Source organism: Enterobacter cloacae complex sp. 2021EL-01169, assembly GCF_020733125.1.
Lineage (GTDB): Bacteria > Pseudomonadota > Gammaproteobacteria > Enterobacterales > Enterobacteriaceae > Enterobacter > Enterobacter roggenkampii.
Genome location: NZ_JAJFTC010000004.1, coordinates 167,576 through 224,211, shown reverse-complemented (window position 1 = coordinate 224,211; position 56,636 = coordinate 167,576). Strand labels below are relative to the sequence as shown.

The 56,636-nt window shown below is 56.8% G+C and carries 55 protein-coding genes (2 of these 55 running past the window's edge); 36 read left to right on the top strand and 19 right to left on the bottom strand.

Annotation, left to right across the window (positions count from 1 at the left end; all coding sequences use genetic code 11):
• A protein-coding gene (locus LLF79_RS14140) for a PLP-dependent aminotransferase family protein (RefSeq protein WP_227879698.1) crosses the window boundary here: on the top strand, positions 1–36 show its 3' portion. It extends 1,410 nt beyond the left edge of the window; 36 of the gene's 1,446 nt are visible here — the last part of the coding sequence; the start codon falls outside the window, past its left edge; it ends in the stop codon at positions 34–36.
• Here LLF79_RS14140 and LLF79_RS14135 read toward each other — a convergent pair.
• Positions 8–892 (bottom strand): LysR family transcriptional regulator, encoded by an 885-nt coding sequence (locus tag LLF79_RS14135; protein WP_227879694.1) that lies wholly within the window; start codon positions 890–892, stop codon positions 8–10. The genes LLF79_RS14140 and LLF79_RS14135 overlap by 29 nt on opposite strands.
• A 134-nt stretch (positions 893–1,026) precedes the next feature.
• Between LLF79_RS14135 and LLF79_RS14130 the strand changes: the two genes are divergently transcribed.
• Entirely contained in the window at positions 1,027–2,007 is a 981-nt protein-coding gene (locus LLF79_RS14130) for a nitronate monooxygenase family protein (RefSeq protein ID WP_023343995.1), read from the top strand.
• 66 nt (positions 2,008–2,073) lie between these two features.
• On the opposite strand, the gene LLF79_RS14125 is transcribed toward LLF79_RS14130, so the two are convergent.
• Together LLF79_RS14125 and LLF79_RS14120 are read right to left on the bottom strand one after the other, a co-directional pair.
• Positions 2,074–2,520 (bottom strand): hypothetical protein, encoded by a 447-nt coding sequence (locus LLF79_RS14125; RefSeq protein ID WP_227879691.1) that lies wholly within the window; start codon positions 2,518–2,520, stop codon positions 2,074–2,076.
• Between the two features lie 75 nt (positions 2,521–2,595).
• Positions 2,596–3,651 (bottom strand): SDR family oxidoreductase, encoded by a 1,056-nt coding sequence (locus tag LLF79_RS14120; protein WP_227879690.1) that lies wholly within the window; start codon positions 3,649–3,651, stop codon positions 2,596–2,598.
• 97 nt (positions 3,652–3,748) lie between these two features.
• Between LLF79_RS14120 and LLF79_RS14115 the strand changes: the two genes are divergently transcribed.
• On the top strand, positions 3,749–4,645 hold the full coding sequence (locus tag LLF79_RS14115) for a LysR family transcriptional regulator (protein WP_227879689.1): 897 nt from the start codon (positions 3,749–3,751) through the stop codon (positions 4,643–4,645).
• A gap of 7 nt (positions 4,646–4,652) precedes the next feature.
• On the opposite strand, the gene umuC is transcribed toward LLF79_RS14115, so the two are convergent.
• From umuC to LLF79_RS14100, 3 genes are all read right to left on the bottom strand, one after another.
• Positions 4,653–5,915: a translesion error-prone DNA polymerase V subunit UmuC gene (gene umuC, locus LLF79_RS14110; protein ID WP_227879688.1), complete on the bottom strand. Its 1,263-nt coding sequence runs from the start codon at positions 5,913–5,915 to the stop codon at positions 4,653–4,655.
• Positions 5,899–6,333, bottom strand: a complete 435-nt coding sequence (umuD, locus tag LLF79_RS14105) for a translesion error-prone DNA polymerase V autoproteolytic subunit (protein WP_008500532.1) — start codon at positions 6,331–6,333, stop codon at positions 5,899–5,901. Before umuD ends, umuC begins: the two co-directional genes overlap by 17 nt.
• A 159-nt stretch (positions 6,334–6,492) precedes the next feature.
• The gene (locus LLF79_RS14100) at positions 6,493–7,359 is read right to left on the bottom strand and encodes an aldo/keto reductase family oxidoreductase (RefSeq protein WP_021241164.1); all 867 of its coding nucleotides are present in this window, start codon (positions 7,357–7,359) and stop codon (positions 6,493–6,495) included.
• A 143-nt stretch (positions 7,360–7,502) separates the two neighbouring features.
• Between LLF79_RS14100 and LLF79_RS14095 the strand changes: the two genes are divergently transcribed.
• Entirely contained in the window at positions 7,503–9,164 is a 1,662-nt protein-coding gene (locus LLF79_RS14095; protein WP_008500534.1) for a methyl-accepting chemotaxis protein, read from the top strand.
• Between the two features lie 27 nt (positions 9,165–9,191).
• On the opposite strand, the gene smrA is transcribed toward LLF79_RS14095, so the two are convergent.
• Together smrA and LLF79_RS14085 are read right to left on the bottom strand one after the other, a co-directional pair.
• Positions 9,192–9,755, bottom strand: coding sequence for a DNA endonuclease SmrA (smrA, locus tag LLF79_RS14090; RefSeq protein ID WP_227879686.1), 564 nt, complete (start codon positions 9,753–9,755; stop codon positions 9,192–9,194).
• Between the two features lie 357 nt (positions 9,756–10,112).
• Positions 10,113–11,024 carry a LysR family transcriptional regulator gene (locus LLF79_RS14085; protein ID WP_023292606.1) on the bottom strand — a complete coding sequence of 304 codons (912 nt, stop codon included), beginning with the start codon at positions 11,022–11,024 and terminating at the stop codon, positions 10,113–10,115.
• A gap of 175 nt (positions 11,025–11,199) precedes the next feature.
• On the opposite strand from LLF79_RS14085, the gene LLF79_RS14080 reads away from it, so the two are divergent.
• From LLF79_RS14080 to uspE, 7 genes are all read left to right on the top strand, one after another.
• Positions 11,200–12,510 carry a M20 family metallo-hydrolase gene (locus LLF79_RS14080; RefSeq protein WP_045336041.1) on the top strand — a complete coding sequence of 437 codons (1,311 nt, stop codon included), beginning with the start codon at positions 11,200–11,202 and terminating at the stop codon, positions 12,508–12,510.
• Positions 12,510–13,955, top strand: coding sequence for a M20 family metallopeptidase (locus LLF79_RS14075; protein WP_227879684.1), 1,446 nt, complete (start codon positions 12,510–12,512; stop codon positions 13,953–13,955). The genes LLF79_RS14080 and LLF79_RS14075 overlap by 1 nt, the downstream gene beginning before the upstream one ends.
• A 40-nt stretch (positions 13,956–13,995) precedes the next feature.
• Complete coding sequence (abgT, locus tag LLF79_RS14070; protein ID WP_047748292.1) at positions 13,996–15,522, top strand: p-aminobenzoyl-glutamate transporter; 1,527 nt, start codon at positions 13,996–13,998, stop codon at positions 15,520–15,522.
• Between the two features lie 10 nt (positions 15,523–15,532).
• A complete protein-coding gene (gene ogt / locus LLF79_RS14065; protein WP_025911525.1) occupies positions 15,533–16,048 on the top strand; it encodes a methylated-DNA--[protein]-cysteine S-methyltransferase in 516 nt (171 codons plus the stop codon).
• 183 nt (positions 16,049–16,231) lie between these two features.
• Positions 16,232–16,984 carry a fumarate/nitrate reduction transcriptional regulator Fnr gene (fnr, locus tag LLF79_RS14060; RefSeq protein WP_006174991.1) on the top strand — a complete coding sequence of 251 codons (753 nt, stop codon included), beginning with the start codon at positions 16,232–16,234 and terminating at the stop codon, positions 16,982–16,984.
• 147 nt (positions 16,985–17,131) lie between these two features.
• Positions 17,132–17,314, top strand: coding sequence for a hypothetical protein (locus tag LLF79_RS14055; protein ID WP_014883604.1), 183 nt, complete (start codon positions 17,132–17,134; stop codon positions 17,312–17,314).
• 109 nt (positions 17,315–17,423) lie between these two features.
• Positions 17,424–18,374, top strand: coding sequence for a universal stress protein UspE (gene uspE / locus LLF79_RS14050; protein WP_008500542.1), 951 nt, complete (start codon positions 17,424–17,426; stop codon positions 18,372–18,374).
• A 123-nt stretch (positions 18,375–18,497) separates the two neighbouring features.
• Here uspE and pntB read toward each other — a convergent pair whose 3' ends face one another.
• Positions 18,498–19,886: a Re/Si-specific NAD(P)(+) transhydrogenase subunit beta gene (gene pntB / locus LLF79_RS14045; RefSeq protein WP_021241158.1), complete on the bottom strand. Its 1,389-nt coding sequence runs from the start codon at positions 19,884–19,886 to the stop codon at positions 18,498–18,500.
• 10 nt (positions 19,887–19,896) lie between these two features.
• Positions 19,897–21,426 carry a Re/Si-specific NAD(P)(+) transhydrogenase subunit alpha gene (gene pntA / locus LLF79_RS14040; protein WP_227879682.1) on the bottom strand — a complete coding sequence of 510 codons (1,530 nt, stop codon included), beginning with the start codon at positions 21,424–21,426 and terminating at the stop codon, positions 19,897–19,899.
• A gap of 535 nt (positions 21,427–21,961) precedes the next feature.
• Between pntA and ydgH the strand changes: the two genes are divergently transcribed.
• The 3 genes from ydgH (at position 21,962) to folM (ending at position 25,235) form a co-directional block, all read left to right on the top strand.
• Positions 21,962–22,906 (top strand): DUF1471 family protein YdgH, encoded by a 945-nt coding sequence (gene ydgH, locus LLF79_RS14035; protein WP_008500545.1) that lies wholly within the window; start codon positions 21,962–21,964, stop codon positions 22,904–22,906.
• A 184-nt stretch (positions 22,907–23,090) separates the two neighbouring features.
• Positions 23,091–24,473, top strand: a complete 1,383-nt coding sequence (locus tag LLF79_RS14030) for an amino acid permease (protein ID WP_008500547.1) — start codon at positions 23,091–23,093, stop codon at positions 24,471–24,473.
• Positions 24,474–24,512: 39 nt separating this feature from the next.
• A complete protein-coding gene (gene folM / locus LLF79_RS14025; protein WP_008500548.1) occupies positions 24,513–25,235 on the top strand; it encodes a dihydromonapterin reductase in 723 nt (240 codons plus the stop codon).
• On the opposite strand, the gene LLF79_RS14020 is transcribed toward folM, so the two are convergent.
• The gene (locus LLF79_RS14020; protein ID WP_023617531.1) at positions 25,232–25,567 is read right to left on the bottom strand and encodes a GlpM family protein; all 336 of its coding nucleotides are present in this window, start codon (positions 25,565–25,567) and stop codon (positions 25,232–25,234) included. The genes folM and LLF79_RS14020 overlap by 4 nt on opposite strands.
• A gap of 128 nt (positions 25,568–25,695) precedes the next feature.
• Between LLF79_RS14020 and rstA the strand changes: the two genes are divergently transcribed.
• The 4 genes from rstA (at position 25,696) to tus (ending at position 29,294) form a co-directional block, all read left to right on the top strand.
• The gene (gene rstA / locus LLF79_RS14015; RefSeq protein WP_021241154.1) at positions 25,696–26,412 is read left to right on the top strand and encodes a two-component system response regulator RstA; all 717 of its coding nucleotides are present in this window, start codon (positions 25,696–25,698) and stop codon (positions 26,410–26,412) included.
• Between the two features lie 244 nt (positions 26,413–26,656).
• On the top strand, positions 26,657–26,917 hold the full coding sequence (locus LLF79_RS14010) for a hypothetical protein (RefSeq protein WP_129344158.1): 261 nt from the start codon (positions 26,657–26,659) through the stop codon (positions 26,915–26,917).
• 75 nt (positions 26,918–26,992) lie between these two features.
• Entirely contained in the window at positions 26,993–28,291 is a 1,299-nt protein-coding gene (gene rstB / locus LLF79_RS14005; protein WP_227879680.1) for a two-component system sensor histidine kinase RstB, read from the top strand.
• A 73-nt stretch (positions 28,292–28,364) separates the two neighbouring features.
• Positions 28,365–29,294 carry a DNA replication terminus site-binding protein gene (tus, locus tag LLF79_RS14000; protein ID WP_023292613.1) on the top strand — a complete coding sequence of 310 codons (930 nt, stop codon included), beginning with the start codon at positions 28,365–28,367 and terminating at the stop codon, positions 29,292–29,294.
• Here the strand turns inward: tus and fumC are convergent, their stop codons facing one another.
• Positions 29,295–30,689, bottom strand: coding sequence for a class II fumarate hydratase (fumC, locus tag LLF79_RS13995; protein ID WP_227879678.1), 1,395 nt, complete (start codon positions 30,687–30,689; stop codon positions 29,295–29,297).
• Positions 30,690–30,873: 184 nt separating this feature from the next.
• A complete protein-coding gene (gene fumA / locus LLF79_RS13990; protein WP_008500555.1) occupies positions 30,874–32,520 on the bottom strand; it encodes a class I fumarate hydratase FumA in 1,647 nt (548 codons plus the stop codon).
• Between the two features lie 199 nt (positions 32,521–32,719).
• Between fumA and manA the strand changes: the two genes are divergently transcribed.
• Together manA and LLF79_RS13980 are read left to right on the top strand one after the other, a co-directional pair.
• The gene (manA, locus tag LLF79_RS13985; RefSeq protein ID WP_227879677.1) at positions 32,720–33,895 is read left to right on the top strand and encodes a mannose-6-phosphate isomerase; all 1,176 of its coding nucleotides are present in this window, start codon (positions 32,720–32,722) and stop codon (positions 33,893–33,895) included.
• A gap of 99 nt (positions 33,896–33,994) precedes the next feature.
• The gene (locus LLF79_RS13980) at positions 33,995–35,527 is read left to right on the top strand and encodes a YdgA family protein (protein ID WP_023292617.1); all 1,533 of its coding nucleotides are present in this window, start codon (positions 33,995–33,997) and stop codon (positions 35,525–35,527) included.
• Positions 35,528–35,565: 38 nt separating this feature from the next.
• Here the strand turns inward: LLF79_RS13980 and LLF79_RS13975 are convergent, their stop codons facing one another.
• The gene (locus LLF79_RS13975) at positions 35,566–36,420 is read right to left on the bottom strand and encodes an alpha/beta fold hydrolase (RefSeq protein ID WP_045353799.1); all 855 of its coding nucleotides are present in this window, start codon (positions 36,418–36,420) and stop codon (positions 35,566–35,568) included.
• Between the two features lie 15 nt (positions 36,421–36,435).
• Positions 36,436–37,416: an MBL fold metallo-hydrolase gene (locus LLF79_RS13970; protein WP_206804513.1), complete on the bottom strand. Its 981-nt coding sequence runs from the start codon at positions 37,414–37,416 to the stop codon at positions 36,436–36,438.
• Between the two features lie 107 nt (positions 37,417–37,523).
• On the opposite strand from LLF79_RS13970, the gene LLF79_RS13965 reads away from it, so the two are divergent.
• Positions 37,524–38,420: a LysR family transcriptional regulator gene (locus tag LLF79_RS13965; RefSeq protein WP_045353793.1), complete on the top strand. Its 897-nt coding sequence runs from the start codon at positions 37,524–37,526 to the stop codon at positions 38,418–38,420.
• 2 nt (positions 38,421–38,422) lie between these two features.
• On the opposite strand, the gene LLF79_RS13960 is transcribed toward LLF79_RS13965, so the two are convergent.
• Entirely contained in the window at positions 38,423–39,451 is a 1,029-nt protein-coding gene (locus LLF79_RS13960; RefSeq protein ID WP_021241148.1) for a Mal regulon transcriptional regulator MalI, read from the bottom strand.
• 179 nt (positions 39,452–39,630) lie between these two features.
• Between LLF79_RS13960 and malX the strand changes: the two genes are divergently transcribed.
• The 3 genes from malX (at position 39,631) to add (ending at position 43,542) form a co-directional block, all read left to right on the top strand.
• Positions 39,631–41,223, top strand: coding sequence for a maltose/glucose-specific PTS transporter subunit IIBC (malX, locus tag LLF79_RS13955; protein ID WP_023343984.1), 1,593 nt, complete (start codon positions 39,631–39,633; stop codon positions 41,221–41,223).
• 48 nt (positions 41,224–41,271) lie between these two features.
• Complete coding sequence (locus LLF79_RS13950) at positions 41,272–42,444, top strand: MalY/PatB family protein (protein ID WP_227879675.1); 1,173 nt, start codon at positions 41,272–41,274, stop codon at positions 42,442–42,444.
• Positions 42,445–42,540: 96 nt separating this feature from the next.
• Positions 42,541–43,542 carry an adenosine deaminase gene (add, locus tag LLF79_RS13945; RefSeq protein WP_227879674.1) on the top strand — a complete coding sequence of 334 codons (1,002 nt, stop codon included), beginning with the start codon at positions 42,541–42,543 and terminating at the stop codon, positions 43,540–43,542.
• 52 nt (positions 43,543–43,594) lie between these two features.
• On the opposite strand, the gene LLF79_RS13940 is transcribed toward add, so the two are convergent.
• The gene (locus LLF79_RS13940; RefSeq protein ID WP_008500562.1) at positions 43,595–44,635 is read right to left on the bottom strand and encodes an oxidoreductase; all 1,041 of its coding nucleotides are present in this window, start codon (positions 44,633–44,635) and stop codon (positions 43,595–43,597) included.
• Between the two features lie 243 nt (positions 44,636–44,878).
• Here LLF79_RS13940 and blr point away from each other — a divergent pair, with 243 nt between their 5' ends.
• From blr to gstA, 12 genes are all read left to right on the top strand, one after another.
• Positions 44,879–45,004, top strand: a complete 126-nt coding sequence (gene blr, locus LLF79_RS13935; RefSeq protein ID WP_168112406.1) for a division septum protein Blr — start codon at positions 44,879–44,881, stop codon at positions 45,002–45,004.
• A gap of 231 nt (positions 45,005–45,235) precedes the next feature.
• Entirely contained in the window at positions 45,236–45,451 is a 216-nt protein-coding gene (gene ydgT / locus LLF79_RS13930; protein WP_006174966.1) for a transcription modulator YdgT, read from the top strand.
• 86 nt (positions 45,452–45,537) lie between these two features.
• Positions 45,538–45,978, top strand: a complete 441-nt coding sequence (locus LLF79_RS13925; RefSeq protein WP_021241142.1) for a DUF2569 domain-containing protein — start codon at positions 45,538–45,540, stop codon at positions 45,976–45,978.
• Positions 45,979–46,054: 76 nt separating this feature from the next.
• Entirely contained in the window at positions 46,055–46,636 is a 582-nt protein-coding gene (gene rsxA, locus LLF79_RS13920; RefSeq protein WP_008500564.1) for an electron transport complex subunit RsxA, read from the top strand.
• Positions 46,636–47,214: an electron transport complex subunit RsxB gene (gene rsxB, locus LLF79_RS13915; protein ID WP_008500565.1), complete on the top strand. Its 579-nt coding sequence runs from the start codon at positions 46,636–46,638 to the stop codon at positions 47,212–47,214. Before rsxA ends, rsxB begins: the two co-directional genes overlap by 1 nt.
• Positions 47,207–49,228, top strand: coding sequence for an electron transport complex subunit RsxC (rsxC, locus tag LLF79_RS13910; protein ID WP_227879671.1), 2,022 nt, complete (start codon positions 47,207–47,209; stop codon positions 49,226–49,228). Before rsxB ends, rsxC begins: the two co-directional genes overlap by 8 nt.
• The gene (rsxD, locus tag LLF79_RS13905) at positions 49,229–50,281 is read left to right on the top strand and encodes an electron transport complex subunit RsxD (protein WP_227879669.1); all 1,053 of its coding nucleotides are present in this window, start codon (positions 49,229–49,231) and stop codon (positions 50,279–50,281) included.
• 10 nt (positions 50,282–50,291) lie between these two features.
• Positions 50,292–50,912 (top strand): electron transport complex subunit RsxG, encoded by a 621-nt coding sequence (gene rsxG / locus LLF79_RS13900; protein WP_023292623.1) that lies wholly within the window; start codon positions 50,292–50,294, stop codon positions 50,910–50,912.
• A 2-nt stretch (positions 50,913–50,914) separates the two neighbouring features.
• Positions 50,915–51,601, top strand: coding sequence for an electron transport complex subunit E (locus tag LLF79_RS13895; RefSeq protein WP_008500569.1), 687 nt, complete (start codon positions 50,915–50,917; stop codon positions 51,599–51,601).
• A complete protein-coding gene (gene nth / locus LLF79_RS13890; protein ID WP_008500570.1) occupies positions 51,598–52,233 on the top strand; it encodes an endonuclease III in 636 nt (211 codons plus the stop codon). The genes LLF79_RS13895 and nth overlap by 4 nt, the downstream gene beginning before the upstream one ends.
• Positions 52,234–52,825: 592 nt before the next feature.
• Positions 52,826–54,334: a dipeptide/tripeptide permease DtpA gene (dtpA, locus tag LLF79_RS13885; RefSeq protein ID WP_227879668.1), complete on the top strand. Its 1,509-nt coding sequence runs from the start codon at positions 52,826–52,828 to the stop codon at positions 54,332–54,334.
• A 105-nt stretch (positions 54,335–54,439) separates the two neighbouring features.
• Positions 54,440–55,045, top strand: coding sequence for a glutathione transferase GstA (gene gstA / locus LLF79_RS13880; RefSeq protein WP_008500572.1), 606 nt, complete (start codon positions 54,440–54,442; stop codon positions 55,043–55,045).
• A 76-nt stretch (positions 55,046–55,121) separates the two neighbouring features.
• Here gstA and pdxY read toward each other — a convergent pair whose 3' ends face one another.
• Complete coding sequence (pdxY, locus tag LLF79_RS13875; RefSeq protein ID WP_045406233.1) at positions 55,122–55,982, bottom strand: pyridoxal kinase PdxY; 861 nt, start codon at positions 55,980–55,982, stop codon at positions 55,122–55,124.
• Positions 55,983–56,048: 66 nt separating this feature from the next.
• A protein-coding gene (tyrS, locus tag LLF79_RS13870) for a tyrosine--tRNA ligase (protein ID WP_008500574.1) crosses the window boundary here: on the bottom strand, positions 56,049–56,636 show its final stretch. The gene runs 687 nt beyond the window's last position; only the last 588 of its 1,275 coding nucleotides appear in the window; its start codon lies beyond the right edge, outside the window; it ends in the stop codon at positions 56,049–56,051.

Below are 56,636 nucleotides of genomic sequence, written 5' to 3'. Positions count from 1 at the left end.
GCCGCTTTCACACCAGACTCTCCAGCCACTCGGTAAATACCCGCACTTTGTGGGAGAGATGACGGTGTGGGTAGAGCAGTGACAGTTTGCGGTCCGGCGAACGATATTCAGGCAGGACCTCAACCAGCAGGCCGCGGTCAATGTAAGGCTGGAGAAAGAGATTCATTCCCTGCATTACCCCCAGCCCGGCCAGGCCTGCCGCGATGTAGGCCTCGGAGTTATCCACCACGAGCTTACCGGGTAGCGCGATCTCCGCGACGCCCTCTGGCGTGGTAAACGTCCACGGCTGAACGTGCCTGCTGCTGTTGTTAATCCAGTTAATCGCCTGATGCTTGCGTAAATCCTCCAGCGTTTCTGGCGTACCGTGTTCAGCCAGCCAGGCCGGGCTGGCGCAGGTCGTGATTTTAATGTTTCCGATTTTACGCGCGATATAGTCGCCGTCGTCCAGCTCGCCCACCCGCAGCACGCAGTCCAGACCGTCCCGCAGCATATCCCGACGGCGGTCAGAGCTGCTCAGGATGATGTCGATCTCAGGATGCTGACGATAAAAATCAGGCAGGTTGGGTATCACCCGCAGCGCCGCAAAAGAGATGGGCATATCCACACGCAGCTGGCCGTGTATCGGTCGATCGGCACCAAACGACTCCAGTAATTCGTCCGCCTGCGCCAGCAGGGGTTTACTGCGGCGATAAAAGGCTTCCCCATCCGGCGTCAGGCTAATCCGACGCGTGGTGCGCTGCAGGAGCCGCGTGCCGCTGTGTTGTTCCAGAAGCTGCAGCGCTTTGGTCACTGCCGGTCGATGGACCTGCAGATTTTCCGCCGCCTGGGTAAGGCTCCCCGAGTCGACAATTTCAATAAAAATCCGAATAGATTCAAAGAGGTTTATTTGCATAAGGGATGTCTTGCCGCGAGCGGGAGAAAATGATTGTTATTAATTTTATAACAGTGATGAATGTTTTTGGCTATTTTTCCTAACAATCTTACTCTCTACACTCTCCCTCATTCAAACGTAAGGGAGAGTCTGCTATGAAAAATAACCGTATCTGTCAGATCCTGGGTATCGAAAAGCCCGTTATTCAGGGACCGTTATCCTGGCTTACTGATGCCCGTTTAGTGGCCGCGGTCAGCAATGCCGGAGGACTCGGCGTGCTGGGCCCCAACGCCGGTTTAACCGCCGATACCGCGGTCTCCACGCCGGAAGAGACCGCCGAAAAAATGCGGGAAGAAATTCGGAAAACCAAACGGCTGACCGAAAAACCCTTCGGCGTGAACCTGATCCCCACCGCCGTTAATGACGTCTGGACCGGGCCAATTCTTAAGGTGGTAAAAGAGGAAGGCGTCAGGGCCGTGGTGTATACGGGCTATGGGGAAGGCAGCATTATTCCCGCGCTGTTCAATGAGTTAAAAGAGGCAGGTATCGCCATTATCTACCGCGACATCAATCCCACGCCGGAAAATACCCTTCTGGCTGAAGAAATGGGGGCTGACATCATCGTCGCCACCGGTTTTGACGAAGGCGGGACGCTACCCGCGACGGCGCTGGGTACCTTTTCCATCGTGCCGCTGATTGCCGATGCCGTGAAGCACGTCCCGGTGATGGCGGCGGGCGGTATAACCGATAATCGCACCGCCAGAGCGGCGCATGCGTTAGGGGCGGAAGGCGTGTTTGCCGGTTCGGTGTTTATCAGTACCGAAGAAAGCCGCGTGCCGCAGGGGGTCAAAGAGAAAATTGTTGCCGCCAACGGCCTGGACCTGCTGCTTTTCCGCACCGTCCCCCACTACTATCGTTCTCTCCCCGGCAAGCTGGCGGAAAAACTGGCGGCGATGGATAAAGCTGGCGCAAGCAACGAAGCGCTGGGCAAGGCGATGGGCGGATTACGGGGCCTGCGCCTGGGCATGCTGGAAAATAATACCGATGAAGGGTATATCGCGCTCGGCACGGGGATTGGGAATATCCGCAGCGTGAGAAGCGTGGCCGAGGTTGTCGATGCGTTAACGGTTGAGTAAGCCCTTAACCCTGATGCTATGGACGCTGCACAGGAGCAGCGTCCGCAAACCGTCTGCGGTCCTTTTTCATAGATTGAGGATTGCGCGTTCTTTAACCACAGCGTCAGGATTGGCACGTTTTACCGCTACCAGAAAAGCCGTGAAGTTATGATTCCAGAGGGTCAGATTGTTATAAAACTGCACCTGCTTTTCATTTGCACCATCACGGTAAATAACAATCCAGACCCGTCTGCTGTTTATCTCGGTATTCCCCGGCCCGATTTTAATGATATTAGCCAGCGCAATTTTACGGGTGGCGTTGTTTTTAACTTCATATAAAAACTGGTCATCATAAAACCAGGTTTTACCTCCATTCCCGCCAAATATTGAGGGACTGGCAGAGATCTTTTTCATCCCGTTACGGTCTGTAATGATGCGTTTTGCCTGGCGAATGCGTCTGACCAAAAAGCTTAACAGAATGAGAAGCGCAATGAGGGGCAGAGCAACTGATATCATTTTTAGACTTTCGTGCATATCCCTGCCCCACAATACATTCATTTAAACGCGTGAGTATAACGCGCCGATCGTTGATGACAACAACCCTTACGGTCAGGGAATAATCCGCGCGGCTCTCAACTGCGCAAACAGGTGGAAAAACATCTCATCCGTCGCCTGCATTTGCGTAAAGCCCGCCCTGCGCAGCTTGCTCCCGTCACCAAACATGTCGTAATTCCAGCTAAAGACAAAATCGGCAAACCGCCCGTCGCTCAGCTGCAGAATATCCGCTTCCACCAGCCGCTCTCCGGCAAGCTCGCGCCATACGCCGCGATAGTCCGTAAACAGCTGATGAAATGACAGCCTCACCGGCGGTGCAGAGTCCAGGTCAAACCAGCGTGCGATGCGCGGCCAGAGCTCGCTCCAGCGCCAGATATCGCCATTATTCACGTTGAACGCCTGATTCTGTGCCGCAGGTGACGCGGCGGCCCACAGCGTTGCCTCGGCCAGCAGCCCGGCGTCGGTATGGTCAACGATACTGTGCCAGGTCTGTTCCGAACCGGGAAAACGCAACGGTAAACCCAGCGCCTTGCACAGGGAGGCGTACAGGGCAATGCTCAGCGCAAGGTTCATGGCATTGCCCGGTACCGCACTCCCTACCACGCCCGGCCTGATGGCATTCCAGTGCCAGCGCTTTCCCCGCTGAAACTGGCTGAGCCACGCAAGCTGCGCGGCGTTAAATTCGGCACCCGGTACGCCGGGATCGCTTTCGCGCGCCGGGGTTTTAAACGGTCCCAGATGCGCGCCGTAGACCTTGTACCCCTGCATCAGGCTTACCGTCTGCAAAGGTGCCGTTTTTTCGAGGATGCTGACCAGATTACGCAGCATGGTGACGTTCGGCTCAACCATGTCTTCCCAGTTCGCCGCGTTCGCCCAGGCGCTGTAAAAGAGATGGGTGGTACCGTCCAGGGAGCGCAGCGCCCGGGCGCTGTCCTTTTCATCCAGTAAATCGATCTTGACCATCGGAATGCCGTCAGGATGCGACCCGGCATGGCGGCTAAGGCCGATCACCTGCCACTGATGGTGCAGGAGCGTGTTGACCATCTGTCTGCCGACAATGCCGCTGGCGCCCGCGACCAGGGCGACGTTATGTTGCTGCCTATTATTCATGGTATTTCTCCGGAAAGGGTGACAGACGCAGTGTGATATATTATTTTTTCTGGAGATATCCCATGAAACCGATGGCACTTATAAGCAAAATCATTAAATGAATAATAAGCTCAATGCCATTTCTACCTTTCTGCGCGTCGCTGAAGCGGGCTCGTTTTCAGCGGCTGCCCGTCAGACCGGTATTAAGCAGTCCGCCGTCAGTCAACAGATCGCGGCGCTTGAGGAATCGCTGGGTGTGGTACTGCTGCACCGTACGACGCGTACGATGAAGCTGACCGAACAAGGGGAACGCTACCGGCGTGATATGCAGCTCGTGCTGGACGCCATGGGGGAAGCGGAGAGGCGTTTACATCCTGTCGATCATAGCGTTCAGGGACGCGTCCATGTCCAGTTGCCGAGCGGCCTGGGGCAGATCATTTTGCCGCATCTGCTGGCGTTACAGCGCCTGCATCCCGAGCTGCAGCTGATGCTTTCCCTGGATGACCGCCTTGCCGATCTGGTGGCGGAGGGCGTGGATGTCGCGATACGGCTGAGCAGCGAGCCTCCGCAGGCGCACGCGGCTCGCGTGCTGGGACGGATTGAAGCTGCACTGTTTGCCGCTCCCGGTTTTCAGGCGGTACGCGCGGTCAGCGAACTGGCGACGCTGCCACACGTACGGTTCAGCGGCATTCCGCCGGATGCTCCCCTGCGCCTGATGTCTGACGAGGAAACGGTCGAGGTCAACGTGAATACCGTTTTCCGTGCCAACACCAGCGACGCGCTGCTGCAGGCGCTGGAATCCGGCATGGGTATCGGCGGCATGCAGCGACCGCTCGTGGCCAGGGCTCTGCAGGCGGGCAAGCTGGTACCGGTGCTGCCCGACTGGCGGTTACCCGATCGCTTCCTCTATGCCGTTTATCCTGATGCCCGCTTTATTCCGCAGCGCGTCAGAAAGGTCGTCAGCGTGATTGAGCAATTACTGCCTGAGATCGCGACCCACAACGCCACAAAATAACCGCCTTTTACCTCGCCACCGGTAAATCCGCGTACCGCGTCGTATAGGCCGGTGACAACATCTCTCGCTTCATCGCCCACGGTTTCTCAATACCCTGCCCGGCAAACCATATCTTCCCTTTGCCGGAGTGATTGACGCTGTCGATCATCTCCATCAGCGCCGCGCTGTTGGCGCGCAGGCGATTGTCGTCAAACAGATTAAGCTGAGCGACGCCGCTGCTGAAAAAGTCCGCCAGCATGACCCCGGCCTTCATATAGCGATACCCGTCGAGCCATATCCGATCCAGCGCCTCCGTGGCGGCACGGATGATATCCCGCGAGTCATTGGTGGGCGTCATCAGGGTGACCGAAGCCTGATTACCGTAATAAATTTCGTTGTCCGCATGCGGGCTGGTGCGCACAAACACGCTGATAAAACGACAGTATTGATGCTCGCCGCGCAGTTTCTCCGCGGCGCGTTCCGCGTAGGCGCAAATCGCCTGGTGCATCTCTTCATATTGCGTAATGCGATGACCAAACGAACGGCTACAGATGATTTGCTGCTTCGTGGGGGTGTACTCTTCCAGGTCAAGACAGGGCTCGCCGCGAAGCTCGCGCGCCGTACGCTCCAGCACCACGTTAAAATGTTTGCGAATGACCCACGAGGAGGCCTCCGCCAGCTCCAGCGCCGTGGTAATCCCCATCGCGTTCAGTTTTTTCGTGATGCGCCGCCCTACGCCCCATACCTCCTCTACCGGAACCTTTGCCAGCAGTTTACGCTGCCGCTCGCGGCCTGACAGATCGACCACGCCGCCGGTACTGGCCCACCGTTTCGCCGCATAGTTGGCTAGCTTCGCCAGCGTTTTTGTCGGGGCAATGCCGACGCCAACGGTTAAGCCCGTGTTTTTAAAGACCTGCGTGCGCATCTGGTGTCCGAACGCGTCCAGCGACATGCAGTTACCGATCCCTGAAACGTTCACGAACGCCTCGTCAATCGAGTAAATTTCTATGGCCGGAGCCAGATCCGTCAGCGTCTGCATCACCCGACTGCTGAGGTCGGCATACAGCGCATAGTTCGAACTGAAGACGTAAACCCTCGCCGGAAAAAGCTTCTCTTTGAATTTAAAATAGGGCTCACCCATTTTTATGCCGAACTGCTTTGCCTCCCGCGAGAGTGAAATTATGCAGCCGTCGTTGTTGGACACCACCACGATGGGCTTCCCCTCCAGATCGGGGCGGAATACCTTCTCGCAGGAGGCATAGAAGCTGTTCACATCAACCAGCGCGAACATGTTTATGCGTTTTAAGCGTGTGGGTGACGACGCCGAAGATCTGCAGCTCCTCTTCGGACTGAAAGGTAATCGGCTGATAGCGGGCATTATGTGGCAACAGCCTCAGCACCGGGCGCGTCTGTAGCTCTTTCACCGTAAACTCACCGGCGACCGACGCCACGACGATATCCCCATGTTCGGCATTTAACGAGCGGTCAACCACCAGCAGATCGCCGTCGCCAATCCCCGCGCCAATCATGGAGTCTCCACTCACCTTGATAAAATAGGTCGCACTGGGGTGCCTCACTGCCAGCCGGTTAAGATCGAGACGATCCTCCACATAATCCTGCGCCGGGCTGGGAAACCCACAGGCAACACGTTCTAAAAACAAAGGTAGTTCAATGATTTGTTTTGGTTGATAAGAAAAGAGAGTGTCCATGATGCCTTTCTCGCCACATACTGTATATAAATACAGTATTACGGATTATGGTCAGGGATCAAGGTCATTTCCGGAAGCGAACCCAAACGCGTTGAAGTGTCAGAAGATTTAAAACGCGCAAAGCCCGGAAGCACATGTCGGGCTTTGCGCCTGTGACGATCAGTCCATCAGCGTATTCAATGTTTCCAGCGCGTCAGGCGGCAGCTGCAGTTCTCCCGCCGCGAGGTTTTGCCGCAGATGCGCCACGGAAGAGGTGCCCGGGATCAGCAGGATATTCGGAGAACGCTGCAGCAGCCATGCCAGCGCAACCTGCATTGCCGTGACGCCCAGTGAATCCGCGACAGCCTTCAGCCCGGAAGATTGCAGCGGCGTAAAGCCGCCCAGTGGGAAGAACGGCACATACGCAATCCCCTGCTGCGCGAGCAGATCCACCAGCGCATCGTCACCCCGGTTCACAATGTTGTACATGTTCTGCACGCACACCACCTGCACCATCTTCTGCGCTTCCGCGACCTGGGTGGCCGTGACGTTGCTCAAACCAATATGCCGCACCAACCCCTGCTGCTGTAATTCTGCCAGGGTTGAGAGCGGTTCAGCAATCGACCCTTCCGCTGGCCCGTGCGCGCTAAACATGATCCGCAGGTTCACCACGTCCAGCACGTCCAGCTGCAGATTACGCAGGTTGTCATGCACCGCCTGCGTCAGCTCCTGCGCGGAAAAGGCCGGCAGCCAGGCGCCTTTGTCGTTGCGACGGGCACCAATCTTGGTGACGATCGTCAGATCGTCCCGATAAGGATGAAGCGCCTCGCGGATCAGCTGGTTGGTGACATGAGGGCCATAAAAATCACTGGTATCAATGTGGTTCACCCCCGCCGCCACGGCCTCGCGTAACACGTCCAGCGCGGCCTGCTTATCCTTCGGCGGCCCAAAGACGCCCGGCCCGGCCAGCTGCATCGCGCCGTAGCCCAGCCGTTTCACCGTCCGCGTCCCGAGCGCGTATGTCCCGCTTTTATCAATGCTGCTCATGTTGACCTTCCTCATAAAAATGATCCGGATTTACAACAGGTTCCCAAAAGGGCCCCTTAGTTAAGCGCGAGTTAATTAAAGTTTACATTCTCTACGACGATAGTAATGAAGTAACCCTGCATCTTCTCTAACGGACGACCGCTATGCTGAAAAATCTGCACGTGATTACCGGTATTATCTTTGCCCTCACCATATTCTGCCTGCTGCAAGTTGTCACGGGAGGGTTGTTCTACTCTGCCGTCAGTAACGATCGCCATAACTTCCAGAACTCCGGCGTGCTCAATGCCCAGCAGGAAAGCCTGAGCGACAGCGTGAACACGCTGGTGAAAACGCGCGTCACCGTCACCCGCGTGGCGATCCGCTACCTGAAAAACCAGCGTGACCCGGCTTCCCTGGCGGCGATCAATAAACTGCTGGGCACCGCAGGCGACTCGCTGGCAAAAGCCGAAGCCTATAACAAAGAGTGGCAGAAACTGCCGCAGGTTAAGGGCCAGGAGGCGGCATTGACCGACGAGATGCAGAAATCCTGGAACCAGATGCACGAAGTCATGCGTTTATCGATTGAGTATCTGCGCGCCGACAACTATCAGGCCTATGGCGATCTGGACGCCCAGCAGGCGCAGGACGATATGGAAGCGGTTTATAACCGCTGGCGCGCCGAAAACAACACCCTGCTGAAGGCCGCAACCGAAGAGAATCAGAGCAGCTTCACGCAGATGCAGTGGACGCTGGCGGCAATTCTGCTGGCCGTTATCGCGGTTCTGGTGGTCATCTGGCAGGGTTTACAGCACCTGCTGTTAAAACCACTCCACTCCATTATGGACCATATTCGCGCCATTGCAGGAGGCGACCTGACGCAGGAGATCGCTATCTCGGGCCGCAATGAGATGGGTCAGCTGGCCGCGGGCCTGCATGAGATGCAGCAGTCGCTGGTGACCACCGTCAGCGCCGTACGCGGAAGTACCGATTCCATCTACACCGGCGCAGGCGAAATTGCCGCAGGAAGCAACGATCTTTCCGCCCGCACCGAGCAGCAGGCCGCCTCGCTCGAAGAGACCGCCGCCAGCATGGAAGAGCTGACCGCGACGGTTAAACAGAACTCCGATAACGCCCGTCAGGCCACGCTGCTGGCGAAAAACGCCTCTGAAACGGCCGCGCGCGGCGGTCACGTCGTGGATAACGTGGTTCGCACCATGAACGAGATCGCCGACAGTTCGCAGCAAATTGCGCATATTACCGGCGTGATTGACAGCATCGCGTTCCAGACGAACATTCTGGCGCTTAACGCTGCGGTGGAAGCGGCACGCGCCGGGGAACAGGGGCGTGGCTTTGCGGTTGTCGCAGGGGAGGTCCGGACCCTGGCGAGCCGCAGCGCGCAGGCGGCGAAAGAGATCAAAGGGCTTATCGAGAACTCCGTCAGCCGCGTGAATACCGGTTCTGAGCAGGTTAGCGAGGCAGGCACCACCATGAAGGAAATCGTCGCCGCCGTGACCCGCGTGACCGATATCATGGGCGAGATTTCCTCTGCCTCTGACGAGCAGAGCCGCGGCATTGAACAGGTGAGCCTGGCCGTTTCGCAGATGGACAGCGTGACGCAGCAAAACGCCGCGCTGGTGCAGGAGTCCGCCACGGCGGCAGCGGCGCTGGAAGATCAGTCCGAACAGCTGCGCCAGGCGGTGGCCGCGTTTCGTCTGAACGGCAAAGAAAAAGCGGTAGCTCCACGTCCGGCCAGCGTGAAAACGCCTCAGCTGTTGCGCCCGGCAACCGCAAACGCCGCCACCGACAGCAACTGGGAAACCTTCTGAATCACCGGCGGGCGAGGAAATCGCCCGCTAGCGGCTGCGCTTGGCGTGCCGCTCCCAGTTCTCCTGTTTTGCTTCATCGGATTTACGCAGTGAAACGTAGCATGCCCCGCTGCCGCCGTGATGCGGCAGCGCCACGCAGAAGGCCTGCACTTCCTCGAACTCCGTTAACCAGCGCGCCAGATAGCTGCGCACCACATTAGGATGCGAGTTCTGCTCGCGCCCTTTTCCGTGAATGATAATCAGATTGCGTAACCCGTCACGTCCGGCCTGGCGAATAAAAGAATAGAGCATCTGACGGCAGCGTTCGGCGGGCTGACGCAGGAGGTTTAAGCTGGCCTGGCGGGCATATTTACCCGAGCGCAGCTTCTCGATAACGCCCTGCTGCACCCCTTCGCGCCGGAACGCCAGCGGCTCTTCAAGGGGCAGAACGTCAAGAAAGTCCAGCGTCAGGAAGTTATCCAGCTGTTCGCTATCCACCTCCTGGCGCGCCCGCGTATTGCGGCTGGGCTGCCAGTGAATATCCGGGCCACGCTTCAGCGGCTGGACATCTTCCATGGCGTCAAGAAAAAAGGATTTGTCGTCAGGGTTCATGGATATCCTCCGGCTACAACTGAGGACGGTACTATACCTGTGCCCGAGACAGGCCTCAATCACCGTTACAGGCCGTCGTGCGCAACAAATATTAACCTGATGAATATATATAGTATTTATAAAATGGATTTAAATACAACTTAACTAAAATTTCAGCAAAGATGAAATAAGTGATTTGTGTTAAATTTTCGTAAAATCAAACACTCGACATCCTTTCTTTTTGCGGAAAAGGTGTTATACCTAAATATACCTGCTTCATGGATATAATATTCAGGATTGGCGAAAGGACGCACTGCTGTGTGTACTGGAGGATCTGTCTGATGTCGGGCAGATCCTGTTTTTTTTATTATCTCATTTTCACGCCACGATTATTTTCCTCGCTTCCCGTCTGAACTGCGTAATTAATGATTCAGCCAGGGGCGTCTGACGTGAATCACGGCGCTGAATTAAATAATATGCTGCTTTTGGAAGCGATTCGACAACCGGCAGCATGACCAGACGGTGCGCCAGCAGCGGGTCACAGCCTAACTCCTGCGGCAATATGCTTAGAAAATCACTTTGTGCAACCAGGCTTATGCAGGAAGAAAAGGTTTCGCAGACCACACCAATTCGCGGTATTTGCGAGCGATGGCTAAATACCTCTTCTAGCTGCTTATAATAACTTCCCCGCGGCGTCGGCATTGTCCAGTTATAATGCAGGAGTTCGTTAATCGACGTTGCCCCCGTTGCCGGATGCCCTTCGCGACAAAATACCGCAAATGGCTTCTCAAAGAGTTTTTCAAACGTAAATTCCTGGTCGTAAGGTCCCTGATAATAAGTATTGATGGTGAAATCCAGCTCTCCCTGCCGTAATTCGTTGATCATCGACACCAGCTGCCCTTCCATTATCCGCACTTTGACCTGCGGATGTTGGGCATGAAAGCGGGTAATAACGGCGGGCATCAGGCTGCGCGAAACGCTGGCCCCCATCCCGATGTTGATCTGCCCGGCCTGTTCCCCCTGCCGCTGACGAATGTCATCCTGCGCCGCGCGCAGCTCTTCCAGAATTAACCGGGCGCGCTGGTAAAAACCCTCGCCGCATTCGGTCAACGCCACGCCCTTACTCCTGCGCACGAAAAGCTGCGCCGCCATGCCCTCCTCCAGCTCTTTGATGGATTTGGTCAGCGCCGGCTGCGAAAGATTCAGCGTCCTGCTGGCACCGCGAATGCTGCCCTGACGTGCGACTTCAACAAACGCCCGTAGATGATGGAATTTAACCTGAAATGACATAGCCCGACCGATAACCGTTGTTTATCAGAGTAAAGAAACTGTCATCTACTTTACTGGAAAGGGATGTGCGAGGGTAATTCCTGAACGGTTAAAACTGTGAAAAATCGGTTAGTGATAAGTAAAAACTATCACAGCGTGAAGCAGTTCACATATTTTCATGATGACAGGAACAGATATGGACACACTGGCGCAGTACATCCAGACGTTAACCCCGCAGCTGAGCGCGTGGCGTCGCGATTTTCACCATTTTGCGGAATCCGGCTGGGTAGAGTTTCGTACCGCCGCGAAAGTTGCGGAGACCCTGAACTCGCTGGGTTACGAACTGGCGATGGGCCGTGACGTGGTCGATGCCGAAAGCCGGATGGGGCTGCCCGATGAGGCAACCCTGGCGCGAGAGTTTGCCCGCGCGCGGGCGCAAGGCGCGCCTGAGAAATGGCTGGCGCCGTTTGAAGGCGGCTTTACCGGCATTGTCGCCACCCTGAATACCGGCCGCCCGGGCCCAACCCTGGCGTTTCGCGTGGACATGGACGCCCTTGATTTAAGCGAAGCGCTCGACGACAGCCATCGCCCGTTCCGCGACGGGTTTGCCTCCTGCAATCCGGGCATGATGCACGCCTGCGCGCACGACGGCCACACCACCATTGGTCTGGGACTGGCACAGGTGCTTAAGCAGAATGAAGCCCGGCTCAACGGCACCATTAAGCTGATCTTCCAGCCTGCTGAAGAAGGCACGCGCGGCGCGCGCGCCATGGTTGCCGCCGGGGCGCTGGATGACGTGGACTATTTCACGGCCATTCATATTGGTACCGGCGTCCCTGCCGGTACGGTGATCTGCGGAAGCGATAACTTTATGGCCACCACCAAGTTCGACGTGAGCTTCACCGGCGTGGCCGCACACGCGGGCGGTAAGCCGGAGGACGGGCGTAACGCCCTGCTCGCCGCCGCGCAGGCCGCCCTCGCCCTGCACAGCATCGCCCCGCACAGCGACGGCGCATCCCGGGTGAACGTCGGCGTGATGCAGGCGGGCAGCGGGCGCAACGTGGTGCCCGCGAATGCCCTGATCAAAGTTGAAACCCGCGGCGAAAGCGAAGCGATTAATCAGTATGTCTTTGAACGCGCGCAGGCCGTCATTACCGGCGCGGCGGCGCTCTATGGCGTGAGCGCGGAGATGCGCCTGATGGGGGCTGCCACCTCCAGCGCGCCGACACCGGCGTGGGTGGATTATCTGCGCGAACAGGCGAGCCAGGTTTCCGGGGTTGTTCATGCCATCGATAAGGTGAAAGCGCCAGCGGGTTCCGAAGACGCCACGCTGATGATGGCCCGCGTGCAGCAGAACGGCGGCATGGCGTCCTATATGGTGTTTGGCACGGATTTGAGCGCCGGACATCACAACGAAAAATTCGACTTCGATGAGCAGGTCATGACTATCGCCATCGAAACGCTGGCGCGAACTGCGCTCAATTTCCCGTGGACGCGAGGTGTGTAATGCAGGAGAACTACGCTTTTATTGCCGATGCGATCGACACGCGATGTCGGACGTTAACCGATATTACCGACGCGATCTGGGATCGTCCCGAAACCCGCTTTGAAGAGTTCTGGTCCGCCGAACGGCTGGCCAGCGAGCTGGAAGCAGAAGGCTTCACGCTGACCCGCGAGGCAGGCGGTATTCCCAATGCCTTTATCGCCAGCTTCGGCAGCGGAAAACCGGTTATCGCCCTGCTGGGCGAGTACGACGCGCTGGCCGGGTTAAGCCAGCAGGCACACTGCGCGACGGCGCAAACCGCCACGCCGGGGGCTAACGGCCACGGCTGCGGACATAATCTCTTAGGCACCGCGGCGCTTGCGGGCGCGGTGGCGGTGAAAAGCTGGCTGGAGCAGCACGGCGGCAGCGGAACGGTGCGTTTTTACGGCTGTCCCGGTGAAGAAGGCGGCTCCGGGAAAACCTTTATGGTGCGCGAAGGGCTGTTTGATGACGTCGATGCCGCCGTCACCTGGCACCCGGAAGCCTTTGCCGGGATGTTTAACGTCAGTACGCTGGCGAATATTCAGGCCGCCTGGCGTTTTCACGGCGTGGCGGCGCACGCGGCCAACTCTCCTCACCTGGGACGCAGCGCCCTGGACGCCGTGACGCTGATGACCACCGGCACCAACTTCCTTAACGAACACATCATCGAGAAAGCGCGCGTCCATTACGCCATTACCGACACCGGCGGGATTTCGCCCAACGTGGTGCAGGCGCAGGCCGAGGTGCTGTACCTGATCCGCGCCCCGGAGATGGCGGATGCGCAGCAGATCTACGAGCGCATCGAGAAAATCGCCCAGGGCGCGGCGCTGATGACCGAAACGACCGTCGAGTGCCGCTTTGATAAAGCCTGCTCCAGCTACCTGCCGAACCGCACGCTTGAGGCGGCGATGTATCGCGCCCTGCAGCACTACGGCACGCCGGAGTGGACCGACGAAGAGCGAGAGTTTGCCCGCGAGATCCGCGCCACTCTGACGCCCAACGATCTGCAAAACAGCCTGAAAAATATTGCCGCCACGGGTGGTGAAGCGGGTAAAGCCTTTGCCCGTCGTCATCAGGCGACGCTGCTGGTGGATGAAGTCGCGCCTTATGCCGTCACCGACAACGTGCTGGCAGGCTCAACCGACGTGGGTGACGTCAGCTGGAAAATGCCGGTCGCCCAGTGCTTCAGCCCCTGCTTTACCGTCGGCACGCCGCTGCATACCTGGCAACTGGTATCTCAGGGGCGAACCTCTATTGCCCACAAGGGCATGCTGCTGGCCGGGAAAGTGATGGGCGCGACCGCGCTGAATCTGCTGCAGGACGCGGCGCTGCTGAAAAAATGCCGTGAAGAGTTCGAACAACAACTAGAAGAAAAACCGTACGCGTGTCCGATCCCACCGGGCGTGACACCGTCACCTTTAAAATAAAAAACACAACACAACAACACAACACTCCCGAGGAACGCCCATGAGTATGTCATCCATACCTTCGCATTCCCCATCCGGTAAGCTCTATGGCTGGGTTGAAAGGATCGGCAATAAAGTGCCGCACCCTTTCCTGCTTTTTATCTATCTGATTGTGATTTTGATGGTCGCCACCGCCGTGCTCTCCGCCTTTGACGTCAGCGTGCGCAGCCCGGCCGACGGCAGCCTGGTGGCGGTGAAAAACCTGCTGAGCATTGAAGGGCTGCACTGGTTTTTACCCAACGTGATTAAAAACTTCAGCGGATTCGCCCCGCTCGGCGCCATTCTGGCGCTGGTGCTGGGCGCCGGGCTGGCTGAACGCGTCGGCCTGTTGCCCGCATTGATGGTGAAGATGGCTTCTCACGTCAGCGCGCGCTACGCGAGCTACATGGTGCTGTTTATCGCCTTCTTCAGCCATATCTCCTCCGACGCCGCGCTGGTGATCATGCCGCCGATGGGGGCGCTGATCTTCCTCGCCGTCGGGCGCCATCCCGTGGCGGGTCTGCTGTCCGCGATTGCGGGGGTGGGCTGCGGTTTTACCGCTAACCTGCTGATCGTCACCACCGACGTGCTGCTCTCGGGCATCAGTACGGAGGCGGCGAAAACCATTGATGCGGCCATGCACGTCAGCGTGATCGACAACTGGTACTTTATGGCCAGCTCGGTCATTCTCCTGACGATTGTCGGCGGGCTGATTACCGATAAGATCGTCGAGCCGCGGCTGGGTAAATGGGAAGGCCGTAGCGATGAAAAGCTGGAAACCCTGAGCAAAGAGCAGCGCTTCGGCCTGCGCGTGGCGGGGATTGTCTCGCTGGCGTTTATCGCCGCGGTGGCGCTGATGGTGGTGCCGGAAAACGGCATATTGCGCGATCCGGTTAAACATACGGTCCTGCCCTCGCCGTTTATTCAGGGCATCGTGCCGCTGATTATCCTCTTCTTCTTCGTTGTTTCGCTCGCCTACGGTATCGCCACCGGCAAAATCCGCCGCCAGGGTGACCTGCCGCAGCTGATGATCGAGCCGATGAAGGAGATGGCGGGCTTTATCGTGATGGTGTTCCCGCTGGCCCAGTTTGTGGCGATGTTTAACTGGAGCAACATGGGCAAGTTTATGGCCGTGGGCCTCACCGACGCGCTGGAGGCTGCCGGGCTAAGCGGCGTGCCGGCGTTTGTCGGTCTGGCGCTGCTGTCATCCCTGCTGTGCATGTTTATCGCGAGCGGCTCCGCCATCTGGTCGATTCTGGCCCCGATCTTCGTGCCGATGTTTATGATGCTGGGGTTCCACCCGGCTTTCGCGCAGATCCTGTTCCGCATCGCGGACTCTTCGGTTATCCCGCTGGCGCCGGTTTCGCCGTTTGTTCCGCTGTTTTTAGGCTTCCTGCAGCGCTATAAACCCGAGGCCAAACTGGGTACCTACTATTCGCTGGTTTTACCCTACCCGCTTATCTTTTTAGGGGTATGGCTGGTGATGCTGGTGGCGTGGTATCTTGTCGGCCTGCCGATTGGGCCGGGGATCTACCCGAGGCTGAACTAAGGGAATGAGGATGCTGAGATTACTCGAAGACAAGATTGCGACGCCGCTTGGGCCGCTGTGGGTGATCGCGGACGAGCAGTTTTGCCTGCGCGCCGTTGAGTGGGAAGAGCACAGCGACCGCATGGAAGAACTGCTTGCGATTCACTACCGCGCCCAGGGGTATGAACGTATCCGCGCCACCAATCCGGGTGGACTGAGCGACAAGCTTGCGGCGTACTTCGAAGGCGATCTCAGCATCATCGACACGCTGCCCACCGCCACGGCGGGCACGCCTTTTCAGCGCGAAGTGTGGCAGGCGCTGCGGGCCATTCCCTGCGGGCAGGTGATGCATTACGGCCAGCTCGCGGCGCAGTTAGGTCGCGCTGGGGCCGCACGCGCCGTAGGTGCCGCGAACGGCTCTAATCCGGTCAGCATCGTGGTGCCCTGCCATCGCGTTATTGGCCGCAACGGCACCCTGACCGGCTATGCCGGTGGCGTGCAGCGAAAAGAGTGGTTGCTGCGTCACGAAGGGTATCTCTTACTCTAGTTCCCAGGCTTTTTGTGCTTAATTTTCTTCCGGTTAGGCTAAAAATCCATAATCAAGCTGTGGAATTTCAAGAAGATGGCGACACATTGCCGTCTCTTGTCCTTATTGAGGGTTTGTCAGGCTTACGTACTTACCAAAAAGATGTTAAAATTGACCAATATCAATTAAGGCTTGAGCAAACCTATGATCCCGGAAAAGCGAATTATACGACGCATTCAGTCTGGCGGTTGTGCTATCCATTGCCAGGATTGCAGCATCAGCCAGCTCTGTATCCCGTTTACCCTGAATGAGCATGAACTCGATCAGCTTGATAATATTATCGAGCGTAAAAAGCCTATTCAGAAAGGGCAGACGCTGTTTAAAGCGGGAGACGAACTGAAATCGCTCTATGCTATCCGTTCTGGCACCATCAAGAGCTACACCATCACCGAACAGGGCGATGAGCAGATCACCGGCTTCCATCTGGCGGGTGACCTGGTAGGCTTTGATGCCATCGGTACGGGCCACCACCCGAGCTTTGCTCAGGCACTCGAAACCTCGATGGTTTGCGAAATTCCGTTTGAAACCCTGGACGATCTGTCCGGCAAGATGCCTAACCTGCGTCAGCAGATGATGCGTCTGATGAGCGGTGAGATCAAAGGCGATCAGGACATGATTCTGCTGCTTTCCAAAAAGAATGCAGAAGAGCGTCTGGCCGCGTTTATCTACAACCTCTCCCGCCGCTTCGCCGAGCGTGGCTTCTCGCCGCGTGAATTCCGTCTGACGATGACGCGTGGCGATATCGGTAACTACCTGGGTCTGACCGTGGAAACCATCAGCCGTCTGCTGGGTCGTTTCCAGAAAAGCGGGATGCTGGCCGTTAAGGGTAAATACATCACTATCGAAAACGGTGAAGCGCTGGCCGTTCTTGCCGGGCACGCCCGCAACGTGGCGTAAACGCCATACGTATACTGCCAGACCGATAAATTCTCCTGATTTATGGGTCTGGCCTGTTACCCCGTCTTATATCTGCCCTTTTCACCGTAGCACGTCCCCACACAGCACCCAAAAGGGTCTCGTTGAGGTTATGAATTGAGAGAAAGTTTGTTTTTCGTTTCAGTCGTGATTGCCTCAGTGACCTTTATCTTCATCTGGATCATGCTTGTCGGCCCAATGAAGGGGGAGGAAAAAACCTACGTTCAGGACTCCACGACCTTTGCGATAGCGGTGATGGTGCTGCTGTTTATTGCGTTTATCGCGGTAACGACCACGGTGCTTTTCCTCTGATAAATTTTCATGAATTATTGATCTGGCAAAAGCTCTCCTCTGTTTCATTCAGGATATATAGGTTACTCTTTTAATTACAGACTGTGGTGACAGTAGTAAGGAGACCTGTATGGCCAAGTATCAAAACATGCTGGTAGCAATCGATCCGAATCAGGACGATCAGCCGGCATTACGACGTGCTGTGTATTTGCATCAACGGATTGGTGGCAAAATCAAAGCGTTTTTGCCGATCTATGACTTCTCGTATGAGATGACCACCCTTCTGTCGCCTGACGAGCGCACCGCTATGCGTCAGGGCGTCATCAGCCAGCGTACCGCGTGGATCCGCGAACAGGCGAAGTATTACCTGGAAGCGGGCGTGCCCATTGATATCAAAGTGGTCTGGCACAACCGACCTTTCGAAGCCATCATTCAGGAAGTCGTTGCCGGTGGGCACGATCTGCTGCTGAAGATGGCGCACCAGCACGACAAGCTGGAATCCGTGATCTTCACCCCGACCGACTGGCACCTGCTGCGTAAATGCCCTTGCCCGGTCTGGATGGTGAAAGACCAGCCGTGGCCTGAAGGCGGGAAAGCCGTTGTGGCGGTAAACCTCGCCAGCGAAGAGGATTACCATAACTCGCTGAACGAGAAGCTGGTGAAGGAGACCCTCCAGCTTGCCGACCAGGTCAACCACACCGAAGTGCATCTGGTAGGTGCCTATCCGGTTACCCCGATTAACATCGCCATTGAGCTGCCGGAATTTGACCCGAGCGTGTATAACGACGCCATCCGCGGTCAGCACCTGCTGGCCATGAAAGCGCTGCGCCAGAAATTCAGCATCGATGAGAAAATGACCCACGTGGAAAAAGGGCTGCCTGAAGAGGTGATCCCGGACCTGGCTGAACACCTGCAGGCGGGGATCGTCGTGCTGGGTACCATTGGACGTACCGGTATTTCTGCCGCCTTCCTCGGCAACACCGCCGAGCAGGTGATCGACCATCTGCGCTGCGACCTGCTGGTTATCAAGCCGGATGAGTACCAGACGCCGGTTGAGCTGGACGATCCGGAAGACGATTGACCCGCAAGATGAAAAAAAACCGTCGGCGAACCGGCGGTTTTTTTTTGCCGGGTGGCGGCTACGCCTTACCCGGCCTACGGGTTTGGTAGGCCCGGTAAGCTTGCGCCACCGGGCTTTACCCTGTCAGAGCGCTTTCAGAATCGCATCCACGCTGGCTTTGGCATCGCCAAACAGCATGTGGGTGTTCTCTTTGAAGAACAGCGGGTTCTGCACCCCGGCATAGCCGGTATTCATTGAGCGCTTAAAGACGATCACGTTCTGCGCCTTCCACACTTCCAGAACCGGCATCCCGGCGATTGGGCTACGCGGATCGTCCTGCGCCGCCGGGTTAACGGTGTCGTTAGCCCCAATGACCAGCACGGTGTCGGTGTCGGCGAAATCATCGTTGATCTCGTCCATCTCCAGCACGATGTCGTAAGGCACTTTCGCTTCCGCCAGCAGCACGTTCATGTGGCCTGGCAGACGCCCCGCCACCGGATGAATACCAAAACGCACCTTGATGCCGCGCGCGCGCAGCTTCTCGGTGATTTCCGCGACCGGATACTGCGCCTGTGCCACCGCCATGCCGTAGCCCGGGGTGATAATGACCGAGTGCGAGTTTTTGAGCATTTCGGCGGTATCTTCCGCGCTGATCTCACGGTGCTCACCCACTTCCTCATCGGAGCCGGTAGACGAGCCGTCAGAACCAAAGCCACCGGCGATGACGCTGATGAACGAGCGGTTCATCGCCTTACACATGATGTAAGACAGGATCGCACCGGAAGAACCCACCAGCGCACCGGTGACGATCAGCAGGTCGTTGCTCAGCATAAAGCCCGCCGCCGCCGCCGCCCAACCGGAGTAGGAGTTCAGCATGGAGACCACCACTGGCATATCCGCACCACCGATGGACGCCACCAGATGCCAGCCGAAGGCCAGCGCGATGATAGTCATCACCAGCAACGCCAGCACCTGCAGACCGACGCTTTCGGTACGCACGAAGACCACCAGCAGCACAAACGATACCACCAGCGCCGCCAGGTTCAGCTTATGGCGGTTTGGCAGCATCAGCGGCTTAGAGGAGATCTTCCCGCGCAGCTTGCCGAACGCGACAATGGAACCGGTGAAGGTGACCGCACCGATGAAGATACCGAGGAACACTTCCGTCAGGTGAATATTCACCAGAATCGGTTCCAGACCTGGCGTGTGGTACAGGTAGCTGTTGAAGCCCACCAGCACCGCGGCCAGACCCACAAAGCTGTGCAGAATCGCCACCAGCTCCGGCATTTCGGTCATTTCAACGCGTTTCGCCAGGCGAATACCAATCGCACCGCCGATGATCATCGCCACCAGGATCCACGCCACGTTGCCGGTGTCCGGCCCGAAGATGGTGGCAATCAGCGCAATCGCCATCCCGGCGATACCAAAGTTATTCCCCTGCTGAGACGTTTCGTGTTTGGAAAGCCCCGCCAGACTGAAAATAAACAGGATTGCAGCAACAATGTATGCGGCTGTCACTAATCCTCCAGACATATGCTACCCCTTAGCCTTTACGAAACATTTTCAGCATGCGCTGAGTCACGGTGAAACCACCGAAAATATTGATACTGGCGATCAGCACCGCGATAAAGCTCAGGAAGCTGATCCAGCCGCCGTGGCCAATCTGCAGTAACGCCCCCACCACGATGATCCCGGAGATGGCGTTGGTTACCGACATCAGCGGCGTATGCAGCGCATGGGAGACGTTCCACACCACGTAGTAGCCCACGACGCAGGAGAGCGCGAAGACGGTAAAGTGGCCGAGGAACTCTTTCGGCGCGACGTCAGCCAGCCAGCCGAACAGAATAATCACCAGCGCCATGATCGCGTATTTGCGCCACGGGGAAGCCGGTTTGGCAGGTTCTTTTGGCTCAGGCGCCGCTTTAGGCGCTGCCTGAGGCTGGGCCGAAACCTGAATCGGTGGCGCAGGCCAAGTAATTTCACCTTCACGCACCACGGTCACACCGCGCACCACCACGTCGTCAAAATCGACGGTGATGTTGCCGTCTTTCTCTTTGCAAAGCAGCTTCAGCAGGTTGACGAGGTTGGTGCCGTACAGCTGAGACGATTGCGTCGGCAGGCGACCCGGCAGATCGGTATAGCCGATCACCTTCACGCCGTTTGCGGTCGTGGTCACCTGATTCGCTACGGTATATTCGCAGTTGCCGCCGTTTTGCGCGGCCAGGTCGACAATCACGCTGCCCGGCTTCATGGAGTCCACCATCTCACGGGTAATCAGCTTCGGCGCCGGTTTACCCGGGATAAGCGCGGTGGTCACAATGATGTCGACATCTTTCGCCTGCGCGGCGAAGAGTTCCATTTCGGCTTTGATAAAGGCTTCGGACATCACCTTCGCATAACCATCACCGCTGCCCGCTTCTTCCTTGAAGTCCAGCTCAAGGAATTCGGCCCCCATACTCTGGACCTGTTCCTTCACTTCAGGACGGGTATCAAACGCGCGAACGATAGCGCCCAGGCTGTTTGCCGCACCGATGGCTGCAAGTCCCGCCACGCCCGCGCCAATTACCATCACCTTCGCCGGAGGGACTTTACCCGCCGCGGTGATCTGACCGGTAAAGAAGCGACCAAATTCGTGGGCCGCTTCAACGATGGCGCGGTAGCCCGCAATGTTTGCCATCGAACTTAAGGCGTCCAGCGACTGGGCGCGCGAAATACGCGGCACGGAGTCCATCGCCATGACGGTGACGCCGCGCGCGGCCAGTTTTTCCATCAGCTCAGGATTTTGCGCAGGCCAGATAAAGCTCACCAGCGTGGTGCCCGGATTCAGCAGCGCAATCTCACTCTCTTCCGGTGCGTTGACCTTCAGAATAGCCGGCGACTGCCACACGTCGGCACTGTCCACCACTTCCGCGCCAGCCTGAATAAAGGCCTCGTCATCGAAACTCGCCAGTTTGCCCGCGCCGCTTTCAACTGCGACGGTAAAACCCAGCTTAAGCAGTTGCTCCACCGTTTTCGGTGTTGCCGCTACGCGGGTTTCATTGGCAAACCGTTCTTTTGGTACCCCAATACGCATAGTTTTCCCTTCCATCGGTTTTTGATGATGGTTTAACGATAAGTGCCCGCGGTTTGTATCATTTTTCGCCATCACGCAAGCAATGAGACACAATTCACCCCGGAAAATAAAACAGTAACAAACTGTCTATAACCTACTGAAAATAGCGGCCGTGATCTACCGCCAGAAAACACTATTTCTTACTTTATCTGTGAAAAATAAGCGATCGGCGTCACTGACAGTGATATTTACCTTAAATTCATCGCCAGAACCGATAATTCGCGCAAGCGAAGCGGTAAAAACATGATATAGCGCCATAAGAGAACAACTTATTAACATTAAATTAACTTGTAAAAGTCATAAGCTTTATCAGTTTTACTTGTCAAACGCGTGTTTTTTCAACATATCACTAAATGTTATCGAATAAGGTGATTCAGTGAGCACAGGCAGTGAAAAATGGCGCAGACAGCGACGGGTTTTAAATGCCATAATCGGGACCGTCTCAAATTAACAACAATACCAGTACATGGTTTGCGCAAGGCGAAGGATCATTTTTATGAAGCTTAAGAACACACTCCTGGCGTCCGCACTTCTCTCCGCGACCGCCCTGTCTGCGAATGCCGCAACAGAGTTAACGCCGGAGCAAGCGGCAGCGTTAAAACCTTTTGACCATAAGGTCATTGTGGGTCGTTATAATTCTATTGGCGACGCCGTCGCCGCTGCATCAAAGGCCGCTGATAAAAACGGGGCAGCCTCGTTTTATGTTGTTGACCAGTCTGATAACGGCAACAGCGGTAACCAGCGCGTGACCATTGCGCTGTATAAGGACAACGCGCCAAAAGCTGACGCACCGAAAAACCGCGTGATTAACGGTGTTGTTGAACTGCCGAAAGATCAGGCAATTGCGCTGGAACCGTACGACACCGTCACCGTTCAGGGCTTTTACCGCAGCCAGCCTGAAGTGAACGATGCCATCACCAAAGCCGCGAAAGAGAAAGGGGCCTACTCTTTCTACATCGTGCGTCAGGTCGATGCTAACCAGGGCGGCAACCAGCGTATTACCGCGTTCATCTATAAAGAAGATGCGAAGAAACGTGTTCTGCAGAGCCCGGATGCGATTCCGGCAAACTCAGAAGCCGGTCGCGCGGCGATAGCGAAAGGCGGCGAAGAAGCGAAGAAAGTGGAAATCCCAGGCGTCGCAACGACGGCTACGCCAAGCGCTGAAGTGGGCCGTTTCTTTGAAACGCAGTCCACGAAAGGTGGCCGTTATTCGGTTACGCTGCCAGACGGTACCAAAGTTGAAGAGCTGAACAACGCCACTGCCGCGCAGATGGTGCCGTTCGACAGCATCAAATTTACCGGCAACTACGGCAACATGACGGAAGTCTCTTACCAGGTCGCGAAGCGTGCGGCGAAGAAAGGGGCGAAGTTCTACCACATCACCCGCCAGTGGCAGGAACGTGGTAACAACGTGACCATCAGCGCCGATCTGTACAAGTAACAAAATCGTTTAAAAAAGGCGGCGCAATGCCGCCTTTTTTGTTACTTTTTTTGAATTTCTGCCACACGTCATTGCATGCTTTCGTTACACTCCGTAAAATCCCGCGCCTTAGTGTGATCCACCATTTTTATGCGCCTGAGCGAAATAATTATTCTGGATTTTGACCTTTCATAACAGGAAGCCAATGGAAAAGAAACTTGGCCTGAGTGCTCTGACTGCACTCGTTTTAAGCTCAATGCTGGGTGCGGGCGTATTCAGTTTGCCGCAAAATATGGCGGCCGTCGCCAGCCCGTCTGCCCTCATCATTGGCTGGGGCATTACGGGTGTCGGAATATTGCTGCTGGCCTTCGCCATGCTGCTGCTGACGCGCATTCGCCCGGATCTGGACGGCGGCATTTTCACCTATGCCCGTGAAGGCTTCGGCGAGCTGATTGGCTTCTGCTCCGCCTGGGGATACTGGCTGTGTGCGGTGATCGCCAACGTCTCCTATCTGGTGATCGTTTTCTCGGCGCTCAGTTTCTTTACCGATACGCCTGAGCTGCGCCTGTTTGGCGACGGGAATACCTGGCAGTCTATTGTGGGCGCCTCGGTGTTACTGTGGTTCGTCCACTGGCTGGTGCTGCGTGGCGTACAAACGGCCGCCAGCATTAACCTGGTGGCGACGCTCGCGAAGCTGGTTCCGCTCGGCCTGTTTATCGTTCTGGCCTTCATTGCGTTCCGTATGGACGTGTTCACGCTCGATTTCAGCGGCGTTGCGCTGGGCGTCCCCGTCTGGGAGCAGGTGAAAAACACGATGCTGATTACCCTGTGGGTGTTCATCGGCGTTGAGGGTGCGGTTGTGGTTTCTGCCCGGGCCCGAAATAAACGCGATGTGGGCCGCGCCACGCTGCTGGCGGTACTGGCCGCGCTCGGGGTCTATCTGCTGGTGACGCTGCTGTCGCTGGGCGTGGTGGCGCGTCCTGAGCTGGCTGAAATGCGTAACCCGTCAATGGCGGGCCTTATGGTGAAAATGCTCGGCTCCTGGGGCGACGTGGTGATTGCCGCTGGCCTTATCATCTCCGTCTGCGGAGCCTACCTGAGCTGGACCATCATGGCGGCTGAAGTGCCTTTCCTGGCCGCGACGCACAAGGCGTTTCCACGCCTGTTTGCGCGTCAAAACCAAAACAGCGCGCCGTCTGCCTCACTCTGGCTGACCAACATCAGCGTTCAGATCTGTCTGGTGCTGATCTGGCTCACAGGTTCAGACTATAACACGCTGCTGACCATCGCCTCGGAGATGATTCTGGTACCCTATTTCTTAGTGGGTGCGTATCTGTTAAAAATTGCCACACGCCCGGCGCATTATGTCGTGGGTGTCGGAGCCTGTATTTACGGCCTGTGGTTGTTGTATGCTTCCGGACCTATGCATCTGCTGCTGTCGGTGGTGCTGTACGCACCGGGTCTGCTGGTGTTCATCTACGCCCGCCGCACGCATCAGCTGGAGAACGCGCTGAAACGCCGTGAGATGGCCTTAATTGGACTGTTACTGGTTGCTGCCGTGCCGGCAACCTGGATGTTAGTGGGATAGCATCGCCTTTCCCATTGTTGAACTGTAAAGGAGAATACGATGGGAAATGCACCGCTTCGCCCCATACTGATCACCGGCGGAGGCCGCCGTATCGGCCTCGCCCTCGCCCATCATTTTCTCAACCTTCGCCATCCGGTCATTGTCAGCTACCGCACGGAATACCCGTCGATTGAAGGGCTGCGCAAAGCCGGGGCGGTCTGCATTCAGGCTGATTTTTCAACCGATGAAGGCATTCTGGCCTTTGCGGAAAAGGTGAAATCCACCACAACGGGTCTGCGCGCCGTGCTCCATAACGCCAGCGCATGGCAGGCCGAAAAGCCGGGTACGTCACTCAGCGAAACGCTCTCCGCCATGCTGCAGATCCACGTCAATGCCCCTTATCTGCTTAACCACGCTCTGCAGGATCTGCTCCGCGGCCACGGACATGCTGCGGGCGACATCATTCACTTCACGGATTATGTGGTGGAGCGCGGCAGCGACAAGCACATTGCCTATGCGGCCAGTAAAGCCGCGCTGGATAACATGACCCGCTCGTTTGCCCGCAAGCTCGCCCCCGAGGTGAAGGTGAACGCCATCGCCCCGGCAATGATCTTATTCAACGAAAACGATGATGCGGAGTATCGCCAGCAGGCGCTGAATAAATCGCTGATGAAAATTGCCCCAGGCGAGAAAGAGGTCATCGACCTCGTGGATTACCTGCTCACCAGTTGCTACGTCACCGGCAGAACCTTTGCCGTGGACGGCGGCCGACCGCTGCGCTAGTGAAAGCGGCTCCAGAAGAAAATTAACACCCAGGCGCTGAGCCCCCAGCAGACCACCGCCCCGCTCAGCGCCAGGGGAAGACGCAGAAAACCGGTGAAATACCACAGCGAAAGCAGGTAGAGAAAATACGGGATGATTGACCACATGCCAAACACGATGGTCGTGCGTAACGCTTCCGTGCCGCGTTCAGACGCCACAATATAGTGGGCAATGAGTGCAAAGGTCGGGAAGAGAGGGATCAGCCCGGCAATATAGTAGTTTTTCGTTTTTGCCAGAATGCCAATCAGCAACACCACCAGCGCACCCAGCGCGGCTTTGATCACCAGAGCCATCGTTTTCCTTATAATAATCAACTCACCCTATGGGCCAGAATAACGGAACCGGCGTTAATTTTGAAAGATTAATGGAAGGTTAAGGTTTCGCGGTGTATGTTGGCTTTTTTCACGAAAACAGACGCTGTATGAATAAGATTGTTTATGTTGAAGACGAACCCGAAGTCGGGCAGCTGATCGCCGCCTATCTGGGTAAACATGATATGGACGTCATTGTTGAACCTCGTGGCGATCGTGCCGAAGAGGTGGTCGTCCGTGAAAACCCGGATCTGGTGCTGCTGGATATCATGTTGCCGGGCAAAGACGGCATGACGCTCTGCCGCGACCTGCGCGCCCGGTGGGAGGGCCCTATCGTCCTGCTCACCTCACTGGACAGCGATATGAACCATATTTTGTCGCTGGAGATGGGTGCCAATGATTACATTCTGAAAACCACACCGCCTGCCGTCCTGCTCGCTCGCCTGCGCCTCCATTTACGCCAGCACGCCAGCATCGAACGCGAAGCACCGGCGCCGTCTCTGACGCCGCACAAAGCGATGCGCTTCGGTACGCTGTCTATTGATCCGATTAACCGTCAGGTGCTGCTCTCTGGCGAGCTTATCGCCCTTTCCACCGCAGATTTTGACCTGCTGTGGGAGCTGGCAACGCATGCCGGGCAGATCATGGATCGTGACGCGCTGCTGAAAAACCTGCGTGGCGTAAGCTATGACGGAATGGACCGCAGCGTGGACGTGGCGATTTCGCGTCTGCGCAAAAAACTGCAGGATAACGCCACCGAGCCCTACCGTATTAAAACCGTGCGTAACAAGGGCTATCTGTTTGCCCCACATGCGTGGGAAACCTGATCGCCGGATAAGATAACCTGCGCGAAATAAAGGCATTACGCGACAATGCCCTTCTTTCGCGCGTTTATTTTTACGTTTGCGCAACAATTAACTTGCTAAGCACGCAAACTATTCCATAATTACCTTCTCGACTCTCCTTTCTTCAGCTCGCCCCGCTCTTGCGATTGTTTTACTCATTTTCGCCGTGAAGCTTTCACGACATCTCTCCAATAAATCTTGAAATGAGGATTTAAGCTCATGAATTATGTATAGCTACGGTCAGGTAGAAGCGATAAAAACCAATCTTGAGTGGATTGTTAATCAGGCAACCCTGAACCACGCCTCCCCCTCTCGCACCGATCAAAAAGCGCTCTTTGACCTGCTGGAACTCATCCAGTCTTACGAAATACTGCTGGATCTCATCAGCGAATACGGAACGGATGTGATTGATACGCACATTGCAGAAGGCCTGGCCGTGACGGAAAAATTCATCGCCAAGGTAAAAAACAGCGCGAAAGCCATCTAACACGCTCGACAGACGTGAAAAACTCGAAGGGTTTTCATGTATATTCTGCACATAGCGTTTTTGCGGTGAGATCCAATGAAAAAGCTGTTTGTGCAGTTTTATCTTTTACTGTTTGTCTGCTTCCTGGTGATGACCATGCTGGTCGGCCTGGTCTATAAATTTACCGCCGAACGCGCGGGCAGGCAGTCTCTGGACGACCTGATGAAAAGCTCGCTCTATCTGATGCGCAGCGAGCTGAGAGAGATCCCGCCACACGACTGGGCGAAAACCCTGAAAGAGCTGGATCTCAATCTGTCATTCGATTTACGCATCGAGCCGTTGAAAGATTTCGATCTGGACCCGCCCGCCATGCAGCGTCTGCGCGACGGGGACATCGTCGCGCTGGATGAGAAATACACCTTTATCCAGCGAATTCCGCGCAGCCATTACGTGCTGGCCGTCGGGCCGGTGCCCTATCTCTATTATCTGCATCAGATGCGCCTGCTGGACATGGCGCTGATGGCCTTTATCGCCATTTCACTCGCGTTTCCGGTTTTTATCTGGATGCGCCCGCACTGGCAGGACATGCTGAAACTCGAATCCGCCGCGCAGCGTTTTGGCGAGGGGCATTTTACAGAGCGTATTCACTTCGACAGCGGTTCCAGCTTTGAACGTCTGGGCGTGGCCTTTAACCAGATGGCCGATAACATCAATGCCCTTATCGCCAGCAAGAAACAGCTGATCGACGGGATCGCGCACGAGCTGCGCACGCCGCTGGTGCGCCTGCGCTATCGTCTGGAGATGAGCGAGAATCTGACGGAAGCGGAGTCTCAGGCGCTTAACCGCGACATTGGCCAGCTTGAGGCGCTGATTGAGGAGCTGCTGACCTACGCGCGCCTCGATCGCCCGCAAAACGAGCTGAACCTCAGCACGCCGGATCTGCCCGCCTGGCTGCAAACCCACATTGACGACGTTCAGAGCGTGAACCCGCAGCGCACGCTGTTAACGCGCGTCACGCAGGGTGACTACGGCGCGCTCGATATGCGCCTGATGGAGCGCGTGCTGGACAATCTGATGAACAACGCCATGCGCTACAGCGAAAGTACGCTGCAGATTGGGCTGGATCTGCAGGGCAATCAGGCCAGCCTGACCGTTGAGGATGACGGGCCGGGGATTGCGCCGGAGGCACGCGAAACCGTGTTTGAACCGTTTGTCCGCCTCGATCCCAGCCGCGATCGCGCCACCGGCGGATGCGGTCTGGGGCTGGCAATCGTCCACTCTATCGCGCAGGCGATGGGCGGCACGGTGCATTGCGAAGAGAGCGAGCTCGGCGGCGCGCGCTTCTGCTTTAGCTGGCCGGTGTACCATAACATCGCCCTTCCCGTCCCTGCCTGACTTTAACCGCACGCTGGCCTGACCCGGCGTGCTGTGCTATATAATAAGTATGTTGTAACTAATGAGAGTGCTTATGGCGACCTACGATCTTATCGAACGGCTGAACAGCACGTTTCGGGAAATAGAACACGAGCTGCTGACCCTGACAGAACGTTTGCAGACCTGCCGGCTGCTGGCCGCGCGCGTCTTTACCCTGCCCGAGGTGGCCAAAGGGGCCGAGCACGATCCGCTGGACACCATCGACGTGAAGCAGCACATCGGCAAGGCCGCACTGGAGCTGGCGATGAAACACTATCGCCATCTTTTTATCCAGCAGCAGTCTGAACAGCGCAGCAGCAAGGCGGCCGTGCGGCTGCCGGGCGTGATCTGTCTGCAAACCGATGCAGTAGCGCGCGAGGCGCTGGAAAGCCAGATTGCCCATATCAACAGTCTGAAAGCGGCATTTGAGAAGATCGTTACCGAAGAGTCGGGCCTGGCTCCCGCCGCCCGGTTTGAGTGGGTGCACCGTCAGCTTCCGGGGTTAATTACCCTGAATGCCTATCGCACGCTGACGGTTCTGCGCCATCCCGCCACGCTGCGCTTCGGCTGGGCGAATAAGCACATCATTAAAAACTTCACCCGGGATGAAATTCTGGCGCAGCTGGAAAAGAGCCTGAAGACGCCGCGCACCGTCGCGCCGTGGTCGCGTGAGCAGTGGATCGAGCGCCTGGAGCAGGAGTACCACAGCATCGCCTCGCTACCGGCGGATACGCGCCTCAAAATTAAGCGCCCGGTGAAGGTGCAGCCTATCGCCCGCGTCTGGTATTCCGGCCAGCAAAAACAGGTGCAGTATGCCTGTCCAACGCCGCTGATTGCGCTCTATGATGCCGATCAGGGGGCTATCGTGCCGGATATTGGTGAGTTACTGAATTACGATGCTGAAAATGTCCAGCACCGCTACCGACCTCAGGCGCAGCCGCTTCAGCTCATTATTCCGCGGCTGCACCTGTACGTGGCGAGTTGATTATTTCAGACTGCCAACCATCGCCTCAGGGCGCACCCAGGCATCAAACTCCGCCTCCGTCAGATAGCCCAGCGCCAGGGCGGAGGCTTTCAGCGTCAGCCCCTCCTTATGCGCTTTTTTGGCGATTTCGGCGGCTTTGTCGTAGCCAATGTGGGTATTGAGCGCGGTCACCAACATCAGCGACTCGTTCAGCAGCTGGCTGATGCGCTCGCGGTTTGGCTCGATCCCCACCGCGCAGTGTTCGTTAAAGCTCTCCATGCCGTCCGCCAGCAGACGAATCGATTGCAGAACGTTGTGGATCACCATCGGGCGATAGACGTTGAGTTCGAAGTTGCCGGATGCACCGCCCAGGTTGACGGCCACGTCGTTGCCCAGTACCTGACAGCAGAGCATAGTCATGGCTTCGCACTGGGTCGGGTTGACTTTACCCGGCATGATGGAGCTGCCCGGCTCGTTTTCCGGAATGCTGATTTCACCGATGCCGCAGCGCGGGCCCGAGGCCAGCCAGCGCACGTCGTTGGCGATTTTCATTAGCGACGCCGCCAGCCCTTTCAGCGCGCCGTGGGTGTGGACCATCGCATCGCAGGTCGCCAGCGCTTCGAACTTGTTGGGCGCCGTGACGAACGGCTGTCCGGTTATGGCCGCAAGTTCCTCCGCCACGCGCACCGCATACTCCGGATGGGTGTTTAACCCGGTGCCGACCGCCGTGCCGCCGAGCGCCAGTTCCGCCAGGTGCGGCAGGCTGTTTTCAATATGCTTCAGGTTATGTTCCAGCATCGCCACCCAGCCGGAAATCTCCTGGCCGAGCGTCAGCGGCGTGGCGTCCTGCAGGTGCGTACGGCCAATTTTGACGATGTCGCGGAAGGCCTGCGCTTTCTCGTTGAGCGTGGATTTGAGGACGTTGAGCTGGGGGATAAGCTGCTCGCGGATAGCAATCACCGCCGCCACGTGCATGGCCGTGGGGAAGACGTCGTTAGAACTCTGGCTCTTGTTGACGTCATCGTTCGGGTGAACCTTGCGCTCCATGCCGCGCACGCCGCCCAGCAGTTCGCTGGCCCGGTTCGCCAGCACTTCGTTCATGTTCATGTTGCTCTGGGTGCCGGAACCGGTCTGCCAGATGGCGAGCGGAAATTCGTCGGGATGCTTGCCCGCCAGCACTTCGTCGGCGGCATTTATGATGGCGGTGGCCTTGTCTGCCGCCAGCAGGCCTAAATCCTGGTTCACTTTCGCGGCTGCGCGTTTGGTGAGCGCCAGCGCCTGAATCAGCGAAACGGGCATTTTTTCAGTCGAGATACGGAAATGCTCCAGCGAACGCTGGGTTTGCGCGCCCCATAGCTTGTCGGCCGGGACGTCGATGGCGCCCATCGAGTCTTTCTCATGGCGTACCGTGGTCATTACTTTCTCCTTGATAACACTGTCGGGATTGCTCACATGCTTAAGGGATAAGTATTGATGACTTCTGAGAAACGGTATGGCGCTTTGTGCGCTCTTTTTGGTGTCGGGTGGCGGCTTCGCCTTACCCGACCTACGAGAATGTAGGCCGGGTAAGGCGAAGCCGCCACCCGGCATTTTCTTCAGACTACTTCACACACGCCGAACACTGAGAAGACTGGATCTGTTTGAAGAAGTCGTTACCTTTGTCATCCACGAGGATAAACGCCGGGAAGTCTTCCACCTCAATTTTCCAGATCGCTTCCATGCCCAGTTCCGGGTATTCCACGCACTCCAGGCTCTTGATGCTGCCCTGCGCCAGCACCGCAGCCGGGCCGCCGATGCTGCCGAGGTAGAAGCCGCCGTGCTTGTGGCAGGCGTCCGTTACCTGCTGGCTGCGGTTGCCTTTCGCCAGCATGATCATGCTGCCGCCGTTAGCCTGCAGCTGGTCGACGTACGAGTCCATACGGCCCGCCGTGGTTGGGCCTAATGAGCCAGAGGCATAGCCTTCAGGCGTTTTCGCCGGGCCCGCGTAGTAGATCGGGTGATCTTTAATGTACTGCGGCAGCCCTTCGCCGTTGTCCAGACGCTCTTTCAGCTTCGCGTGCGCAATGTCGCGGCCCACGATAATCGTGCCGTTCAGGGAGAGACGGGTCGAGACCGGATACTGAGACAGCTGCGCCAGGATCTCTTTCATCGGACGGTTCAGATCCACGCGAACCGCTTCCCCCTCGCCCGCTTTACGCAGTTCTTCCGGGATGTATTTGCCCGGGTTGTTTTCCAGCTTTTCGATCCAGATGCCGTCGCGGTTGATCTTCGCCTTGATGTTGCGATCCGCAGAGCAGGAGACGCCCATCCCGACCGGACAGGATGCACCGTGACGCGGCAGACGGATCACGCGCACGTCGTGGGCGAAGTATTTACCGCCAAACTGCGCGCCGAGCCCCAGATTGCGCGCTTCTTCCAGCAGCTCCTGCTCAAGCTGCACGTCGCGGAACGCCTGGCCGTGCTCGTTACCTTCGGTTGGCAGGCCGTCGTAGTATTTGGTTGAGGCCAGCTTCACGGTCTTCAGCGTGCTTTCCGCCGAGGTACCGCCAATCACAAACGCGATATGGTACGGCGGGCACGCCGCGGTGCCGAGGGTGCGCATCTTCTCAACCAGGTAGTTCTTCAGCTTGCCCGGGGTGAGCAGCGCTTTGGTCTCCTGATAGAGATAGGTTTTGTTGGCCGAACCGCCGCCTTTGGCGATGCAGAGGAATTTGTACTCATCCCCGTCGACGCTGTAGATGTCAATCTGTGCAGGCAGGTTGGTACCGGTGTTGACCTCTTTGTACATGTCCAGCGCCGCGTTTTGCGAATAGCGCAGGTTGTCTTCGGTGTAGGTGTTGTAGACGCCGTGCGCCAGCGCCGCTTCATCGCCGCCGCCGGTCCAGACGCGCTGGCCTTTTTTACCGACGATGATCGCCGTGCCGGTATCCTGGCAGGTAGGCAGAATGCCTTTCGCCGCGATATCGGAGTTACGCAGGAACTGCAGGGCAACGTACTTGTCGTTTTCGCTGGCCTCCGGGTCGCTCAGGATATCTGCAACCTGCTGCTGATGCGCTGGGCGGAGCATAAACGAGGCGTCGTGGAAAGCATGCTGCGCCAGCAGCGTCAGCGCCTGCGGATCCACCTTGAGGATCTCTTGTCCTTCAAACTCAGAGACGGAGACGTGATCGCGGGTTAACAGGTAATACTCGGTCTGATCCTTACTGAGGGGGAAAGGATCCTGATAATGGAAGGGTTTATTCGACATTGGTCTCTCACTTACTGCTTCGGTCTGTTTATTCAGAGCAGATGTTCCGCTGCCCGGCTTAAAAGCGAGTCAGCTTATCCTACACAAATTTTTAACAAAAACTGAGACTAGTACGACTTTTTACATCCACAGGTTACTTCCAGGTGGTTTATTGCTTTAATACCCGGAGTTTATTCCACATTTGAATCAGGGCTTGATAATGCAAAAACTCATCAACTCAGTGCAAAACTACGCCTGGGGAAGTAAAACTGCGTTAACGGATCTCTACGGTATCGCGAACCCAAACAACCTGCCGATGGCAGAACTGTGGATGGGGGCGCACCCGAAGAGCAGCTCAAAAATTGAAGACGCCAGCGGCCAGGCACGCAGCCTGCGTGACGTAATTGACGTCGATAAAGCCGCGCTGCTGGGCGACAAGGTGGCTCAGCGCTTTGGCGAACTGCCGTTCCTGTTTAAAGTGCTGTGCGCTGAGCAGCCGCTCTCCATCCAGGTTCATCCGAACAAGCAAGCGTCTGAAATCGGCTTTGCGAAAGAGAACGCGGCGGGTATTCCGTTAGACGCCGCCGAGCGTAACTACAAAGATCCTAACCACAAGCCGGAGCTGGTGTTCGCGCTGACGCCGTTCCTGGCGATGAACGCGTTCCGCGAATTTTCAGAGATTATCTCCCTGCTGCAGCCGGTCGCGGGTGCCAATAACGCTATCGCGCATTTCCTTGAAAACCCGAACGCTGAGGCGCTAAGCCAGCTGTTTGCCAGCCTGCTGAACATGCAGGGTGAAGAGAAATCCCACGCCCTGGCGGTGCTGAAAGCCGCCCTGGAGAGCCAGCAAGGTGAACCGTGGGAGACCATCCGTCTTATTGCGCAGTTCTATCCGGACGACAGCGGCCTGTTCTCCCCTCTGCTGCTGAACGTGGTGAAGCTGAATCCGGGTGAAGCAATGTTCCTGTTCGCGGAAACCCCGCATGCCTATCTGCAGGGCGTGGCGCTGGAGGTGATGGCCAACTCTGACAACGTGCTGCGCGCGGGCCTGACGCCGAAATACATCGACATCCCCGAGCTGGTTGCCAACGTCAAGTTCGTGGCGAAACCTGCCGCGGAGCTGCTGACTCAGCCGGTGAAAAACGGCGCAGAGCTGGACTTCCCGATTCCGGTTGAGGATTTTGCTTTCTCCCTGCACGACCTGAGCCAGACAGAAACGACCATCGCACAGGAAAGTGCGGCGATCCTGTTCTGCGTGGAAGGCGAAGCGACGCTGCACAAAGGCGAACAGCGTCTGGTGCTTAAGCCCGGTGAATCAGCATTCGTTGCAGCCAATGAGTCTCCGGTTAGCGTAAGCGGCACCGGTCGACTGGCGCGCGTTTTCAATAAGCTTTAAGCACTTACTGAATTTTTTAACAACTCTTGCTAAGCTAGTTGCAGGCTTAATATCTCCAGGCGGTTTTTACCGCCTGGTTTCATTTTAGGGATAGTCGCAATGAAAAAATCGGTCGTAGCGGTAGGAGTGATTGTAGCGTTAGGCGTGGTCTGGACGGGTGCCTCCTGGTTTACCGGGAAACAGCTGGAAGGACGCCTGGCTGAGATGGTGGCGCAGGCTAACGGAGAGATTAAGCGCAGCGCGCCGGAAGCGGGCCTTGAGCTGAGCTACCAGAATTATCAGCGCGGCGTGTTTACCAGCCGTATGCAGGTTGTGGTGAAGCCGGTTGCCGGTACGGAAAACGGCTGGCTGAAACCGGGTCAGAGCGTGGTGCTGGATGAAGTGGTCAGCCACGGTCCATTCCCGCTGGCGCAGCTAAAATCGTTTAACCTGATCCCGTCAATGGCGTCCGTTCACACGGTCCTGGTGAATAACGACGTCACCAAACCGCTGTTCGACCTGGCAAAAAATACCTCACCTTTCGAAATCGACACCCGCATCAGCTATGCCGGTGACACCAGTTCCGATATCGCGCTGAAAGCGCTGAACTACGAGAAAGAGAATGAGAAAGTCGCCTTTAGCGGTGGTCACTTCAAACTTGACGCGGACCGCGACGGGAACGTGTTCTCCCTGACGGGTGAAGCGGAAAGTGGCCTGGTCAACGCCGTGAACGAATACAATCAAAAAGTTCAGCTCACCTTCAACAACCTGAAGGCCGACGGCAACAGCCGCATGACCGATTTTAAAGAGCGTATCGGCGATCAGAAACTCTCTCTCGATAAAGTCGCCATTGCGGTTGAAGGCAAAGAGATGGCCGTGCTGGAAGGCATGGACGTCAACGGCAAATCCGACGTGTCCAAAGACGGTAAGAGCATCAATACCCAGCTGGATTACACGCTGAAGAGCCTGAAAGTGCAGAATCAGGATCTGGGCACCGGCAAACTGTCGCTGAAGATCGGCAATATCGACGGCCAGGCGTGGCACGAATTTAGCCAGAAATACAGCAAAGAGAGCCAGGCGCTGCTGACCGATGCCGCGCTGCAGCAGAACCCGGAAGTGTACCAGCAGCAGGCGATGGCAGTGCTGTTCAACAACCTGCCGATCCTGCTGAAAGGCGAGCCGGTGATCACCGTTGCGCCGCTGAGCTGGAAAAACAGCAAAGGTGAAACCAGCTTCAACCTGTCTCTGTTCCTGAAGGATCCGGCCACCGCCACGGGTGAACCGCAGACGCTGGCGCAGGAAGTGGATCGCAGCGTGAAGTCGCTCGACAGCAAGCTGACCATCCCGATGGATATGGCGACCGAGTTTATGACCCAGATTGCGAAGCTGGAAGGCTACGGCGATGAAGATGCCGGCAAGCTGGCGAACCAGCAGGTGAAAGGCCTGGCGGCCATGGGCCAGATGTTCCGCATCACGAAGGTGGACAACAACACGATTTCCACCAGCCTGCAGTACGCCAACGGCCAGGTCACGCTCAACGGCGACAAAATGCCGCTGGAGGATTTTGTCGGCATGTTTGGCATGCCTGCTCTGGGGATGCCGGAACCGGCTGAACCGGCAGCGCCAGCCGAACCGGCGGCACCGCAGCAGTAAACGTCAAAACCCCTCGCATGAGGGGTTTTTTATTGCCGTTATCCCTTCCATCCCTGCAGGAAATCCAGCAGCAATGCGTTAACTTTCTCAGGCTGTTCCTCCTGCGGAAGGTGGCCGCACTCTTCTATCGCGAAGGCTCGCAGATCGTCAGCCATTTCCGCCCACACGCTGTGCATATCAAACAGTTTGCCTACCGCGTGGAAATCATTTCCCCATAGCGACATCACCGGACAGGAGATTTTCACGTCAGCGTCGGCAAGATCCTGGGCCACGTCCTCCGCGTTGGCTCGATAGTCAGCCATTGCGCCTCTCACGGCCCCGGGCGCCTGATAAGCCCGGACATAGGTATCAAACGCCTCGCCGCTGATGATAGACGGATCGTAGGTCCAGTCCGAGAAAAAATGGCGCAGCCAGAAATTCTCTCGGCCTGCAATCAGCGCTTCCGGCAGGTCTGGCACAAGATGAAACAGAAAGAACCAGTAGGCACGCGCAATCGACGCATTAAGATCGCGCGCCACAATGCGCGTTGGCACGTTATCCATCACCACCAGACGATCCACCAGCTCAGGGTAATCTTTTGCAAACCTCGTCGCGACGCGTGCGCCGCGATCGTGCCCCACCAGTACCACTTTCTGTAAGCCAAGCGCACGCATCAGCTCGCGGATATCCCGCGCCATGTTCCGTTTATCATAGCCAGAAGCCGGTTTATCCGTTTCGCCATACCCACGTAAATCTGGCGCGATGACGCGGTAGTGTCGGGACAACACAGGTATCTGATAGCGCCAGGCATAGTTTGTCTCGGGAAAACCATGCAGGAGAATAACCGGTGCGCCTTCACCCTCTTCAACTACAAACTGTCGGATGCCGTTTGCCGTTACGGTGTAACTTTTCATATTCGTAGCCTCACTTTATTTCAGCAGAGGCACGCTGGCCGGACGTTGATAAGGTCCGTAATTTACAGGATTCCAGCTATAGCCCTGCTGCAGGGCGGTGATATGCCCAATACCGGGGAAAGGCAGATGCGCTGCGGCCATCCACTCACCGTCTTTCGCCAGCGCGCTAAACTCCTGCGCCCGGGATGAGACGGCTTTTTTCGAATCGACATCAAAGCGAATAGACACTTCTGGGTGCGGGAACTGGACGGCAGGCGCATGGATCAGATCCCCAATAAAGTTAATAGCCGTACCCTGCGACGCAAAGCGATAAACGGTACTGCCAGGCGTATGACCAATGGCAGAGATCGTCTGGACTTCCGGGATCGGCGAAGCTGGCGGGACGAAGGTTTTAAGATGCCCGGTGGCTTTATACGCAGACAGCGCATTCCTGGCGATAGCAAAATACGCCTTCGCGTTAGCCGGTGCGCTCGCTTCTTTTGCTGGGTCAAGCCAGTAGTCGGCCTCCCCCTGCGGCACGTAGACGGTGGCATTGGGGAACAACGCCTTGCCGTCTGCATCGCTCAGGCCACACACGTGGTCAAGATGCAGGTGAGTCAGGAAAATGGTGTCGACCTGATCGGGACGATACCCTGATGCGTTTATATTGCTGACCAGCTGGCCGGCCGTTTCCGACATGCAGTGGCCGCCCCCGCTGTCAATCATTACCAGGTGTTTACCGGTATTCACCAGAAACGCGTTGAAGGCGGTAGGCATGCGCTCGGCATCAATTTTGTGTTGAGCCAACAGTTCACGAACCTTGTCGCCTGAAAGCCCGTGTAGTAAGGAAGGCGAAAGATCGTTATAGCCGTCGAACAGCGCCGTAACCTCATATTCCCCTATCGCCAGACGATAATAACCCGGGACCTGCTGTTTCACCTGTGCGGGAACATCCGCCCATGATGTGCTTGCAAAGAGCAGGCCGCTGAACGCCAGAACCGTTTTCAACATTTTCATCTTCACTCCAGATTAATATTTTTCAGGTTGTGAAGAGACTATGGCAACGTAACGATAAATAATGTAGATATGTACGTTGATAAGTCAGCATAACGAAAAACGATATAATGAAACTGGAAGACGTTGAAGTGTTTGTCGAAGCCATCAAGACCGGTAGCCTGGCGGGAGCCGCGCGTCGGCTCTCTATGAGCGCCATGGCGGCGTCACGGTCTCTTAATCATCTTGAGGCTGAACTGGGGGTCAGGCTGGTGCACCGCACCACGCGCTCCCTCTCACCTACCAGCGATGGTGAGGTTTTCTTGCCGCATGCACAGGCGCTGCTGGAAGATAAAAATAATGCGCTTGCCGATCTGTTTCCCGAGGGGTCGCACCTTGCCGGACGCCTGCGTATTACCGCCTCCGCTGGGTTTGGCCGTAAGATCGTGGCGCCCATGCTAACCCGGTTTATGCAGCAACATCCCGCTCTGCAGGTTGATTTACTCGCCACCGACGAACAGGTGGATATTGTTGGAAAAGGCATCGACGTGGCGTTACGCATTGCGCCGCTGCGCGACAACCGATTAGTTGCCCATCGCCTGTGTCATAACCCACGGGATCTCTGCGCCAGCGCGGCGTATCTGGCTGCAAACGGCTATCCAAAATCGTTTAACGATCTGGCAGCACACAGCTGTCTGACCATGTCAGACACCGTTCACTGGTCATTCGAACAGGGCGAACAGCGCTACAAACAAAAGGTATCGGGCCGATTCTCTGCGAACTCGGTTGAGGCGATTTTCGAAGCCTGCCTCGGCGGGATGGGCATCGCCAATTTATCTCGCTGGTACGTAGAACCGGCCTTCAGAGAGGGGAAACTCGAGCGGATTGTCCTTGAGGATGCCCAGCCGGAATCGCTGGCCGTTTGGGCGGTTTACCCGACCTCACGGCTGATCCCGGCAAAAGTACGTAAATTTGTGGAAGCACTGGAGGCAGAACTGCTGCTCAATCCGTTAACGCAACCCACCTGATATTATTTCACCGTCACCAGCCGCGCCGCCACAATCTGGTGCCCGGCCTGAACGTCCGTATTGTCGATGCGCTGCATAATCCTGTCCGCTAGGGTGTAGCCCATCTCCCGCGCTGGGGTCGTGGCCCAGACGATCGGCAGATCGTCGAGCGCGTTTTCACCGACGTCGGCGAACGCCCCCAGCGCCACCTGGTGGCCGAAGAAGGTTTCAACGCCCCCTTCACCGCTCTGACGCCCGGCGCGGATCAGGCCAAACCAGGCGCCCATGGCGATCACATCGTTATAGCAAATGACGGCGCTGATGGTCGGGCTGCTGCGCAGCAGCGCGCCTATCGCTTCCGCCGCCATCTTCTGGCTGGACTCACACTCAACAACCCACTCGCTGTGGAACGGCAGGCCGTATTTAATCAGCGTCGCGCAGTAGCCGCCGACCCGTTCGGCGCGGGTCAGGGACGAGCTTTTGCCGCCCAGCCAGGCAATGCGCTGATGGCCGCGACGAATAAGATGCTCGGTCAGCATTTGCGCAGCCTGCATGTTATCCGGGCGCAGCGTATCGGCTTCATCGAGGTAGCTGGCGCGTGAAGCAAACACCAGCGGCACGCCTTTTTCAGCGGCACGCTCGCACAGCTCGCTGCCCACGCCCGACGCCCCGGCGACGATCACCCCGTCCACACCCTGATTCAGCAGCATATCGAGCCGGGAAAGCAGCTGATCGGCCTCGCGACCGCCGTGAAGCAGAAAGACCATCCGCCCCTGCGCTTCAAGCGCTTCGGTTAAGCCGGCGGTCAGCTCCGCATAGAACGGTGACGTCAGGTCACGGACAATCAGGCCAATCACCCCGCTTTGCCCGCCGCGCAGCGCCGACGCCTGGCGGTTTCGCACAAAGCCCAACTGCTCAACCGCCTCATTCACCCGCTGACCGGTCGCGGGAGAGATGCGTCCTTTTCCGCTCAGTACCAGAGAAACGGTGCTGACGGAAACCCCCGCCGCCAGCGCGACATCGTTGATGGTGACTTTTTTCGCTACAGCCATGTGTTGGCGTGACTCCCTGAAAAATGAGATCGGTAAAACGTTTTATCAATACGTTATCTTTATACTACCAGTCAAAGCCTGAGAATGTGATTTAGCGCGCACTAAACTTTGATAAAACGTTTTATCTTCTCGCAGCATTGAAGCAGACAAACTGATTTTAACAATAAAGGAGTCGTTTTATGACGGCGAAAGCAGCACAAAAAATATCGCTGTGGGAATTTTTCCAGCAACTGGGTAAAACCTTTATGCTGCCCGTGGCGCTTCTCTCGTTCTGCGGGATCATGCTCGGGATCGGCAGCTCGCTCAGCAGTAAAGACGTCATCACGCTGATCCCCTTCCTCGGCGCGCCCGTGCTGCAGGCGATCTTTATCTGGATGAGTAAAGTCGGCTCCTTTGCCTTCAGTTTCCTGCCCGTGATGTTCTGTATTGCAATCCCGCTGGGCCTGGCCCGCGAGAACAAAGGCGTCGCGGCGTTTGCCGGTTTTGTGGGCTACGCGGTGATGAACCTGGCGGTTAACTTCTGGCTGACCGCAAAAGGCATACTGCCGACCACCGACGCCGCCGTTCTGAAGGCCAACAACATTCAGAGCGTGATTGGTATTCAGTCCATCGACACCGGGATCCTCGGGGCGGTGATCGCCGGGGTAATTATCTGGATGCTGCACGAGCGCTTCCACAATATCCGCCTGCCGGATGCCCTGGCCTTCTTCGGCGGCACCCGCTTTGTCCCGATCGTGACCCTGGTCGTTATGGGTCTGTTTGGTCTGATTATTCCGCTGATTTGGCCAGTTTTCGCTATGGGCATCAACGGCATTGGCCGCATCATTAACGGCGCGGGAGATTTTGGTCCGATGATCTTCGGCACCGGCGAGCGTCTTCTGCTGCCGTTTGGCCTGCAGCATATCCTGGTGGCCCTGATTCGCTTCACCGAAGCGGGCGGCACCATGGAGGTGTGCGGTCACGACGTGAGCGGCGCGCTGACTATCTTCCAGGCGCAGCTGAGCTGCCCGACGACACACGGCTTCTCCGAAAGCGCAACCCGCTTCCTGTCTCAGGGTAAAATGCCTGCCTTCCTCGGCGGCCTGCCGGGTGCTGCGCTGGCAATGTACCACTGCGCGCGCCCGGAAAACCGTCATAAAATTAAAGGTCTGCTGATTTCCGGCGTGATCGCCTGCGTCGTGGGCGGTACCACCGAGCCTATCGAGTTCCTGTTCCTCTTCGTCGCGCCGGTGCTGTATCTGATTCACGCGGTGCTGACCGGGCTGGGCTTCACCGTGATGGCGGTGCTGGGCGTCACCATCGGCAACACTGACGGCAACGTGATCGACTTCGTGGTGTTCGGGATCCTGCACGGCCTGTCGACTAAGTGGTATCTGGTCCCTGTCGTGGCGGCAATCTGGTTTGCGGTGTACTACGGGATCTTCCGCTTCGCCATCACCCGCTTTAACCTGAAAACGCCAGGACGCGATATTGATACGGCCACCAGCGTTGAACAGGCGGTTGCCGGTACCGTGGGCAAATCCGGCTATAACACCCCTGCCATTCTGGCGGCGCTGGGCGGTGCGGATAACATCACCTCGCTGGATAACTGCATTACCCGCCTGCGTTTGTCGGTGGCGGATATGTCAAAAGTGGATACCAACGCCCTCAAGGCCAACCGGGCCATCGGCGTGGTACAGTTAAACCAGCACAATTTGCAGGTGGTTATCGGCCCGCAGGTACAGTCAGTGAAAGATGAGCTGGCGACCCTGATGCGAACAGTAGAAGCCTGATGCCTCAGCCCCCTCACCATGAGGGGGTTTTACGTTAAGGATTAAAGCATGTTTGATTTCTCAACCGTCGTGGATCGACACGGCACATGGTGTACGCAGTGGGACTATGTCGCCGACCGCTTTGGCGCGGCGGATCTGCTGCCCTTCACCATCTCGGATATGGATTTCGCCACCGCCCCCTGCATAACCGACGCGCTGCAGCAGCGCATTCATCACGGCGTGTTTGGCTATAGCCGCTGGAAAAACGACGAGTTTCTCGCCGCCGTCGCACACTGGTTCCAGCAGCGCTTTAACACCCGAATTGATACCGAAAGCGTGGTTTATGGCCCCTCCGTCATCTACATGGTCTCGGAACTGATTCGCCTCTGGTCAAAACCCGGCGACGGCGTGGTGGTTCACACCCCGGCATACGATGCCTTTTACAAAGCCATAGAGGGTAACGGGCGTCGTGTTGTGGCGGTTGAAATGGAAAAACAGGCCGCTGGCTGGCAGGGCAATATGGCAGCCCTGGAAGCGGCGCTGGCGAAACCGGAAAACAGAATTATGCTGCTGTGCAGCCCGCAGAATCCGACCGGCAAGGTCTGGACGCGGGATGAATTGACGCAGATGGCGGAACTCTGCGAGCGCTATGACGTGGCGGTTATCAGCGATGAAATCCATATGGACATGGTGTGGGGAGAACATCGTCACACGCCGTGGAACGCCGTGGCGCGGGGCAAATGGGCGCTTCTGACCTCCGGCTCGAAAAGCTTTAACATTCCGGCGCTGACGGGGGCTTACGGCCTGATCGGCGATGAAGAGAGCCGTAACGGCTATCTCAGCGCGCTAAAAGGACGGGACGGGCTCTCTTCCCCTTCCGTGCTGGCGCTAACGGCGCATATCGCCGCCTATCAGCAAGGGGGGCCGTGGCTGGATGCCCTGCGGGGTTATCTGGAAGAGAATCTGTTGTATATCGCTCAGGAAGTAAACCGCGCTTTTCCGAAACTCAACTGGCAGCCGCCGGAAGCGACCTATCTGGCCTGGATCGATCTGCGTCCGCTGAATATTGACGATCGGGCGCTGCAAAAAGTACTGATTGAGCAGCAAAAGGTCGCCATCATGCCGGGATATACCTATGGAAAAGAGGGAAATGGCTTCGTACGCCTCAATGCGGGCTGCCCGCGCAGCAAGCTGGAGCAAGGGGTTCAACGCCTGATTGCCGGCATTAATACGCTTCTGTAATCAATTTGCGCAACGGAATATTCCCTTGCGCAAATAGCTTTTTACCCCGTTTTGTTTTTATAATATGGCGCACTTTAACCAGAAAAGAGTGCGACCATGATTGATACACGCCTGCCTTTAACTGATATTCATCGTCACCTTGACGGTAACATTCGTGCCCAAACCATCCTCGATCTTGGCCGCCATTTCAATTTAACGCTTCCTGCTCAGACCCTTGAGTCCCTGATCCCTCACGTACAGGTGACCTCTAATGAACCGGACCTGGTCAGCTTCCTGAGCAAACTCGACTGGGGCGTGAAGATGCTGGCGTCGCTGGATGCCTGCCGCCGCGTGGCGTTTGAGAACATCGAAGATGCCGCCCGCAACGGCCTGCACTACGTCGAGCTGCGCTTCTCGCCGGGCTACATGGCGATGACCCACAACCTGCCCGTTGCAGGCGTCGTGGAAGCCGTCATTGAAGGCGTCCGCGAAGGGTGTAAAACCTTCGACGTCCAGGCTCGCCTGATCGGCATCATGAGCCGTACCTTCGGTGAAGCCGCCTGCCTGCAGGAACTGGAAGCGCTGCTGGCCCATCGCGATGCCATCACCGCCGTCGATCTCGCCGGTGACGAGCTGGGCTTCCCGGGCAGCCTGTTCCTCTCCCACTTCAACCGCGCGCGCGATGCCGGCTGGCACATTACCGTGCACGCGGGTGAAGCGGCTGGCCCGGAAAGCATCTGGCAGGCCATCCGCGAGCTGGGCGCCGAACGTATCGGTCACGGCGTGAAGGCGGTAGAAGACCGCGCCCTGATGGATTTCCTGGCGGAGCAGCGTATCGGGATTGAGTCGTGCCTGACGTCTAACATTCAGACCAGCACCGTAGCATCGCTGTCGCAGCACCCGCTGAAAACGTTCCTTGAACACGGCGTGCTGGCCTCGCTGAACACGGACGATCCGGCGGTTCAGGGCGTGGATATCATCCACGAGTACAACATCGCCGCACCGCAGGCGGGTCTGAGCCGCGAGCAGATCCGTCAGGCCCAGATCAACGGGCTGGAGATCGCCTTCCTGACGCCTGCAGAGAAGCAGGCGCTGAAAGATAAAGTGGCTCGCGGTTAACACCGTTGCCGGGTGGCGCTGACGCTTACCCGGCCTACAAAATATTAAAAAACTATGCCAGACAGAGCGTCGCGCGATGTTTGGCAGATTCGATCCCCAGCTCAATCAGCTCCATAATCTGTATTGCCTGGCTGGCCGGAACCGGATTCTCTCCCGTGCCGTTCAGCGCATCGCGGATAGCGGCATAATACGCCGGATAGTTACCCGGTATCGTCAGCAAGGTCTCCTCGACCAGCTCCTCGCCTTCCACCCGCGTGACGACGCCGTCGCGCATATCATAGCCCCAGTCTTCCTGCGGCAGACGCTCACCGTTTTTCAGCCTGTCTTCCTGCGGATCGAGACCAAACTTCACGTAGCTGCCGCGCGTGCCGTGAATAATATAGCGGGCAGATTCTGCCGCCGCGACCATCGTCCCGTGCAGCACAATTCGCCGCTGCGGGTAACTGAGCACCGCGTGGAAGTAATCGGTCGTCTGCGCACCGGGCCTGAGCTGGGCCAGATCGACCGTCATGCTCACCGGCAGGCCAAAGAGATTGACGGCCTGATCCAGCAGATGCGGGGCTAAATCATACCAGATACCGCTGCCAGGACCGGCCTGCTCGCGCCAGCGGTTTCGTACCTGCGGGCGAAAGCGGTCAAAGTGCGACTCAAAAAAGAGGATCTCCCCTAACGTACCTTCACTGAGAAGCCGTTTTACCGTCAGAAAATCACTGTCCCAGCGGCGGTTATGGAACACCGACAGCAGCCTGCCCAGACTCTTTGCCAGCGCATCCAGCTCGCGAGCCTGTGACAGTGTCACGGTAAAGGGCTTATCGACAACCACATGCTTCCCGGCTTCCAGCGCGGCCTTTGCCAGCGGAAAGTGGGTATCGTTCGGCGTGGGAATGACGATTAAATCAATGTTTGGATCGTTGAAAAGATGTTTTGGCTCGGAGACAACCGGCACAGAAGGCCAGTCTGCATGGACTTTAGCAGCGTCGCTGCTGGATACCGCCGCCAGCGTCATCCCCGGCGTCCCGGCTATCAGAGGCGCATGAAACGTTTTGCTCGCGTACCCGTAACCAATAAGCCCAACGCGGATATTATCACTCATAGTGTCATCCTCTTTTAAGTCGTTCTTATTTCACACTGGCTAGTCTGGCATTACCACGGATTAATAATGTGCCGTATGACGTAAAATAGCAGGTTATACGGATTGTTTTTGTTACATAGTATTAACCTACTGATTTTGTTTAAGGGAACCGTTCCCAAAGCCCTTGCCGTCAGAGAAACGTCGCTGTAACATTTGCGCCCTGTCTTTATGGATAAAGTACAATTACACATCATGACGTCAATTATTAATCGAATCATTGAATTAGCGGGATGGATTGTCCTTGGGGTGTCGGTCATTTTGCTGGGCGTTGCCAGCCATATCGATAACTACCAGCCGCCGGAACCTGTCACCGTCGCTCAACCTAAGTAAACGGTTACTGCAATAAAGAGTGACATAATATGTCAGTTACTTATTGCCAGCCCTGGTGAACACGGTTAACCTTCTCTTCCAGGCATCGTCTGATGCCTGAATTTCAGCAAAGAAAACTCCTAATTTCGTCGCGTTACCTGAGTGGGCTGTTTACGTCTTTATTAATCCGTTTATTATTCGAACGAATTACCTTAACTGGTATTACTCACTTTTATATGGAAACTTATTAATATGACAGTTCAGGACTATTTATTAAAATTTCGCAAGATCAATTCGCTTGAGAGCCTGGAAAAACTGTTTGACCATCTGAACTACACCCTGTCGGATAATCAGGAAATCATTAATATGTATCGCGCCGCTGACCATCGCCGTGCGGAGCTGGTCTCCGGTGGCCGTTTGTTCAACGTCGGCGAAGTGCCAAAGTCCGTGTGGCGTTACGTTTTATAAGAGAGTAGCCATCCGCGCGAAATGTTATATACTCTCCGCCCTGCCAACTGGCTGTACAACATTTCGCGCAGATTATGGGAGAGTTCATGACCGCAACGCCTGGAGAACGCATTGGAGGCTGGTTAATCGCCCCACTGGCATGGCTGCTGGTTGCCTTATTAAGCGCATCACTTGCGCTGCTGCTTTATACCACCGCACTGATTACCCCTCACGCCATTCAGACCCTGTTGTCGCAAAGCGTGCTTAATATTGCTTTGTGGTTTGTGTCGTTCGTTTTCGCGATCGGGATGTGGTACTACACGCTGTGGCTGACCATCGCCTTCTTTAAGCGCCGTAAGAATGTGCCTAAGCACTACATTATCTGGCTGCTGGTTTCGGTCCTGCTGGCGGTGAAGGCGTTTGCTTTTTCGCCCGTTTCAGACGCGCTGGCCGTTCGTCAGCTGCTTTTCCCGTTGCTGGCCGCGGCGCTGCTGGTGCCCTACTTCAAGCGTTCGACGCGGGTGAAAAACACCTTCGTGAACCCGTAATAACCCTACAGATAACCTGTTGTCGCCTGCCTGGGTTTGTCCGATAATAGGCGGCTTTTTTATTTCAGGCTAAATAATGACCGATTACTTACTGCTCTTTGTCGGCACCGTGCTGGTTAACAACTTCGTTCTGGTGAAGTTCCTTGGCCTGTGCCCGTTTATGGGCGTTTCCAAAAAGCTGGAAACGGCAATGGGTATGGGGCTGGCGACGACCTTCGTCATGACGCTGGCGTCCATCTGCGCGTGGTGGATTGATACCTGGATCCTCATCCCGCTGGGGTTAACCTATCTCCGTACGCTGGCCTTTATTCTGGTTATCGCGGTGGTGGTGCAGTTTACCGAAATGGTGGTGCGCAAAACCAGCCCGGCGCTCTATCGCCTGCTGGGCATCTTCCTGCCGCTGATCACCACTAACTGCGCCGTTCTCGGCGTGGCGCTGCTGAACATCAACCTGGGTCATAACTTTATGCAATCGGCGCTGTATGGTTTTTCTGCGGCTGTCGGTTTCTCTCTGGTCATGGTGCTGTTTGCCTCTATTCGCGAGCGCCTGGCAGCAGCGGATATTCCTGCGCCCTTCCGCGGTAACGCGATTGCGCTGGTCACCGCCGGTTTAATGTCTCTGGCCTTTATGGGCTTTAGTGGTCTGGTGAAGTTGTAATGAATGCTATCTGGATTGCCATCGCCTCTATCAGCGTCCTGGGGTTGGTGTTTGGCCTTATCCTGGGTTACGCCTCCCGCCGTTTCGCGGTAGAGGACGATCCCGTTGTTGAGAAAATTGATGAGCTTCTGCCGCAAAGCCAGTGCGGGCAGTGTGGCTACCCGGGCTGCCGCCCTTACGCTGAAGCGGTAGGCATCCAGGGCGAAAAAATTAACCGCTGCGCCCCCGGCGGCGAAGCAGTCATGCTGAAAATTGCCGCCCTGCTTAACGTTGATCCGCAGCCGGTTGATGGCGACGCGGACGTGCAGGAGCCGGTCCGCGCGCTGGCCGTGATCGACGAAGCGAACTGCATCGGCTGTACCAAATGTATTCAGGCCTGCCCGGTCGACGCCATTGTTGGCGCAACGCGCGCCATGCACACCGTGGTGGCGGACCTGTGCACCGGCTGTAACCTCTGCGTAGCCCCCTGCCCGACGCAATGTATCGAGCTGCGCCCGGTTGAAACGACTACCGAAAGCTGGAAATGGGATCTTCAGACCATTCCGGTTCGCAATATTCCTGTGGAACAACATGCTTAAGTTATTTTCTGCTTTCAGAAAAGAGAAGATTTGGGACTTTGACGGCGGTATTCACCCACCGGAGATGAAAACCCAGTCTAACGGCACGCCGCTGCGTCAAATTCCGCTGGCGACCCGTTTCGTCATGCCGCTCAAGCAGCACATTGGCGCTGAGGGTGAGCTGTGCGTGAAAGAAGGCGATACGGTTCTTCGCGGCCAGCCGCTGACCTTTGGTCGCGGATGTATGCTACCGGTGCACGCCCCCACCTCCGGTAAGGTGGTCGCCATCGCGCCTCATACGGTGCCGCATCCGTCAGCGCTCGCAGAGCTGAGCGTGATTATTGAAGCCGACGGCGAAGACCGCTGGATCGACCGCGATGGCTGGAGCGACTACCGCTCCCGCAGCCGCGAGGCGCTTATCGAACGCATTCATCAGTTCGGCGTTGCTGGCCTGGGTGGCGCAGGCTTCCCGACCGGCGTCAAGCTGCGCGGCGGTGGCGATAACATTCAGACGCTGATTATCAACGCCGCCGAATGCGAACCGTACATCACCGCCGACGATCGTCTGATGCAGGACTGCGCCGCCCAGGTGGTGGAAGGCATCCGCATCCTCGCGCACATTCTGCAGCCGCGGGAAGTGCTGATCGGTATCGAAGACAATAAACCGCAGGCTATCTCAATGCTGCGCGCCGTGCTGGTGGACAGTCACGATATTAGCCTGCGCGTTATCCCGACCAAATACCCCTCTGGCGGTGCTAAACAGCTGACGCAAATTCTCACCGGTAAGCAGGTTCCGCACGGCGGACGCTCTTCAGATATCGGCGTGCTGATGCAGAACGTCGGGACCGCGTACGCCGTGAAGCGCGCGGTGATCGACGGCGAGCCGCTGACCGAACGCGTGGTAACGCTGACCGGGGAAGCGGTCTCTCGTCCGGGCAACGTCTGGGCGCGTCTGGGTACGCCGGTGCGTCACCTGCTGGAGCAGGCTGAGTTTTGCCCGTCCAGCGACCAGATGGTGATCATGGGCGGCCCGCTGATGGGCTTTACCCTGCCGTGGCTCGATGTGCCGGTAGTCAAAATCACCAACTGCCTGCTCGCCCCTTCCCCGACCGAGATGGGTGAAGAGCAGGAAGAAAAAGGCTGTATTCGCTGCAGCGCCTGTGCCGACGCCTGCCCGGCGGATCTGCTTCCGCAGCAGCTGTACTGGTACAGCAAAGGCCAGCTGCACGACAAGGCGACAGCCCATAACCTGGCCGACTGCATCGAATGCGGCGCCTGCGCCTGGGTCTGCCCTAGCAACATTCCTCTGGTGCAGTATTTCCGCCAGGAGAAGGCGGAAATTTATGCCATCTCCATGGAAGAAAAACGCGCGGCGGAAGCCAAGGCACGCTTTGAAGCGCGCCAGGCGCGACTGGAGCGTGAAAAAATCGCCCGTCAGGAGCGCCATAAGCAGGCCGCCGTTCAGCCCGGAGAGAAAGATCAGGATGCGATTAACGCCGCACTGGCCCGCGTTCGCGAGAAAAAAGCGACCGCGGCGCAGCCTGTGGTGATCCCGGCTGGCGAGAAGCCGGACAACAGCGAAGCCATTGCGGCGCGTGAAGCGCGTAAAGCTCAAGCTCGCGCCCGTCAGGCTGAAAAAGCGCAAACGGTCCAGACGGATGCTGAGATCGACCCGCGTAAAGCGGCCGTTGAAGCGGCAATAGCCCGCGCTAAAGCCCGCAAAGCCGGTGAGCAAAGCGTGGTGGTTGAGCAGGAAGCGGTCGACCCTCGCAAAGCGGCCGTTGAGGCAGCGATTGCCCGTGCCAAAGCCCGCAAAGCGGCGCAGCAGACGCCAACCGCAGAACCCGACGCGCCGGTCGATCCGCGTAAAGCCGCCGTCGAAGCGGCGATTGCCCGCGCTAAAGCCCGCAAAGCGGCGCAGCAGGATGAGCAACCGCAGGCCGCCAACGATGACCCGCGCAAAGCCGCCGTCGCCGCCGCCATTGCGCGCGTTCAGGCAAAGAAAGCCGCACAGCAAGCAGTTAACGAGGATTAAATGGTTTTCAGAATCGCAAGCTCCCCTTACACCCACAATCAGCGCCAGACATCGCGCATTATGATGCTGGTCTGCCTGGCGGCGCTGCCGGGCATTGCCGTTCAGTGCTGGTTTTTCGGCTGGGGAACCCTGTTCCAGATAATCCTGGGCTGTGCCAGCGCCTTAGCGGCGGAAGCCCTTGTCCTTAAGCTGCGCAAGGCGGCGGTCTCCCGCATTCTGGCTGATAACTCCGCGCTGCTGACCGGGCTGCTGCTGGCGATCAGTATCCCGCCGTTTGCTCCATGGTGGATGGTGGTCCTCGGCACCGTGTTTGCGGTGATCATTGCCAAACAGCTGTATGGCGGACTCGGCCATAACCCGTTTAACCCGGCGATGATTGGCTACGTGGTGCTGCTGATCTCCTTCCCGGTACAGATGACCAGCTGGCTGCCACCGCACGAGATTGCGGCCACGGTTCCGGGCTTTATGGATGCTCTGCACGTGATCTTTACCGGTCATACGGCACTCGGTGCGGATATGAACGCGCTGCGCATGGGCGTGGACGGGATCAGCCAGGCGACGCCGCTTGATACTTTTAAAACGTCCCTGCATGCCGGGCACAGCGTTGAGCAGATCATGAAATCCGCCATCTACAGCGGCGCACTGGCGGGTGCCGGCTGGCAGTGGGTCAACCTGGCGTATCTGCTGGGCGGCCTGTTCCTGCTGCAGCAGAAAGCCATCCGCTGGCATATTCCGGTCAGCTTCCTCGTGACGCTGGCGGTCTGCGCCACGCTGGGCTGGGTATTCTCTCCTGAATCACTGGCCAGCCCGCAGCTGCACCTGCTCTCCGGGGCGACCATGCTGGGTGCCTTCTTTATCCTGACGGATCCGGTGACGGCCTCAACGACTAACCGCGGGCGCCTGATCTTCGGCGCGCTGGCAGGCCTGCTGGTCTGGCTCATCCGCAGCTTTGGCGGGTACCCGGACGGCGTGGCTTTTGCCGTCCTGCTTGCCAACATTACCGTTCCGCTCATCGACTATTACACGCGTCCGCGCGTGTACGGCCATCGCTAAGGGTCTCGCCATGTTCAAAACGATGCAAAAACACGGCGTCACGCTGGCTGTCTTCGCCGCGGTCCTGACAGGGCTGACGGCGCTGGTAAATGCGCTGACCAAAACGACCATCGAAGAGCAGGCCTCGAAGCAGCAAAAGGCGCTGTTCGATCAGGTGATCCCGGCGGAATTCTACGATAACGACCTGCAAAAAAGCTGCTTTGTGGTAGACGCGCCGCAGCTTGGGAAAGGCCCGCACCGCCTCTTTATTGCCCGAAAAGGGGATAAACCGGTCGGCGCGGTGATGGAAGCGACGGCGCCTGACGGCTATTCCGGTGCCATTCAGCTCCTCGTGGGCAGCGATTTCTCCGGCACCATACTGGGCACCCGCGTGACGGAACACCATGAAACGCCGGGTCTTGGCGATAAAATTGAAACCCGTCTGAGCGACTGGATTTTGCACTTTGCCGGTAAAGTGATCCATGGCGAAGGTGATACCGCGTTTGCGGTGAAGAAAGATGGCGGCGAGTTCGACCAGTTCACCGGGGCGACCATCACCCCACGTGCGGTGGTGAATGCCGTAAAACGAGCCGGGCTGTACGCTGAAACGCTGCCCGCGCAAATCAACAATCTTCCGGCCTGTGAGGAGTAATCATGAGCCAGGTTAAAGAGGTTATTGTCCAGGGGTTGTGGAAAAACAACTCCGCGCTGGTTCAGCTTCTGGGCATGTGCCCACTGCTGGCGGTGACATCCACCGCCACCAACGCGCTCGGTCTGGGTCTGGCAACCACGCTGGTATTGACCCTGACCAACCTCTCCATCTCTGCCCTGCGCCGCTGGACGCCGTCGGAAATTCGTATTCCTATTTACGTCATGATCATTGCGTCGGTGGTCAGTATTGTTCAGATGCTGATTAACGCCTACGCGTTCGGTCTGTACCAGTCGCTCGGGATCTTCATTCCCCTTATCGTCACCAACTGTATCGTGGTCGGGCGTGCGGAAGCCTTTGCGGTGAAAAACAGTCCGGCCATGTCGGCGCTGGACGGTTTTTCTATTGGCATGGGTGCCACCTGCGCCATGTTCGTGCTGGGCTCGCTGCGCGAGATCCTCGGCAACGGTACGCTGTTCGACGGCGCTGATGCGCTGCTGGGCGGCTGGGCCAAAGCGCTGCGTATTGAAGTGTTCCACACCGATACGCCATTCCTGCTGGCGATGCTGCCGCCTGGCGCGTTTATTGGTCTTGGCATGATGCTGGCGATAAAATACCTGATTGACGAGAAACGTAAGCGCCGCGCGGCTGAGCGCAGCGTTCTGGAAGGGACACCCGAGAAGGCCTCATGAATAAAGAAAAGCGCATTGCGATCCTGACCCGTCTGCGGGACGAGAACCCGCACCCGACGACGGAGCTGAATTTTACCTCCCCGTTTGAGCTGCTGATCGCCGTGTTGCTCTCTGCGCAGGCTACCGACGTGAGCGTCAATAAAGCCACCGCCCTGCTCTATCCGGTCGCCAATACGCCGAAGGCCATGCTGGAGCTGGGCGTGGAAGGCGTGAAGTCCTATATCAAAACCATCGGCCTGTTTAACAGCAAAGCCGAGAACGTCATCAAGACCTGCCGGATCCTGCTGGAGCAGCACGGAGGCGAAGTGCCGGAAGACCGTGCCGCGCTGGAAGCCTTACCGGGCGTGGGGCGTAAAACGGCGAACGTGGTGCTCAATACCGCGTTTGGCTGGCCCACTATCGCCGTCGATACGCATATATTCCGCGTCTCTAACCGGACCAACTTCGCGCCGGGGAAAAATGTCGAGCAGGTCGAAGAGAAGCTGCTGAAAGTGGTTCCGGCGGAATTTAAGGTTGACTGCCATCACTGGCTGATTCTGCATGGTCGTTACACGTGTATTGCCCGTAAGCCTCGCTGCGGCTCCTGCATTATTGAAGATCTCTGCGAATACAAAGAAAAAGTGTACCCCTGAGGCATCTCAATCCCCTGACTAAAGAAGGGCTTTCAAACGCTCTTCTTTTGACCGTTATTTGTTCGCCTTTCGTTTCGCCTCACCTGTCACTTATTCGGCTCTTTAACGCTGAAACAGGTTAATAGTTTTTTCATAGCCGAAAATTTCTATACATCTGTGATCGCGATCACCCTGATAACTTCATGTTGTATTTTTGTTGTCAAAATCGACCTAAACCCTTTATCTGACAAGACACTCCTCTTTCTTTGCCGACGATAAGACCAGCTATTTTTCAGAATATGGGCTATATCACTGCCACAAGCGGCAAATAGCAGAACATATCGCCAGCAGCCCGTACTGACCGGTGATTACCAGTCGAAAAAACTACCTTTACTCAGCGTATGAAATTTAACGCTGAATAACATTTGCATGAACCGACGATTATACCATTCAGGATATATGTAACAGATTATTACAAACGTATTGCCAGATGGGGCAGGATAGTGAACATTACCCGCCGTTTCTCCTCCCAATATAACTATAAGGCGTATGGACTACGGCCATCACGCTATGAACACCCCCGTTAATATGGGATGTAAAAAAAGAGGTATATGTGTCGACTGCAAACAATAAACCAACAGATGAAAGCGTGAGTCTGAACGCTTTTAAACAACCTAAAGCGTTCTATCTCATCTTCTCTATCGAGTTATGGGAGCGTTTTGGTTACTACGGCCTGCAAGGGATCATGGCGGTTTACCTGGTAAAACAGCTGGGTATGTCCGAAGCCGATTCCATCACGCTGTTCTCCTCCTTCAGTGCTCTGGTGTACGGTCTGGTCGCTATCGGCGGCTGGCTGGGCGATAAAGTCCTCGGAACTAAACGTGTCATCATGCTGGGCGCCATTGTTCTGGCGATTGGCTATGGACTGGTAGCATGGTCAGGGCATGATGCCGCTGTCGTGTATATGGGCATGGCCACGATCGCTGTGGGTAACGGTCTGTTCAAAGCGAACCCGTCTTCCCTGCTCTCTACCTGCTACAGCAAAGATGACCCGCGTCTGGACGGTGCATTTACCATGTACTACATGTCCATCAACATCGGTTCGTTCTTCTCGATGCTGGCAACCCCATGGCTCGCAGCAAAATTCGGCTGGAGCGTGGCGTTTGCACTGAGCTTCGTCGGTATGCTGATCACCGTGGTGAACTTCCTGTTCTGCCGCAGCTGGGTTAAAAACTACGGTTCAAAACCAGACTTCGAGCCTGTGCATATGGGCAAACTGCTGGCGACCATCGTAGGCGTTGTGGTCCTGGCGGCCATCGCTACCTGGCTGCTGCACAACCAGGGTATCGCACGTGCCGTTCTGGGCGTTGTGGCGCTGGGTATCGTGGTTATCTTCGCGAAAGAAGCATTCGCTATGCAGGGTGCTGCCCGTCGTAAGATGATCGTGGCCTTCATTCTGATGCTGGAAGCGATTATCTTCTTCGTGCTGTACAGCCAGATGCCAACCTCTCTGAACTTCTTCGCCATTCGTAACGTTGAGCACTCTATTCTGGGCATCGCGTTCGAACCGGAGCAGTATCAGGCACTGAACCCGTTCTGGATCATGATTGGTAGCCCGATTCTGGCCGCGATCTATAACAAGATGGGCGACCGTCTGCCAATGCCGCACAAGTTTGCTATCGGTATGGTGCTGTGCTCCGGCGCGTTCCTGGTGCTGCCGCTGGGTACCAAATTTGCTACCGACGCCGGTATCGTATCCGTTAACTGGCTGATCCTGAGCTACGCGCTGCAGTCTATCGGCGAACTGATGATCTCTGGTCTGGGTCTGGCAATGGTTGCACAGCTGGTTCCGCAGCGTCTGATGGGCTTCATTATGGGTAGCTGGTTCCTGACCACTGCCGGTGCAGCAATTATCGCCGGTAAGATTGCGAACCTGATGGCCGTGCCGGAAAACGTCACTGACCCACTGGTTTCCCTGAACGTCTACGGTACAGTGTTCATGCAGATTGGTATCGCGACTGCCGTTATTGCCGCTCTGATGCTGCTGACCGCACCGAAACTGAATCGCATGACTCAGGACGACGACAAGACCGCTAAGGCGACCAAAATCGCTACTGCGTGAAATCCGTGAGAAACGACTGACCAGAAGCCGCTAATTGATTAGCGGCTTTTTTTTTATCCGTTTGCGCACTAACATAGCTGAAACCTCAGCGAAAAGGAGTTACCGATGAAACTGTTCTACAAACCGGGCGCGTGCTCTCTTGCTTCCCATATCACCCTGCGCGAGAGCGGCAAAGATTTCACGCTGGATGGCGTTGATCTGATGAAAAAACGTCTGGAAAACGGCGATGACTTTCTTGCCATTAACCCGAAAGGACAGGTTCCGGCGCTCCTGCTGGATGACGGTACCCTGCTGACCGAAGGCGTGGCGATTATGCAGTTCCTGGCCGATAGCGTGCCCGATCGCCAGCTGCTGGCCCCGGTCAGTACGATTTCTCGCTATAAAACGCTGGAATGGCTGAACTACATTGCCACCGAGCTGCACAAAGGCTTTACGCCGCTGTTCCGCCCGGATACGCCGGAAGAGTTTAAGCCGACCCTGCGCGCCCTGCTGGAGAAAAAGCTGCAGTACGTTAACGAATCGCTGAAAGACGAACAGTGGATTGGCGGCTCGCGCTTCACGATCGCTGATGCGTACCTGTTCACCGTGCTGCGCTGGGCACGTGCGGTTAAGCTGAATCTGGAAGGGTTAGACCACATTGCATCGTATATGAAACGCGTGGCTGAACGTCCTGCGGTGGCTGCGGCGCTGAAAGCGGAAGGTCTTAACTAATATCGCCGGCGGCGCTGCGCTGGCACGGGCCTACGGGTTTTGTAGGCCGGGTAAGCGCAGCGCCACCTGGCATCGTTTAAAGCTGGGTTGCGCTGAAATAGTGCTCCGGCTTCGCGATACGATCCTGTGCCGCGACCACCTGCAGTTCATATTCCTGCATCTCTTTCGTCGCAATCATAATTTCGTACACCGCTGCCGTAACGTGCTCCAGCGCGTCCCTCACCGTTGCACCCTGAAGCAGTTTCACCAGCAGCAGTCCGCTGGTCACATCGCCCACGCCCACCGGCTGACGCGTGCCAAAATCCACCAGCGGGCGGCTGATATGCCAGGCATCCTCTTTCGTCACCAGCAGCATCTCAAAGCGATCCTGGCTTAGCCCTGCGCGCGCGAGGTGTTTTACCAGCACAACCTCAGGCCCCTGCGCGATCAGCTCGCGTGACGCGCTTACGGCCTCTTCTACGCTGTTAACCGGATGCTCGCAGAGAATTTCCAGTTCGACCAGGTTTGGCGCAATGATATCGCTGGCGGGCAGCGCATGGCGAACGTGGAATTCTGCCACGCCTGGCGCCACGATACAGCCTTTTTCCGGATGGCCCATGACGGGGTCGCAGAAGTATTTTGCCGACGGGTTGGCAGCCTTTACCTGACGCACGATGCCGAGGATATGTTCCCCTTGCTCCGCTGAACCAAGATACCCGCTCAGTACGGCGTCACAGCGCTTGAGCTGGTCGATATCGGCAATGCCCTGCACAACCTCGGTGAGGTGCGAAGGCGGCATCACGCAGCCGGTCCATTTGCCATACTGCGTGTGGTTAGAGAACTGAACGGTATTGAGGGGCCAGACGTTGACGCCGAGGCGGCGCATCGGGAATTCCGCAGCGCTGTTGCCAGCATGTCCAAAAACAACGTGGGACTGAATGGCGAGGATGTTCTTCATTTTATGCTTACCCAACCCTGAAAAAACAAAAGGGGCGTGGTTTCCCACGCCCCTCAAGACTGTTAATTATTTCCAGCAGACAAGGCAGTAGTTTTTCTTACCGCGACGCAGCAGGGTGTAGCGGCCATACAGACGGTCGCCATCAACAAAGGTGTATTCCGGGTCAGCCTGCTTTTCACCGTTGATGGTGATCGCGTTTGAGGCAATGGTTTTACGCGCCTGACCGCGGGAAGGCTGCAGCTCAGAATCCACCAGCGCCTGCATCAGGTCAGCCCCTTTCTCCATCTCAACCATTGGCACGCCGTCCTGCGCCAGCTGTTCGAAGTCCGCTTCGCTCAGATCGCTCAGGGTACCGTTGAACAGGCTTGCGGTAATGCGTTTTGCCGCGGCCAGACCTTCTTCACCGTGAACCAGTTTGGTCACTTCATCTGCCAGCACGTACTGCGCGCGTGGCGCTTTACCGCTGTTCTTGTCTTCTTCTTCCAGCGCATTGATGTCTTCAATATCCATAAAGGTGAAGAACTTCAGGAAGCGATAAACATCGGCATCCGCCGTGTTGATCCAGAACTGGTAGAATTTGTACGGGCTGGTTTTCTTCGGATCGAGCCATACCGCGCCGCCTTCGGTTTTACCAAATTTGGTACCGTCAGCTTT

Excerpts from the sequence above, each read along its gene's own strand:
- LLF79_RS14135 (WP_227879694.1), bottom strand. The coding sequence starts at position 892 with ATGCAAATAAACCTCTTTGAATCTATTCGGATTTTTATTGAAATTGTC.
- LLF79_RS14130 (WP_023343995.1), top strand. The coding sequence starts at position 1,027 with ATGAAAAATAACCGTATCTGTCAGATCCTGGGTATCGAAAAGCCCGTT.
- LLF79_RS14125 (WP_227879691.1), bottom strand. The coding sequence starts at position 2,520 with ATGCACGAAAGTCTAAAAATGATATCAGTTGCTCTGCCCCTCATTGCG.
- LLF79_RS14120 (WP_227879690.1), bottom strand. The coding sequence starts at position 3,651 with ATGAATAATAGGCAGCAACATAACGTCGCCCTGGTCGCGGGCGCCAGC.
- LLF79_RS14115 (WP_227879689.1), top strand. The coding sequence starts at position 3,749 with ATGAATAATAAGCTCAATGCCATTTCTACCTTTCTGCGCGTCGCTGAA.
- umuC (WP_227879688.1), bottom strand. The coding sequence starts at position 5,915 with ATGTTCGCGCTGGTTGATGTGAACAGCTTCTATGCCTCCTGCGAGAAG.
- umuD (WP_008500532.1), bottom strand. The coding sequence starts at position 6,333 with ATGGACACTCTCTTTTCTTATCAACCAAAACAAATCATTGAACTACCT.
- LLF79_RS14100 (WP_021241164.1), bottom strand. The coding sequence starts at position 7,359 with ATGAGCAGCATTGATAAAAGCGGGACATACGCGCTCGGGACGCGGACG.
- LLF79_RS14095 (WP_008500534.1), top strand. The coding sequence starts at position 7,503 with ATGCTGAAAAATCTGCACGTGATTACCGGTATTATCTTTGCCCTCACC.
- smrA (WP_227879686.1), bottom strand. The coding sequence starts at position 9,755 with ATGAACCCTGACGACAAATCCTTTTTTCTTGACGCCATGGAAGATGTC.
- LLF79_RS14085 (WP_023292606.1), bottom strand. The coding sequence starts at position 11,024 with ATGTCATTTCAGGTTAAATTCCATCATCTACGGGCGTTTGTTGAAGTC.
- LLF79_RS14080 (WP_045336041.1), top strand. The coding sequence starts at position 11,200 with ATGGACACACTGGCGCAGTACATCCAGACGTTAACCCCGCAGCTGAGC.
- LLF79_RS14075 (WP_227879684.1), top strand. The coding sequence starts at position 12,510 with ATGCAGGAGAACTACGCTTTTATTGCCGATGCGATCGACACGCGATGT.
- abgT (WP_047748292.1), top strand. The coding sequence starts at position 13,996 with ATGAGTATGTCATCCATACCTTCGCATTCCCCATCCGGTAAGCTCTAT.
- ogt (WP_025911525.1), top strand. The coding sequence starts at position 15,533 with ATGCTGAGATTACTCGAAGACAAGATTGCGACGCCGCTTGGGCCGCTG.
- fnr (WP_006174991.1), top strand. The coding sequence starts at position 16,232 with ATGATCCCGGAAAAGCGAATTATACGACGCATTCAGTCTGGCGGTTGT.
- uspE (WP_008500542.1), top strand. The coding sequence starts at position 17,424 with ATGGCCAAGTATCAAAACATGCTGGTAGCAATCGATCCGAATCAGGAC.
- pntB (WP_021241158.1), bottom strand. The coding sequence starts at position 19,886 with ATGTCTGGAGGATTAGTGACAGCCGCATACATTGTTGCTGCAATCCTG.
- pntA (WP_227879682.1), bottom strand. The coding sequence starts at position 21,426 with ATGCGTATTGGGGTACCAAAAGAACGGTTTGCCAATGAAACCCGCGTA.
- ydgH (WP_008500545.1), top strand. The coding sequence starts at position 21,962 with ATGAAGCTTAAGAACACACTCCTGGCGTCCGCACTTCTCTCCGCGACC.
- LLF79_RS14030 (WP_008500547.1), top strand. The coding sequence starts at position 23,091 with ATGGAAAAGAAACTTGGCCTGAGTGCTCTGACTGCACTCGTTTTAAGC.
- folM (WP_008500548.1), top strand. The coding sequence starts at position 24,513 with ATGGGAAATGCACCGCTTCGCCCCATACTGATCACCGGCGGAGGCCGC.
- LLF79_RS14020 (WP_023617531.1), bottom strand. The coding sequence starts at position 25,567 with ATGGCTCTGGTGATCAAAGCCGCGCTGGGTGCGCTGGTGGTGTTGCTG.
- rstA (WP_021241154.1), top strand. The coding sequence starts at position 25,696 with ATGAATAAGATTGTTTATGTTGAAGACGAACCCGAAGTCGGGCAGCTG.
- LLF79_RS14010 (WP_129344158.1), top strand. The coding sequence starts at position 26,657 with ATGTATAGCTACGGTCAGGTAGAAGCGATAAAAACCAATCTTGAGTGG.
- rstB (WP_227879680.1), top strand. The coding sequence starts at position 26,993 with ATGAAAAAGCTGTTTGTGCAGTTTTATCTTTTACTGTTTGTCTGCTTC.
- tus (WP_023292613.1), top strand. The coding sequence starts at position 28,365 with ATGGCGACCTACGATCTTATCGAACGGCTGAACAGCACGTTTCGGGAA.
- fumC (WP_227879678.1), bottom strand. The coding sequence starts at position 30,689 with ATGACCACGGTACGCCATGAGAAAGACTCGATGGGCGCCATCGACGTC.
- fumA (WP_008500555.1), bottom strand. The coding sequence starts at position 32,520 with ATGTCGAATAAACCCTTCCATTATCAGGATCCTTTCCCCCTCAGTAAG.
- manA (WP_227879677.1), top strand. The coding sequence starts at position 32,720 with ATGCAAAAACTCATCAACTCAGTGCAAAACTACGCCTGGGGAAGTAAA.
- LLF79_RS13980 (WP_023292617.1), top strand. The coding sequence starts at position 33,995 with ATGAAAAAATCGGTCGTAGCGGTAGGAGTGATTGTAGCGTTAGGCGTG.
- LLF79_RS13975 (WP_045353799.1), bottom strand. The coding sequence starts at position 36,420 with ATGAAAAGTTACACCGTAACGGCAAACGGCATCCGACAGTTTGTAGTT.
- LLF79_RS13970 (WP_206804513.1), bottom strand. The coding sequence starts at position 37,416 with ATGAAAATGTTGAAAACGGTTCTGGCGTTCAGCGGCCTGCTCTTTGCA.
- LLF79_RS13965 (WP_045353793.1), top strand. The coding sequence starts at position 37,524 with ATGAAACTGGAAGACGTTGAAGTGTTTGTCGAAGCCATCAAGACCGGT.
- LLF79_RS13960 (WP_021241148.1), bottom strand. The coding sequence starts at position 39,451 with ATGGCTGTAGCGAAAAAAGTCACCATCAACGATGTCGCGCTGGCGGCG.
- malX (WP_023343984.1), top strand. The coding sequence starts at position 39,631 with ATGACGGCGAAAGCAGCACAAAAAATATCGCTGTGGGAATTTTTCCAG.
- LLF79_RS13950 (WP_227879675.1), top strand. The coding sequence starts at position 41,272 with ATGTTTGATTTCTCAACCGTCGTGGATCGACACGGCACATGGTGTACG.
- add (WP_227879674.1), top strand. The coding sequence starts at position 42,541 with ATGATTGATACACGCCTGCCTTTAACTGATATTCATCGTCACCTTGAC.
- LLF79_RS13940 (WP_008500562.1), bottom strand. The coding sequence starts at position 44,635 with ATGAGTGATAATATCCGCGTTGGGCTTATTGGTTACGGGTACGCGAGC.
- ydgT (WP_006174966.1), top strand. The coding sequence starts at position 45,236 with ATGACAGTTCAGGACTATTTATTAAAATTTCGCAAGATCAATTCGCTT.
- LLF79_RS13925 (WP_021241142.1), top strand. The coding sequence starts at position 45,538 with ATGACCGCAACGCCTGGAGAACGCATTGGAGGCTGGTTAATCGCCCCA.
- rsxA (WP_008500564.1), top strand. The coding sequence starts at position 46,055 with ATGACCGATTACTTACTGCTCTTTGTCGGCACCGTGCTGGTTAACAAC.
- rsxB (WP_008500565.1), top strand. The coding sequence starts at position 46,636 with ATGAATGCTATCTGGATTGCCATCGCCTCTATCAGCGTCCTGGGGTTG.
- rsxC (WP_227879671.1), top strand. The coding sequence starts at position 47,207 with ATGCTTAAGTTATTTTCTGCTTTCAGAAAAGAGAAGATTTGGGACTTT.
- rsxD (WP_227879669.1), top strand. The coding sequence starts at position 49,229 with ATGGTTTTCAGAATCGCAAGCTCCCCTTACACCCACAATCAGCGCCAG.
- rsxG (WP_023292623.1), top strand. The coding sequence starts at position 50,292 with ATGTTCAAAACGATGCAAAAACACGGCGTCACGCTGGCTGTCTTCGCC.
- LLF79_RS13895 (WP_008500569.1), top strand. The coding sequence starts at position 50,915 with ATGAGCCAGGTTAAAGAGGTTATTGTCCAGGGGTTGTGGAAAAACAAC.
- nth (WP_008500570.1), top strand. The coding sequence starts at position 51,598 with ATGAATAAAGAAAAGCGCATTGCGATCCTGACCCGTCTGCGGGACGAG.
- gstA (WP_008500572.1), top strand. The coding sequence starts at position 54,440 with ATGAAACTGTTCTACAAACCGGGCGCGTGCTCTCTTGCTTCCCATATC.
- pdxY (WP_045406233.1), bottom strand. The coding sequence starts at position 55,982 with ATGAAGAACATCCTCGCCATTCAGTCCCACGTTGTTTTTGGACATGCT.